The organism is Paenilisteria rustica, assembly GCF_013820765.1.
Taxonomy (GTDB): domain Bacteria; phylum Bacillota; class Bacilli; order Lactobacillales; family Listeriaceae; genus Listeria_A; species Listeria_A rustica.
On record NZ_JABJVM010000004.1, the window covers coordinates 1 to 57,671 of the forward strand.

The 57,671-nt window shown below is 41.8% G+C and carries 54 protein-coding genes and 1 pseudogene (1 of these 55 running past the window's edge); 4 read left to right on the plus strand and 51 right to left on the minus strand.

Going from position 1 to position 57,671, the window contains the following annotated elements; translation table 11 throughout:
- Positions 1-185 precede the first annotated feature (185 nt).
- On the minus strand, positions 186-1,994 hold the full coding sequence (gene glmS / locus HPK16_RS05030; RefSeq protein ID WP_181675925.1) for a glutamine--fructose-6-phosphate transaminase (isomerizing): 1,809 nt from the start codon (positions 1,992-1,994) through the stop codon (positions 186-188).
- 502 nt (positions 1,995-2,496) lie between these two features.
- Between glmS and HPK16_RS05035 the strand changes: the two genes are divergently transcribed.
- The gene (locus HPK16_RS05035; RefSeq protein WP_181675926.1) at positions 2,497-2,706 is read left to right on the plus strand and encodes an LPXTG cell wall anchor domain-containing protein; all 210 of its coding nucleotides are present in this window, start codon (positions 2,497-2,499) and stop codon (positions 2,704-2,706) included.
- Positions 2,707-2,730: 24 nt separating this feature from the next.
- Here HPK16_RS05035 and HPK16_RS05040 read toward each other — a convergent pair whose 3' ends face one another.
- The 20 genes and pseudogenes from HPK16_RS05040 to HPK16_RS05130 form a co-directional block, all read right to left on the minus strand.
- Positions 2,731-3,534 carry a hypothetical protein gene (locus HPK16_RS05040; protein ID WP_181675927.1) on the minus strand — a complete coding sequence of 268 codons (804 nt, stop codon included), beginning with the start codon at positions 3,532-3,534 and terminating at the stop codon, positions 2,731-2,733.
- 12 nt (positions 3,535-3,546) lie between these two features.
- Positions 3,547-4,032, minus strand: coding sequence for a hypothetical protein (locus tag HPK16_RS05045; protein WP_181675928.1), 486 nt, complete (start codon positions 4,030-4,032; stop codon positions 3,547-3,549).
- A gap of 71 nt (positions 4,033-4,103) precedes the next feature.
- Positions 4,104-4,499 carry a hypothetical protein gene (locus HPK16_RS05050; RefSeq protein ID WP_181675929.1) on the minus strand — a complete coding sequence of 132 codons (396 nt, stop codon included), beginning with the start codon at positions 4,497-4,499 and terminating at the stop codon, positions 4,104-4,106.
- A gap of 73 nt (positions 4,500-4,572) precedes the next feature.
- The gene (locus tag HPK16_RS05055) at positions 4,573-5,511 is read right to left on the minus strand and encodes a transketolase family protein (RefSeq protein ID WP_181675930.1); all 939 of its coding nucleotides are present in this window, start codon (positions 5,509-5,511) and stop codon (positions 4,573-4,575) included.
- Positions 5,508-6,350, minus strand: a complete 843-nt coding sequence (locus tag HPK16_RS05060; RefSeq protein ID WP_181675931.1) for a transketolase — start codon at positions 6,348-6,350, stop codon at positions 5,508-5,510. Before HPK16_RS05060 ends, HPK16_RS05055 begins: the two co-directional genes overlap by 4 nt.
- Entirely contained in the window at positions 6,350-7,717 is a 1,368-nt protein-coding gene (gene ulaA, locus HPK16_RS05065) for a PTS ascorbate transporter subunit IIC (protein ID WP_181675932.1), read from the minus strand. The genes HPK16_RS05060 and ulaA overlap by 1 nt, the downstream gene beginning before the upstream one ends.
- 22 nt (positions 7,718-7,739) lie before the next feature.
- Complete coding sequence (locus tag HPK16_RS05070) at positions 7,740-8,021, minus strand: PTS sugar transporter subunit IIB (protein WP_181675933.1); 282 nt, start codon at positions 8,019-8,021, stop codon at positions 7,740-7,742.
- On the minus strand, positions 8,018-10,048 hold the full coding sequence (locus HPK16_RS05075; protein ID WP_181675934.1) for a BglG family transcription antiterminator: 2,031 nt from the start codon (positions 10,046-10,048) through the stop codon (positions 8,018-8,020). Before HPK16_RS05075 ends, HPK16_RS05070 begins: the two co-directional genes overlap by 4 nt.
- A 206-nt stretch (positions 10,049-10,254) precedes the next feature.
- A complete protein-coding gene (locus HPK16_RS05080) occupies positions 10,255-10,500 on the minus strand; it encodes a helix-turn-helix domain-containing protein (protein ID WP_181675935.1) in 246 nt (81 codons plus the stop codon).
- 46 nt (positions 10,501-10,546) lie between these two features.
- Positions 10,547-11,497, minus strand: coding sequence for an ADP-ribosylglycohydrolase family protein (locus HPK16_RS05085; RefSeq protein ID WP_181676123.1), 951 nt, complete (start codon positions 11,495-11,497; stop codon positions 10,547-10,549).
- 115 nt (positions 11,498-11,612) lie between these two features.
- Complete coding sequence (locus tag HPK16_RS05090) at positions 11,613-12,170, minus strand: hypothetical protein (protein WP_181675936.1); 558 nt, start codon at positions 12,168-12,170, stop codon at positions 11,613-11,615.
- A gap of 42 nt (positions 12,171-12,212) precedes the next feature.
- Positions 12,213-12,698, minus strand: a pseudogene (locus HPK16_RS17175) (DUF6985 domain-containing protein).
- A 234-nt stretch (positions 12,699-12,932) separates the two neighbouring features.
- Entirely contained in the window at positions 12,933-13,352 is a 420-nt protein-coding gene (locus HPK16_RS05100; RefSeq protein ID WP_181675938.1) for a hypothetical protein, read from the minus strand.
- Positions 13,353-13,373: 21 nt separating this feature from the next.
- Entirely contained in the window at positions 13,374-13,808 is a 435-nt protein-coding gene (locus HPK16_RS05105) for a hypothetical protein (RefSeq protein WP_181675939.1), read from the minus strand.
- A gap of 508 nt (positions 13,809-14,316) precedes the next feature.
- On the minus strand, positions 14,317-15,423 hold the full coding sequence (gene ltrA / locus HPK16_RS05110) for a group II intron reverse transcriptase/maturase (RefSeq protein WP_343064801.1): 1,107 nt from the start codon (positions 15,421-15,423) through the stop codon (positions 14,317-14,319).
- Complete coding sequence (locus HPK16_RS16745) at positions 15,306-15,599, minus strand: hypothetical protein (protein ID WP_246369280.1); 294 nt, start codon at positions 15,597-15,599, stop codon at positions 15,306-15,308. The genes ltrA and HPK16_RS16745 overlap by 118 nt, the downstream gene beginning before the upstream one ends.
- A 921-nt stretch (positions 15,600-16,520) precedes the next feature.
- Positions 16,521-16,955: a hypothetical protein gene (locus HPK16_RS05115; protein ID WP_181675940.1), complete on the minus strand. Its 435-nt coding sequence runs from the start codon at positions 16,953-16,955 to the stop codon at positions 16,521-16,523.
- A 109-nt stretch (positions 16,956-17,064) separates the two neighbouring features.
- Complete coding sequence (locus tag HPK16_RS05120) at positions 17,065-18,177, minus strand: hypothetical protein (protein ID WP_181675941.1); 1,113 nt, start codon at positions 18,175-18,177, stop codon at positions 17,065-17,067.
- 19 nt (positions 18,178-18,196) lie between these two features.
- A complete protein-coding gene (locus HPK16_RS05125) occupies positions 18,197-19,882 on the minus strand; it encodes a hypothetical protein (RefSeq protein ID WP_181675942.1) in 1,686 nt (561 codons plus the stop codon).
- A gap of 10 nt (positions 19,883-19,892) precedes the next feature.
- A complete protein-coding gene (locus HPK16_RS05130; RefSeq protein WP_181675943.1) occupies positions 19,893-20,192 on the minus strand; it encodes a hypothetical protein in 300 nt (99 codons plus the stop codon).
- Between the two features lie 122 nt (positions 20,193-20,314).
- Between HPK16_RS05130 and HPK16_RS05135 the strand changes: the two genes are divergently transcribed.
- Positions 20,315-20,572: a hypothetical protein gene (locus HPK16_RS05135; RefSeq protein ID WP_181675944.1), complete on the plus strand. Its 258-nt coding sequence runs from the start codon at positions 20,315-20,317 to the stop codon at positions 20,570-20,572.
- 303 nt (positions 20,573-20,875) lie between these two features.
- On the opposite strand, the gene HPK16_RS05140 is transcribed toward HPK16_RS05135, so the two are convergent.
- The 13 genes from HPK16_RS05140 to HPK16_RS05200 form a co-directional block, all read right to left on the minus strand.
- Positions 20,876-21,109, minus strand: coding sequence for an Imm74 family immunity protein (locus HPK16_RS05140; protein WP_181675945.1), 234 nt, complete (start codon positions 21,107-21,109; stop codon positions 20,876-20,878).
- Between the two features lie 5 nt (positions 21,110-21,114).
- On the minus strand, positions 21,115-22,794 hold the full coding sequence (locus HPK16_RS16750; protein ID WP_246369282.1) for a hypothetical protein: 1,680 nt from the start codon (positions 22,792-22,794) through the stop codon (positions 21,115-21,117).
- 15 nt (positions 22,795-22,809) lie between these two features.
- Positions 22,810-23,154, minus strand: coding sequence for a hypothetical protein (locus tag HPK16_RS05150; protein WP_181675946.1), 345 nt, complete (start codon positions 23,152-23,154; stop codon positions 22,810-22,812).
- On the minus strand, positions 23,147-23,863 hold the full coding sequence (locus HPK16_RS05155) for a DUF5081 family protein (RefSeq protein ID WP_181675947.1): 717 nt from the start codon (positions 23,861-23,863) through the stop codon (positions 23,147-23,149). The genes HPK16_RS05150 and HPK16_RS05155 overlap by 8 nt, the downstream gene beginning before the upstream one ends.
- Positions 23,860-24,162 carry a WXG100 family type VII secretion target gene (locus HPK16_RS05160; RefSeq protein ID WP_181675948.1) on the minus strand — a complete coding sequence of 101 codons (303 nt, stop codon included), beginning with the start codon at positions 24,160-24,162 and terminating at the stop codon, positions 23,860-23,862. Before HPK16_RS05160 ends, HPK16_RS05155 begins: the two co-directional genes overlap by 4 nt.
- A gap of 4 nt (positions 24,163-24,166) precedes the next feature.
- Positions 24,167-24,490: a chorismate synthase gene (locus HPK16_RS05165; RefSeq protein WP_181675949.1), complete on the minus strand. Its 324-nt coding sequence runs from the start codon at positions 24,488-24,490 to the stop codon at positions 24,167-24,169.
- A 43-nt stretch (positions 24,491-24,533) separates the two neighbouring features.
- Complete coding sequence (gene essC, locus HPK16_RS05170; RefSeq protein ID WP_181675950.1) at positions 24,534-29,048, minus strand: type VII secretion protein EssC; 4,515 nt, start codon at positions 29,046-29,048, stop codon at positions 24,534-24,536.
- A gap of 1 nt (position 29,049) precedes the next feature.
- Positions 29,050-30,279 carry a type VII secretion protein EssB gene (essB, locus tag HPK16_RS05175; protein ID WP_181675951.1) on the minus strand — a complete coding sequence of 410 codons (1,230 nt, stop codon included), beginning with the start codon at positions 30,277-30,279 and terminating at the stop codon, positions 29,050-29,052.
- Positions 30,280-30,297: 18 nt separating this feature from the next.
- Positions 30,298-30,549, minus strand: coding sequence for an EsaB/YukD family protein (locus HPK16_RS05180; protein ID WP_181675952.1), 252 nt, complete (start codon positions 30,547-30,549; stop codon positions 30,298-30,300).
- A gap of 16 nt (positions 30,550-30,565) precedes the next feature.
- On the minus strand, positions 30,566-31,081 hold the full coding sequence (gene essA, locus HPK16_RS05185) for a type VII secretion protein EssA (RefSeq protein WP_181675953.1): 516 nt from the start codon (positions 31,079-31,081) through the stop codon (positions 30,566-30,568).
- Positions 31,071-34,400 carry a type VII secretion protein EsaA gene (gene esaA / locus HPK16_RS05190; RefSeq protein ID WP_181675954.1) on the minus strand — a complete coding sequence of 1,110 codons (3,330 nt, stop codon included), beginning with the start codon at positions 34,398-34,400 and terminating at the stop codon, positions 31,071-31,073. Before esaA ends, essA begins: the two co-directional genes overlap by 11 nt.
- 314 nt (positions 34,401-34,714) lie before the next feature.
- Positions 34,715-35,011, minus strand: a complete 297-nt coding sequence (locus tag HPK16_RS05195; protein WP_036066144.1) for a WXG100 family type VII secretion target — start codon at positions 35,009-35,011, stop codon at positions 34,715-34,717.
- A 122-nt stretch (positions 35,012-35,133) separates the two neighbouring features.
- Positions 35,134-35,430: a WXG100 family type VII secretion target gene (locus HPK16_RS05200; RefSeq protein ID WP_036066144.1), complete on the minus strand. Its 297-nt coding sequence runs from the start codon at positions 35,428-35,430 to the stop codon at positions 35,134-35,136.
- Between the two features lie 353 nt (positions 35,431-35,783).
- On the opposite strand from HPK16_RS05200, the gene HPK16_RS05205 reads away from it, so the two are divergent.
- Complete coding sequence (locus tag HPK16_RS05205) at positions 35,784-36,239, plus strand: GNAT family N-acetyltransferase (RefSeq protein ID WP_181675955.1); 456 nt, start codon at positions 35,784-35,786, stop codon at positions 36,237-36,239.
- A 176-nt stretch (positions 36,240-36,415) separates the two neighbouring features.
- Positions 36,416-37,114 carry a Crp/Fnr family transcriptional regulator gene (locus tag HPK16_RS05210; protein ID WP_036077174.1) on the plus strand — a complete coding sequence of 233 codons (699 nt, stop codon included), beginning with the start codon at positions 36,416-36,418 and terminating at the stop codon, positions 37,112-37,114.
- A 61-nt stretch (positions 37,115-37,175) separates the two neighbouring features.
- On the opposite strand, the gene HPK16_RS05215 is transcribed toward HPK16_RS05210, so the two are convergent.
- The 17 genes from HPK16_RS05215 to HPK16_RS05295 all read right to left on the minus strand — a co-directional run.
- Positions 37,176-37,634 (minus strand): thioredoxin family protein, encoded by a 459-nt coding sequence (locus HPK16_RS05215; RefSeq protein WP_181675956.1) that lies wholly within the window; start codon positions 37,632-37,634, stop codon positions 37,176-37,178.
- A gap of 216 nt (positions 37,635-37,850) precedes the next feature.
- Positions 37,851-39,206, minus strand: a complete 1,356-nt coding sequence (gene glmM / locus HPK16_RS05220) for a phosphoglucosamine mutase (protein ID WP_181675957.1) — start codon at positions 39,204-39,206, stop codon at positions 37,851-37,853.
- A gap of 193 nt (positions 39,207-39,399) precedes the next feature.
- Complete coding sequence (locus tag HPK16_RS05225) at positions 39,400-40,824, minus strand: CdaR family protein (RefSeq protein ID WP_181675958.1); 1,425 nt, start codon at positions 40,822-40,824, stop codon at positions 39,400-39,402.
- Entirely contained in the window at positions 40,821-41,642 is an 822-nt protein-coding gene (cdaA, locus tag HPK16_RS05230) for a diadenylate cyclase CdaA (protein WP_181675959.1), read from the minus strand. The genes HPK16_RS05225 and cdaA overlap by 4 nt, the downstream gene beginning before the upstream one ends.
- Positions 41,643-41,981: 339 nt before the next feature.
- The gene (locus HPK16_RS05235) at positions 41,982-43,151 is read right to left on the minus strand and encodes an SGNH/GDSL hydrolase family protein (protein ID WP_181675960.1); all 1,170 of its coding nucleotides are present in this window, start codon (positions 43,149-43,151) and stop codon (positions 41,982-41,984) included.
- 522 nt (positions 43,152-43,673) lie between these two features.
- Entirely contained in the window at positions 43,674-44,324 is a 651-nt protein-coding gene (locus HPK16_RS05240; RefSeq protein ID WP_181675961.1) for a class II aldolase/adducin family protein, read from the minus strand.
- Between the two features lie 7 nt (positions 44,325-44,331).
- Complete coding sequence (locus HPK16_RS05245; protein ID WP_181675962.1) at positions 44,332-45,264, minus strand: 1-phosphofructokinase family hexose kinase; 933 nt, start codon at positions 45,262-45,264, stop codon at positions 44,332-44,334.
- Positions 45,261-46,607: a PTS galactitol transporter subunit IIC gene (locus HPK16_RS05250; protein ID WP_181675963.1), complete on the minus strand. Its 1,347-nt coding sequence runs from the start codon at positions 46,605-46,607 to the stop codon at positions 45,261-45,263. Before HPK16_RS05250 ends, HPK16_RS05245 begins: the two co-directional genes overlap by 4 nt.
- A 27-nt stretch (positions 46,608-46,634) precedes the next feature.
- A complete protein-coding gene (locus HPK16_RS05255; RefSeq protein ID WP_181675964.1) occupies positions 46,635-46,910 on the minus strand; it encodes a PTS sugar transporter subunit IIB in 276 nt (91 codons plus the stop codon).
- Positions 46,910-47,386, minus strand: a complete 477-nt coding sequence (locus HPK16_RS05260; RefSeq protein ID WP_181675965.1) for a PTS sugar transporter subunit IIA — start codon at positions 47,384-47,386, stop codon at positions 46,910-46,912. The genes HPK16_RS05255 and HPK16_RS05260 overlap by 1 nt, the downstream gene beginning before the upstream one ends.
- Before the next feature lie 5 nt (positions 47,387-47,391).
- A complete protein-coding gene (locus HPK16_RS05265) occupies positions 47,392-49,401 on the minus strand; it encodes a BglG family transcription antiterminator (RefSeq protein ID WP_181675966.1) in 2,010 nt (669 codons plus the stop codon).
- 187 nt (positions 49,402-49,588) lie between these two features.
- Positions 49,589-51,871 (minus strand): glycoside hydrolase family 65 protein, encoded by a 2,283-nt coding sequence (locus HPK16_RS05270; RefSeq protein ID WP_181675967.1) that lies wholly within the window; start codon positions 51,869-51,871, stop codon positions 49,589-49,591.
- Entirely contained in the window at positions 51,868-52,689 is an 822-nt protein-coding gene (locus HPK16_RS05275; protein ID WP_181675968.1) for a DUF1189 family protein, read from the minus strand. The genes HPK16_RS05270 and HPK16_RS05275 overlap by 4 nt, the downstream gene beginning before the upstream one ends.
- A gap of 215 nt (positions 52,690-52,904) precedes the next feature.
- Positions 52,905-53,756, minus strand: coding sequence for a sugar ABC transporter permease (locus tag HPK16_RS05280; protein WP_181675969.1), 852 nt, complete (start codon positions 53,754-53,756; stop codon positions 52,905-52,907).
- 1 nt (position 53,757) lies between these two features.
- The gene (locus HPK16_RS05285; protein WP_181675970.1) at positions 53,758-55,062 is read right to left on the minus strand and encodes a sugar ABC transporter permease; all 1,305 of its coding nucleotides are present in this window, start codon (positions 55,060-55,062) and stop codon (positions 53,758-53,760) included.
- A gap of 107 nt (positions 55,063-55,169) precedes the next feature.
- Positions 55,170-56,435, minus strand: coding sequence for an extracellular solute-binding protein (locus HPK16_RS05290; protein ID WP_181675971.1), 1,266 nt, complete (start codon positions 56,433-56,435; stop codon positions 55,170-55,172).
- 271 nt (positions 56,436-56,706) lie between these two features.
- Positions 56,707-57,671: the 3' portion of a glycoside hydrolase family 13 protein gene (locus HPK16_RS05295; protein WP_181675972.1), read on the minus strand. Its footprint extends 811 nt past the window's final position; only the last 965 of its 1,776 coding nucleotides appear in the window; the start codon falls outside the window, past its right edge; the stop codon is at positions 56,707-56,709.

Consider the following 57,671-nt stretch of genomic DNA (forward strand, 5'->3'; position numbering starts at 1 on the left):
CGAGCCAAAATACTAGCCCAACACTTTATCAAAGATTTTGACATCTCTGTAGGTTAAGAAAAGGCACGAGCTATTGACTCCCTAGCTCGCACCTTGATATTTCACCCCAACAATTGACATAGAGCCTAAGTAATAAAATAAGGATGTAGATAGCGTATCAGATACGCCGTCTACATCCTTATTTATTATTCTACTGTAACACTTTTTGCAAGGTTACGTGGTTTATCTACATCGCAACCACGGTGAAGTGCTGCGTAATAAGCAAGTAATTGACACGGTACGACGCTCGCTAGTGGTGTTAGGAGCTCGTGAACTTTTGGAATGACGAATTGATCGCCTGGTTGGTTCACGCCTTCCATCGACAGGATACAAGCGTTGGCGCCACGTGCTAGTACTTCTTTTACATTACCGCGGATATTCCAGTTGATGTTTTCTTGGGTGATAAGTGCAAGAACCGGTGTGCCTTCTTCGATTAAGGCTATCGTTCCGTGCTTCAGCTCACCACTTGCAAAACCTTCTGCTTGGATATATGAGATTTCTTTTAGTTTCAGTGCAGCTTCCATGGCGACGAAATAATCGATATGACGGCCAAGGAAAAAGGCGTTGCGTGTCGTTGCTAGATATTCTCCGGCTATATGCTCGATCATTTCTTTACTGTCCACTAGTGTTTCCATCGCGTTTGCGACAATGCCTAGTTCTACAATTAAGTCGAAATCTTTTGCTATGCTCAGACCCTTCTCACGGCCTACAACAGTCGCTAAAATGGATAGAGCTGCTATTTGTGCTGTATAGGCTTTTGTGGACGCTACAGCGATCTCTGGGCCCGCATGCAGGTACATCGTGTTGTCTGCTTCGCGGTCCAATGTGGAACCTGGTACATTTGTGATTGTAAGTGAGCGGTAGCCTAGTTCTTTGATTTTCACCAAAACTTGGCGGCTGTCCGCTGTTTCACCACTTTGCGTAATAAAAATGAATAATGGCTTTTTAGTTAAAAGTGGCATGTTGTAGCCAAATTCGCTAGAAACGTGAACTTCGACGGGTACTTCTGCTAATTTTTCAATTAGATTTTTACCTACGAGTCCTGCGTGGTAGCTGGTTCCGCATGCAACGATATGAATTCGATCCGTGTCCAGTAATTCTTTGACAATCGCTGGATTCACAGTTACATCGCCAGTTTCGTTTTGGTAAGCTTGAATAATTTTACGAATAACAGCCGGTTGCTCATCTGTTTCTTTAAGCATGTAATGTGGATATGTTCCTTTTTCGATGTCGGATGCGTCGAGTTCAGCTGTGTAAGCTTCGCGCTCGATTTCTTCGCCATTCAATGTTTCGATTGTCACACCATCACGTTTTACAAGCACGATTTCTTCATCCATGATTTCGACAAATTGATCGGTTTCGCGAATAACTGCCATCGCATCGCTCGCAATCACGTTGAAATCTTTGCCTTTTCCGATAAGAAGTGGGCTTTTATTTTTCGCGGCATAGAGCGTTTCATTGTCTGTATTATCAATCAAACAAATAGCGTATGATCCGTGAAGCAAGCTGAGCGTCTTCGTGAATGCCTCTTTCGTTTTCATGCCTTGATTCGCAAACATTTCGATGAGTAAAACAATGACCTCTGTATCGGTATCACTCTTAAAACTAGCATCGGCTAGATATTGATCTGTTAGAAGTGAATAGTTCTCGATAACGCCGTTGTGAACGATTGTGTAGCGCCCCGACTTGCTTTGATGTGGATGCGCATTGGCATGGCTCGGCTTCCCGTGTGTCGCCCAACGTGTATGCCCAATTCCCATCTCACCGAAAGCGTCGGCTGGTACTTCTGAACGTAAATCAGCAATACGGCCTTTTTCTTTCGCTACTAGTACGCCAGTTAGTGATTGAAGTGCAATCCCCGCTGAGTCATAGCCACGATATTCTAATTTTTCTAGTCCTTCTAATAAAACTTCTTTCGCATTCTTCTTCCCAATAAATCCTACAATTCCGCACATAATAAAATCCTCCATTTGAGGGCAGACTTATCCTGTATGCAAGCCCTCTATAATTTTTGAAAAAGGGCAGACTATTCCGCTGTCTGTGTTCCTTTCGCGTTTCCATGGAGATAACACATGTTCCTTTCCACTCTGTTCACCAAGTCACCTTGATGGTTTGTAGCAAAGGCATCACGATTGCATGCACAACCGAGGGACTCCCGCCGAATTTTCGATTAATCCCTTCCTCGTCAACTAGAGAAATACCCCTAGTTCTGGCGCTTCTATTCAATTGTGAGCGATCCTCCTTTTTTAATTTTTCTAGGAAACAAAATTATCATACCTCAAAGTTGTATAGTTCGTCAAGCCTTATATAATGTACCAATTTCAAAATTGGTATAGTCATTGACAAAAACAGTCTTTTATTTGATAATGGATAGGAAGCGTCATTTGCTAGGAACGGTCAGGCTTTAGCAATGACACCATATAGAAATTTTGACCAATAAAATGGGAGGTTAACTACATGAAATTTTTTCAGAAAATACTTGCTGGATTTACAACACTTTTCGTTGCGTGGGCGATTTTTTGGAAGTTTGGTTCGGTGCAGACGGTGAATGCGGTCAATATGAACGGGCTACCAAGCACTGGCGATAGCTTTTCGATTTGGACGATTGTGATTGGTGGTATCTTGATTATCGCAGCAATTGTGTTGCTTTTACGAAAAAAATGGTAAGAAAAAAGAAATTCGGAACCTGGATTAGGCTTCGAATTTCTTTTTTTGTGTTGCGATAATGAGAAATAGGCTGGCAAAGATGCCGAGTGTACCGATAATTAGTTTCAGCGCGACAATTGTATTTTCATCTTGACCGATTTGGGAGCCAATTTGAGAACCGATTTTGCGCAGCAACTGCTCTAGCCATAGGTATTCTGTGAGAAAGTTGAAAGATAGGCCGAGTAGTGGCGCTGTGATGAATGCATTTGGTTTTCTAAATCCGAATACAATGGCTAATAGGAAGAAAAATGCAATCCCGATTCCTAAATAAGCGTCAAATGGTGTCGTGAAGAAAAATTCTTCGCCGGATAGGACGATGACGGCTAATGTGATTGAGACGCCTAAACCAAGTATTGCGAAAAACACGCCTGCCCAGCGCCACTTTTTTTGCCAATCGGTAGCAATAACTGCTGGTTTTTCTGGTGTCTTGATGAAGAGATATGCGATTCCGATTAGCGCGACTAGGAGTGTGATGAGGCGAGAATAGTCTATCAAGCCCAATTCTCCGTTTTTGATCCATGGTTCGAATTGATTTTGCCATAACATCCAACTTTGAAAAACGCTATACCCTAGTAAAATTAGCAAATTGGCGAGTGGTATCGTTTTTTCTAGTAATGTTAGTATGCCAAAAATGATTAATAGGATGGTTAAACTAAGCGTTACCCACAATATCCAATTGGGTTTGAAATCTGAGCCGTTTATTGCCCAGCTGTATAGAAAACTACTGAAATTAGGAAGCAATGTTGCTCCTAAAAATAACATGATAAATCCATTGTCTTGTCTTTTCATTCTTCAACTCCTTTAAAGCAGGTTCATTTTTTTGCCGTCAACGATATATTCAAGCTCTGATAGACGCCAGAATTCTTCTTTGTACACATAACGATAGGTTGCGTTGAATACGTAATCGTCTGTGGTACCAATTCGGAAGCCTGGATTTTCGAAGGTAAAACGTTGAATAATGCCAATTTCCGGTTCAATCATGCCAATATCATCTTTTCCAGCATCGAAATAAGGCGTTCCAATCGTTCTGCCGCCAACTGTGATGTTAAAGGAAAACACGACTTTTTGCACTTGGACGTCTAGAAAATTAGCGAGGACAATGTTGAAATGAATGTTATCCTCTGTAATCTCTAACCCAAATGGGAATAGCTCCACTTCCCAGCGTGCATCTCGGTTTTCATTTAGCTGTTCTACGATTTGCTCGCTCATTGAAATATCTTCTACTGACGGAAAAGTGCTTACCATTTCTCTTTTCTGCAAATCATAAAGTGACCAATTTAGTTCCATAGTAGTTCCCTCCATAAAAAATACCCTTTTTACTAGTGTACCAGAAAAAACGATTTTGAACGATTAAAATATCAGGAAAGCGGTGAAAATATCTTTTTATCAAAAAGGTATTGTAGTGTTTCAGAATGCCACGGTCTTCCGAAGACACGCTTGCTGACGAAATACTGGGCGCGTTCGATTTGGCCTTCTTCATTTTCGGCCTCCATCGATAATTTATGTACGAAACGTTTTTTGTCGAGACGGATAGCTCGAATTTTGTCTTTTGGTAGGAAGAACATTTGCGTTTCGGACTTGCTGACGATGGAGAAGGAGAACGTGATTAGCCCAACTTCTGTGAACACGAGTACGAGACTGTGTCTGGTGCGCATCGATGGACCGGCGTACATGAGTCGGTGGTAGTTGGTCGACATGCCGTTGTCCGCTAAGTATTGATCTACTTCTGTTTCGATTTGATCTTTCATTGCCATATGTGATTCACCTCTCCTTTATTTTACCACATATTTAAAAAGCTGGGCACGGTGAAATTGCCCAGCTCAGTCCTTATATCATTCTTTCTGCTTGTGAAGCGATGTTTTTTGCAGTGAGTCCGTAAAATTCTTGGAGATATGGCATCAAGCCGACTTGTCCGAATTGCTCGCGTACGCCAACCCGATACAGTGGAACGGGGCCATTTTCTCCGAGAAATTCTGCTACAGCGCTTCCGAGTCCACCATTAACATTGTGATTTTCTGCGGTGATGACGCGACCTGTTTTTTGGACGGATTGTAGTAGGGTTTCGCCGTCTAGTGGTTTGATGGAAAACATGTCGATGACTTCTGCGGAAATTCCTGATGCTTTTAGAATTTCAGCGGCCTTCAAGCTCTCCGCAACCATGATTCCCGTGGCGCAAATCGTAATGTCTGTGCCTTCTTGCAAAATTTGCGCTTTTTCAAATGTTGTATTTTCATCATAGAGTTGCGTCGCATTTTTGCGGATGGTTCGGATGTAGTGCAGACCGCCCTGTTTGTAGGCATTTTCGAGGAGCCAGGCGAATTGAATCGCGTCGCTTGCCTCGTAAACGCGAGCATTCGGGACTTCGCGCATCAAACCAATATCTTCAAAAGTCATGTGCGTGCCGCCGTTATGTTCTGCGGTAACACCTGCATCCGAGCCAACGATGACCGCCGAAAGTTGTGCATAGCCTAGCGATACAAAAACTTGATCAAAAGCACGGCGCGTTACGAATTGACCAAAAGAATGAATGAACGGCTTGCGACCAAGAACGCTAAGTCCTGCCGCGACGCCCATCATGTTCGCCTCCATAATTCCAACGTTTACATACTGGCCCGGCAGCTCATCTTTCAATTTTCCAGTAGCTATCGCGCTACTCAAATCAGCCTCCAGCGCAATCACATTTGGATCCGCCGCTGCCAATTTGCGAATCGTGTCCGCATAAACTTGGCGCATCTCTACTTGGTCTTTTTCAAGTGTGAGCGTCATTGTGCCACCCCTTCCAAATCATTTTCTAAAGCCGAAATCGCATCGTCAATCGCCTGCTTATCCGTGTCATCAGGACGCAAATGATGATTGTCCGCCTTCTCCTCGATATGCGTCACGCCCTGCCCCTTCACCGTATCCAGTACAATCGCGTGCGGCTTTCCAGAACTCCTTTTTGCCGTCTGAATCGCTTCATCAATCGCCTGCGTCGAAGCACCATTCACCGTCACCGCACGGAATCCAAACGCCGCCATCTTCGCCTCCAAATCAAGCGGATCAATAATGTCCGCCGTCAAGCCATCCAGCTGCTTCTTGTTATCATCAATCAACACGATTATGCGGTCCAGCCGGTGGTGCCCAATAAACTGAAACGCCTCCCAGCACTGACCCTCATTCAGCTCGCCGTCCCCGACAATCGCATACGTATAATTCTCGCGTCCAGCCAACATATTCCCAAAAGCGATTCCCGAAGCCACCGAAATCCCCTGTCCAAGCGATCCCGTCGTCATCTCCACACCCGGCGTCAAGTTCCGATCCGGATGCGACGGCAAGCGCGTCCCGTTCTGATTCAACGTATACAGCTCCTCCTCCGCGAAAAATCCCTTCAAAAACAGCGTCGCATAAAGAGCCGGCCCACCGTGCCCCTTCGACAAAACAAAATAATCACGATTCGGATCATCCGGTTTCTTCGGGTCCACCGTCAAATGCTTCCCGTAAATCACCGCCAGCGCCTCCACAATCGATAAACTCCCGCCAAAGTGTCCGAACCCAAGCGCCCGCAATTCCTTCAACGTATGCATCCGTATCTGCTTCGCGGCCACATCCAAATTTTCAGCCAACATCACGCTTCCTCCTCCATCGCTTTCCGTTTTTTCCGTTTCACACTAAGCCCAAACATCACGGCTAGAATCACAATCAAGCTCACAACAATCGCAATCGTCCCGCCATGATTCGCGAGCACTCCGAAGAAAATCCCACTAACGCCAAAATCAGTATCCGAGAACGTCGAATTCGCAAAACCGAGATTTCCAAGTACCGGCATCAAGAAAACAGGCAAGAAACTAATCAAAATCCCGTTCACAAACGCCCCGAGAACCGCGCCTCGCACGCCGCCCGTTGCATTCCCAAACACACCAGCCGCCGCTCCCGTGAAGAAATGCGGCACAACGCCAGGCAAAATAATCACGCCGCCCGTAAACGTCATAACCACCATACTCACAATCCCACCAGCAAAACTCGAGAAGAACCCAATCAACACAGCGTTCGGCGCATACGGATAAATAATCGGCACATCAAGCGCAGGTTTTGCATTCGGCACCAAACGCTCCGAAATCCCTTTAAACGCCGGCACAATCTCCGCCAACACGAGCCGCACGCCAGATAAAATAATAAACACACCAGCCGCAAAAGTCCCCGCTTGAATCATCGCAAACACAATATAATTCGTGCCCGCGCTCAAGTTCGCCTCCACATAACTAGGCCCAGCAAACAGCGCCACGACCACATAAATCACCATCATCGTCAGCGCAATACTCACCGTACTGTCCCGCAAAAATCCTAACCCCTTCGGAAAATTGATTTTCTCCGTTGATTTCGGATTTTTCCCAGCGACCGCCTTACCGACAAGTCCACTCACCGCATAACCGACCGCGCTAAAATGGCCCAGCGCCACATTGTCATTCCCCGTTAAAATTCGCATAAAAGGCTGCACAATCGCCGGAGATAGCGACATGATAATGCCAAGCGCCACAGCCCCCGCCATGATCAGCGGAACCGACGTAAAGCCTGCTACCGTCATGATTACCGCCAACATACACGCCATATAAAGCGTATGATGCCCCGTCAAAAAGATATATTTAAACTTCGTGAACCGCGCAATCAAAATGTTGACCATCATCCCGAAAAACATAATTAACGCTGTATTCGTCCCGTAATCCGTCAGGGCAATCGCCACAATCGCTTCATTATTCGGCACGACACCCGTCACATGAAAAGCCGCCTTAAACATTTCTCCAAATGGCGCGAGCGCAGCCGACAAGATCCCAGCCCCCGCCGAAATCACGAGGAATCCAACAAACGTTTTCGTCGTCCCTTTTAACGTGTCCGATAATTTTTTCCGTTGCGCAATCAAGCCGATTAACGCAATCAGCGCCACCAGAATCGCCGGCTGACTCATAATATCTACTAACACTTTTAGAAAGTCACTCATATCCCTTACCCCTCCCCATTTTTTAAATCAAGCCCTTGTCCCGAACGACCGCCGTCACCTTAGCGCGCAGCTCATCCATGTCGATAATACTGTCCAGCACGATCACCTCACCGAGCGATTCGCCGCCCTCCGCAATGTCCTTCGCGAGGAAAAATACGTCCGCGCTGTCCGGAGTCGCCGAACTCAAATCCGAATGCGACACCTCCACATCGGTCACGCCCAGCTCCTTCAACACCTGATTAATATTCATCTCCACCATAAAACTCGTACCAAGACCAGATCCACAAACCGCTAAAATTCTCATTCCTGTTCCTCTCCTTCTGTTAATAAATTCGTAATCTCATCCACCGTTTCCGCCTGCTTCAATTTCTCCAAAGCCACATCATTCGTCAAAAACTTCGTCAATTGCGACAAAGCCTTCAGATGTGCCTCGTTATCCACAGCCGCCAAACAAATAAAAATATCAATTGCAGGTCCCGAAGCATCCACTAAATGCACCGGCGTCCGCGTCCGCAAAAACGACATCCCGATCTGATTCACACCTTTTTCCGGCCTAGCATGCGGAATCGCAATCCCTTTTCCAATATGGATGTACGTCCCCATTTCCTCAACCGTTTCAATCATCGCATCCACATAATCCGTTTTTACACGATTCGCCGTCACAAGCGGTGTTGCCGCAAGCCGAATCGCCTCTTTCCAATCCAGTTCCTCATCCGTAAACTGAATCATGTCCTTCGTTAATAATTCAGATAGCATTGGCGCGTATCCCCTCTCTATCGACACTTTTCCGTAAATCTTATTAAATATCGCATCATATAATTTCTGCTCATCCTCGATCACCGCGTGCCGTTCAATGATTTCAAGGAGCGCATCTACCGAAATATGGCGGTGATCAATCGTTGGGAAATCCGCCGCAACCGCCTGAATTAAGTAATTCTTCTCAAGCGACGTGAGCAGCGGCTGCACTAAGTACACCGGTTTTCGCGTCGGCACATACACCGTCGAAAAAATCATATCGTATCCCGACTCCGGAATATTCGCCCCGTCCGCCATAACGAATCGCAACTCCGGAAACAACTGGCGCAACTGCGATTTCATCATCAGCGACGTACTAATCCCATTCGGACAAACCAACAACGCCTCGAAATCCCGCCGCGCCTCGTGCTTCCGCTCAAAATACCCACCAAAATGAATCGTAAAATAACCAATCTCCGCCGCGCTCACGGTTTTCCCAGTCAGTTTTGCAAGCGGCGACAACGCCTGTCTCACAAACGCGAACAACTCCGGGTGCGCCGTCTTAATTTGCTCTGTCATTGGCGCGATCAGTGGCAGCGAAAACACGATTCGGAAGTACGCCGGCACCAGATGGTCGTAAAGACTCCGCCGCAACTCGCGCTTATTATCCAGCGTCAACAACGTCAGCTTCTCAAAAGCCGCAATAATCCGATCCGCCAAATCCAGTAGCACCACATGCTCCCCAACCTCCGCCGTCCGCTGCGCCCCAATCACCTGCACCGTCACATAAAACCGCTCCATCACATCCCGCGTCCCAAACAACTGCACCACAAGCGATTCCGTCAACCGATACACCGACTGCTGCCCAATCAACTCCCGTTCCACATCCGAAAACACAAGCCCCGCATGCTTCCCGCGACACCTCAGAAACGCCACCAAATAAAGCCATTCCCGTTGCCGATCCTGCACAAGTTCCACCCGATTTACCTTTTGCCAGTCAAGCAGAATCCGCTCCGTCTCGTCCAACCACGCGCGTAGTCCCCAGCTTTCCAGAACGAATTTCAGCGCGACCTCACCAAGCGGCAACACCAACAGCGCATTCACACACCGCCCCGCCAGCACCCGCTTATCCCGCTCCGCCCCAACCAAATGGTACCCAGAAAGCCGCGAATACACCAACCGAACATCCGCCTCCGCACAAAACCCACGCACCTTCTTCACATCACTCAGCGCCGTATTCCGACTCACATGCAACACCCGCTGATAATGAAAATTCGAAATTTCCTCCTGCCGCATAAACGTATATAAATAAAGTAAATAGACCCGATCCTGCTCCCCGAGAAAAAGCTCCTCCTGCCGTATAAATAACTCCGATCCCTCCAAATAAGCCGTTTTCAGCCCAGGATCGATAATAAAACACTGATTTCGCATCCCAATTTCCGATTTTCCAACATGCCGCAAAGCCTGATTCATCTTCTCAAAATCATATTGAAACTGCCTCTCCGACAGCCCCATTTTCCGAACAAGCGCCCCGCTCGTCATTTTCTCATACCGAATAATCTGCTCAAAAAGCCGAAATGCACGTTGATCAAACATGATTGCCTCCTCCTTACTTTTTATTTTAAAGCGGTTACATAAAGATAGCTAGGTGATTTGAGTACAAAGTGTGTGGTGGGTTCGGGAGCGGGATTGGGTTTTTGGTGGGGTATTGTGATTATAGCAGAGGTTTTGGAGGAACGGGAAAAAGCCGAGTTCGCGGATTTAGGGTCCGGGAACTCGGCTTTGCGATTATGTTATATTTTTTATGCAACGACTAATTTTTTATGAACTACAACCAATACACGAAGTAGAGTTTCAATGGTTGGATTACCATCAAGATCTTCAATTCTGGCCAGTTGCGGCTGCTTCATACCACATTTCTCTGCCAACTCTTTTTGAGACAATTTGGCTTGCTTACGAAGTTTGATTATCTCAACAATAAGTTCCACCTTTATTTTCTCAATTTCAGGAACATTATATTTAGCGCTAAAAGTCTGCTTTGCTTCCATTTTTTCACGCCCTTCCACATTGTTATAACTTATATGGAATAAAAAATCAATTCGTCATTTTCATCCAACAATATTGATAAAATTCATCAATATCGCTCTCCAATACCGGCCTCAGAGCAACTTTATCTAGCCAATCTTCAGGTATAGCTTCCATCTTATAATACATTCCAGCCAGAGAACCCGTGATTGCAGCAACCGTGTCTGTATCAGATCCCAGATTCACCGCTAGTATAACGGCATCCCTAAATGAATCCGAATTACCAAGACACCATATCGCCGCTTCAAGCGTATGAACCAAATAGCCACCAGAAGAAATTTCAGACCTTTTTGTAACAAGAAAATCAGTATTAAAAATCCTCTCAAAATGCTCAAGTTCCAAAATGTATTTATGATCCTTACTATAATTTTCTTGAAATAGCGCATGAATATCTTGTAACGACTTTTGCAAAGAATTGTTATGATAGAGTCTCAGTAGCAGTTCTATATAAATAATGGAACCTACGATAGCACGCGGGTGGGCATGTGTAATTTCTGTATACGCTTTAATAACATCTGCTCTCTTTAAAAAGTCACGTTCGCCGAGTATTAGGAAAGCTAACGGAGCTAATCGCATCAGAGCACCATTACCATTGTTCAATTCAGAACGTCCACCACAACAATTTAGTAAGCCTTTTTGTTTATACCTAATAATTGCATCCGCGGTTGTCCTCCCAATATCAAACATCTCCCCAAATGGAGTACAGTAGCCTAATTCCCCATATGCACAAAATTTATCCATTAAATCCTTCGTTGTACCGTTTTCTAAAATATTATACATTAAGCAAAGTGTCAATGAGGTGTCATCAGACCAAGTACCAGGAGGCTGATTATGCGTTCCATAACCAACCATATCATCAATAAAAAAAGTATCCCTGGCTTTAAATTCCACTGGCACTCCCATTGCGTCTCCAATAATTCCTCCAAATAAAGTTGGGATTATTCTATCTTTTAGAATCATTTCCTTGTCGTCGTTCCACTGTTTATTCAAGTGATCACTTCCTGTTCTAAGATTGGTTGTTTTGAGATTAAGGCTATAATAGATAGGAGTGAAACTAAGAGTGACAACTCCATTATCATTCTCTGTTCTTAATAATTAATTGATTATCTTTATACAATGCATATATCGTTCTACGTTTAAAGGGTCTTTGAAGTGCAAAAATAGTAATAGGCAACATCCAAAATAGCGTAGTGGCAAAAAATAAAAGGGCTTCTCCATTCGAAGTATACAATATATACGTACTAACCAACGCTAATATAATTGTCCAAAAACTTATCATCACATTTTTTTTTAACTGTTTTTCACCTTCTTTAAAATAGATGGAGGCCTCCTCTTGTGATACATTTTTTTCATACACACTTTTTCTAGAGAAGGAATCAATTGCATAAATGAGAATAAAACTGACAGAAACTCCGCTTAGAATGCTTAAAAGTGTCAAGTGAGAAATAGTCATTTTTATGACTAAATGTTTTAATAGAGCATATAAAACAACTCCAACTGTACCTGAAAACAAGGCCAAAATAATACCTTTAGATGAATAGCTTCCTTCTACCAATCTTTTTTCATCCAAATTATAAAAATAATTCTTCTGCTCTTCCTTGTGATAAAAAATCGGAATCCAAGGTGATTTCATTGCTTCCTCCCTTTCTGTGCATACCTATACACCACTAATGATTCAGAGTAATATATCCTGAAAGCCAACTTCAACAACTTCTCCATTTTCAAATTTAATTACCAAGCCGTGTTCTATTTCCCAAGAGCATTCACATAGAAAGCCCGCTATTTGTTTAGACTTGTCAATAGTTGTAGGAAAAATAATCTGTTCCGGTGACACTAACTTATAAAGCTCCTCTTTTCTCTCAATATAGGGTACATATTTATTAATACCTGAATCATCACCGTACTGAGCCCTGATCTATGGACTCTCTTTTTGGTAGAAGTTAAAAACAGCAACTTCTGCACGTCTGACAATTTTTTCGAATTTATTAAAAAATGCTTCAAAGGCTTGTACTTGAGCTTTTTCAAAATCAGCATTCTCATCCGCATCAATAATTACCTGTATTGTTTTTCTAACACCAAATAACTCTAGCGCAATATTTTTCACCCAGCCATAATCATAGGTTAAATCACCCAATATATCATGTTTTATTTTTAAGGACATTATTTTCGCTCCTTATATTGAATCAATTTCATAAATCGAAAAATAGCTTAAATAGGCTGGTTTTTATCTTATTTTTCATGAAAACAAATCAAAACTGCATCATACCAATGCAGAGGTAGTCCATTTTTGAACATTGAAAATCATTGGGCTGTAACCCTTTTCAATTATGAAATTAGTTTAACTTATATGGAATAAAAAATCAATATTCATCATACAAAAAACAGACTCTCATCTTCATATCGCTCTCATCCTTTTATGATCTTTCCCAGTTTCTAAAACGCATAAAACCGCGGCACAAATCATCACGACATTGCCCGCAACACTCAAATAAGGAGCAAATAATTCCGCATACGAAAACGAACTATTATTGTGTAAGAACACCTCAATGTTCGCCCTCAATAAATAATCGGCAACAAAACCCACAACCAATATAAAAACTGCCAATCCAGCCATTAAAACATCCATCCATTTAGAAGTCGGGTATTGCAAGGAATTCATATTTACTTTTTGCGTGGCAGCATAGACTATTTTCGGTACACACACTAAAATAAACAAGAAGATTCCTAAAAGACCTAGCACAAAATTATACATGCTAGTCACATTAATAATTATCGCTAATGGCAGCCATATATACCATTTCAAAAGTTTCCCCATCTAGCCTAACCCCCCTTCGTTTTAAGACATTATATATTTCTCATGCAACGCGCCACTTAATCGATTAACCGAAAACTTCCCATGTGCTAATTTGTTTGCTGTGCCTAATAAAATGATTGCAAATGGGAGTGTAACTGGAATAATGAATAAAGCTAGCGCTACTTGAACAACTTTCATCAATCTTAGTTGTGGCGTAGAGCTAGTCCCCGCTGTTTTCTTAAATTTCCGTATCCATAAAAAACTTCTCAAACAAAATACCCAATTGATTAAATATATCACGAGCTCAAGCCACATAAAACATTTGATAAATAATAAAATATTCTTCTCATCGATTCCTATAACCAATGCCAAAATAAAGCCTAGAGCTACAAATAAAACTATAGAAATTGGTATACATACCGCCAATCCAAATGCCATTTTTGTGATTTTCTTCAATCTATCCTCTAAATCATGCATCTTCAAATTAACCCCTCATTTTCTTTTCGTTCTGTACTTAGTAGCTTCTTCATAGGTTACAGAGAACGCCTGAAATCTATACTTACAAACAGCTAACACTATAAACTCCTGAACTCCAACAATAAAAGCAAAGAATAGGAATAGAAATATAACGCAACCTTCTATAATACCAAAATTAGTTATGAAAAATAGCCAAATTACTAGGCTGATAAAACAAATCCCATTTATAACAACTATCCATTTCAAATTTGAATTCCCACTAAATAATCCATTTCCCGCTTCTTTCATCGAGCCGTTCTTTATCCCGCTTCGGACGAGCGAGAAATACATCATAAACTGGATGAAACCTACAATTAGCACTACTGTAAACCAAAGACCAAGCCCATCATTTTTATTTCCGTTTCCATCCATGGCAAAAAGATAGAGTAATCGAGTAGGAGGAGCCGTTAGGCTCCGACCTCTCACACCACCGTACGTACGGATCCGTATACGGCGGTTCAATTTTATACTAGACATGTATATTACTATAGTGCTCCGTTGCGGATATTAATCCAAATTTAGCGAGCCGTTGATTCGTGATAGTTGTTGTTAAAATCCATGAATACGCAACTCTAGCATAGGATTTACTGGTGTAGCTATATTTGTAAGCCTCGTATTGACTCATCCCGAGCTTCATTAAGTTTCTCCGTCGATTATTCGGAGTCTTCCACTGCTTCCAGATACATATCCTTAACCGTACACGTGTATTCGCATCTATCTGCTTTAAATGTTGCTTCATTTTTCCAATTCTAAAATAATTAACCCAACCACGAATCAGAGAATTAATTTTGGCTACTCGATGCTTTGTTGATATTCCCCAAGCTCTCCTAGTAAGACGTTTCAGTTTAAATTTCAATTCCTGTAAAGACAATTTATGTGGCCTTGCTTTGTATAAACGGTCTTGCCAATCATAGTAAAATCCAAATCCTAGAAACTTCGTTTCTTCATCTTCTGGTTTTCTGACTTTGCTCTTCGTCACATTGACAATAAGCCCTAATGTTTCCTCAATAAATTTGCTTACGGAACGCATGACTCGTCGGGCAGCCATATCACTTTTCACAAAAATAAGACAGTCATCTGCATACCTTACAAAACGTAAATCTCGACTTGCTAGTTCTTTGTCTAGCTCATTCAGCATTACATTGCTAAGTAGCGGAGATAGATTTCCTCCTTGTGGAGTGCCAATAATCGTTTCTTGGTACTCATCCTGTATCATGACGCCACTTACTAGGAACTTTCTCACAAGTGATATAACATCCCCATCTTTGACCGTTCTCGCGACAATGTTCATGAGTCTGTCATGATGCACGGTATCAAAGAAACGCTCTAAATCAATGTCAACTAGCCATTCATACCCATCATTCATGTTCTCCAGTGATTGGAGGATAGCCATTTCTGCATAACGCTTGGGACGAAATCCGTAACTATTTTCATGAAACTGTTTATCGAAGATAGGTGTCAGAACTTGCGCAATCGCTTGCTGGATAAAGCGGTCTGTGACCGTAGGTACCCCAACAATCGTACACCGCCATTCGCTTTGGGTATCTCCACGCGTTTGACTGGCTGTGGCTTGTATTCTCTTTGCTGTATCTGATGAATAAGTCTTTCCTTATGGAGGCTTAAATGCGCTTTTAGTGCGGTAATAGGCATATTATCTACACCTGCGGCTCCTTTGTTTTTCATGACTTGTTTATAAGCCCGATTTAGATTATCTGGATTCACTATTTGCGCAAGTAATGTTTGTTCGTACATGTATGTTATTCCTTCCTTTTCTCGTGAAATTAGTATCCACTTTCCTGCATCGATTGCCAGTGGTCTTTTCCTATTTTCCAATCACGAATATCCTAACGATAAAATTGTTCCACCCTTCGCTCTTTCTTCCTTTCGGAGGACGTCTTCACTACTATGGTTTCTGCTGACTTCTCACAATCCAGACTTATATCGCTATAAGCTTTTGGGACAGAGTCGTGAGACCTCCCCAGTTAAGATGCAAACTCTTTCTCTCCATCTATCCGCCACATTTACACCATGCAATGTTCCTAGTAGTTATTGGACTTTGGCTTCTCTTGCAGCCTTATCCTTACATGGCGCCTTCTATGTGATTTCTGTTCGTCGGACCAGAGATTTGCCTCGAGCTTCCTTCAGATTCCACGTCACCATGGACACCCTTGCTGTTGGCTAGGTGCTTACCACTACTCGGTCGCACTCGGGACTTTCACCCGTTAGAGTTTGCCCATGCTGGGCAAACAAAAGAATGGTTCTATCGACATCACCAGTGTATAGACTACCATCACAACCGTGCCAAATTTCTGACTTTTGAATAGGAATTTCTCTGAGATCAGGCACATACTAAGGTATACAGCAAGAATCAGAAAAATTATTAGCAAGCTGAAATATACCAAATTAAGTATTTCGCCTAAGACTATTCTTCCTTGACTTTCCCATAGAGCCCATGTTGAAGTTCCTAATATAACAAGAGAATATAAGCACAGACCCACTAAATAGATGATGACACTTCCCGGGGAAAGCCGATTAATCGCAACATTCTTCAATTGGTAAAAATAACTTTCGTCTAGTTTCCACATGGTGGCCCTCCAAAATATGTAATCTAATAATAGCCCGTCCATTCAATTAGGTTAGAAATGAACGAGCATTATCTATATTTCCTACCCCTTATTTATTCGCATCTGGTGTATAGGAATCCATTATTTTATCTTTCAACTCCTGCATTTCTTTTTCTTTTTTCTCTGCCTCTTGCTCTCGCTGTTCTTGCAATTTGATTTGTAATTCTTCTTGGAGTTCAGCCGCTCGTTCTGCGCTTCGTTGTTGTCTTTCTTTTTCCTCGTTTGCCTGCATTCCGCTCTGATAAGTCGTTCCAAATATAACTGCTCCAACGCATACATAGAGAACCAGTACGCCGTATATCAAGCCATTTTTAGGCTTAGCATTTTTATCGCTGTACTGAAATTTAATGAACCAAGCTACCGCGCTCAATGCAATTAGATAGAAAATTAACGGTTGCGGTGGTATATCATTAACCCCTAAAATAATAATTCCTGTAATAGTGCACAACCCTGCGATACTAACAAATATAATGTTTTTCTTCATATTTTCCCCCGTTTTCTGATACGTAGCCTCCATATAGCTTAGACCCATTCGTATTTTAAACTGGCGGAGTATCCAAATATTGAATACCACGCCAGCGCTCAACCTAAATTCAAACCTTTGCTAACCTTCTATCTACAAAATCATAAAAAGCTTGGCTAAAATCTCCATCCTTAGTTAACGCTTGTTTATTTTCTGTGAAGTAGCTAATCATGGTGTTGAGACATTCGTCTTTAGGAATTGTAATGACAGCGTTTGGAAAGTGTTTTTTACTAACCTGCCACACAAAATTATCCGCAATGTCTTTAAAATCCTTATTTTCGCGTAATTTATCTGCTAGGATTACAAGTTCCAAATGCGCCATGTAATTATCTAGTGACTCTTGAAACCCATCCGTTAAAGCATCTGGATTTTTTCTCCTAAAGTGTTTTGTTCCTTTATTATATATTTGTGTACTCTGGTTTCTTAAAGTTTCCAATTCTCCTCCTTTAAAATATTCATCTAAGGATTCGAATAAATTTTTACTTACTAATTCAGAATAAAAACTAATGAGTATATTACATGCAGAATCTTCAAAATCAGTACCTTTTTCATCTTGCACGGCCTGTATCAAATATGGTTCTGAATCTTCCAATGGTCTATAGTTTTGTGGACTTCTTTTTTTAAAATCAGTACTACTTAGTTCATTTTTTATAAAGCTTCCATAATTCAAAGCTGCCAGTGATTGATGCTTTGCAGTTGCAACTTCATATAATTCAATTATTCTACCCACTATATTTTCGAACTCTTTATCTTTGATTGAATAACAAGTGTCATAAATATCCGCAAGTCGTGACTCAGCATTCTTTTGACCTTGTTGTACACATTTCTCACTTGAATCAATCCATTTTTTAAACCATTTATTCTGCTTAAGCGCAGCATTATAATTCTCATGATGCACGTAATAATATGATAGACTCTCAGAATAATCTTTATCTGCGTTTTCCAGATTATCTGCAATTGCATCACTTAATATCTTTTCGCCAGCTTCCCCCTCCCCTAGAACCATTAAGAAGCTTCCTAACATGCCCGGTGGAACCGCTTTGTTCTGTACTCCTGCCATGATATTTTCCCGATACCTTTTAATTTCATTAGGACTTGCATGTATCCAATCGTCTACTGTCCCATACATTTTTTGAGCATTAATATTGCTGATTCCACCAAATAATTTCTTAAAAAAAGTCATTTAAGCACCTCACTTATTTCTATTTCCCGAATATTTCAATACCCCGTAAATTGTTAGGAATCTTTAATTTATCATATACATCATTCCATAATTGTTCTGGGACACCATCTTTTATTAATTTTGAAGTTGTATCCTCTGCGAGTCCTTTTAAACGCATTGCTTGCGAGTCAGTCATTACATTAGTTGTAGAAATCTTAGCCTTATTAAAGTTTGTTATCTTCTCTTGAAAATTACGTATGACAGCCTGGTCATCAATGTCTATGTCCATTCCAGGATTCCATTTTTGAATCCCAATCCCCGTAAACGCATCATCCCCAACGCCATGCGGCAACTGGAAATCATAATATTTATTAATAATCGCCAAATCTTCTGCCGAGAACCCCCCGCCAAGTTGCGACGACAAATTCTCTAGTCGACTTCGCTGTACACCATGTAGCTCATTAAAATCTCCAGCCGCAAAATAATCATGCCATCCTCGACCTAGGCTTGACTCATCAACCGATGCTGCCACACGTCTCACGTTAAACTTACTAATAACCTTCGACGCTATCATCCCGATTCCTTTTTCTCCACCGATTAAAGTCGCTCCAAGTAAGGGATTTCCCATAGTCGTCATTGTGAGCTGAATTTTGTCTGCTGCATACGCAATTTTTTCTCCTGCTCCCTGTGCTATTTTTAATGTACTTGCTAAGTTCGAGCCTTCTCGTAGCGAACTCCCTAATTTTGTCACAATTGCTCCAGCTCCAAAAGATAACGCTGACGCCACGAAATCCACACCTAACCAAACTTTATCCTCCGTACTTAACACTTCACCTGTTATACGATTTGTTCCAGTAATAATTCCGTCAATAGCCTTTGCTCCAAGATATGCAACTGCTGCTGTAGCTATAACTAATGTCGCTCCACAAGTAAAAACAGCAGATGCCACAAGTGCTAAACCAACAACCACACTTACCCCAATATCCACCCATTTCAACCAGCCCGCATTATTTTCATGCCAGGTTGATTTCAGCTCTTCGAATTCGCCTAATTGAGTCGGGAAAAAAGCTCTCACCAGTTCGTCATTACTCATGCCTTTAAGTTCTTTAATGGTTTCTTTATCTGTAATTTCACCACTATCCATAAGCTCATTTATTAATTTTAAGCGCTCGTCATATAATAATTTAGTCGCTTTAATTGGACTATCGCTGGAATTAAGTATTTGATCTAGTGTGTATTTTTTCTGTGTTGTGTATGTTGAGGTCATTCCTGAATAAGGATCTGTTGTTGTATACGTTTCGCTAAATGTCAGTTTGTCTGTTTTATATGCATTCTTGCCTTCGTTCACGTTATCAAGTTTTTTAACTGCGTCATTCATCGCTTGTGTGATTTTCCCGTCGATATTTTGCAATACTTCTTTATGCACACGCCCGGCTAATGTTACGAGTTCATTCGCGTGTTGGTATTTTTTCTCTAGTCCACTTTTTCCTTTGCTAGCGGATAGAGTCGATGTTCCTCGTGACGGGAATAAATCAGACAAACCCTGACTTCTTAATTCCGATTTCACTTCTTCAATACCTTCTAAAATTTCACCAATTCGTTTTACAGCGTAGGATTCTGGCGTTTCTGTTGAGTATGAAGGATAGTACGATCCTGTGTAACTATAACCGCTGCTACCGCCATTACTACTTTCCCAGAGAGACTTATCACTTTTATACATTGCCATATCGTACCCCCTATTTATTTTCTTTCATGTAGGTTTTCACTTGGTCGATCACTGCGTTAGGATCTTGCTCACACGCTAATTTGAAATCGGCGTTTGTCCCTGGCTCATTCAATATCGCATTTACCACCTGCATCGCTAGCATTTTATCCGTGTCAATCATTGATTTATATGTGTTTTCTGTTTGAATCGATAAAACTTCTGCTAATGTTTGGAGTGTCTGCGCTTTATCAAAATCCGCTGGGAAATGATCCAGCGTAAAGCCACGATTCACATGCTCCGGCAGACTCTGCATCACGTCCTGCACAAACACAAGCGAAACCCTGTACTCACTTCAATAAATCTCATAAAAAGTGCTAGAGAAACCTCTAACACTTTAGTTATTCAATATTCTTCCTCATTCTAAGATTCGGTTTAGTTAAGACCTTATAAATTTTGTTCGAAAATGTGTTACCATTCCATTCTGACATTAACCTTTTGGATACCTCTAAAGAGGATATACAGAATTTAACTAAAGAGGAAGCAAAGAAACTCTCAGCTTCACTAATGCAAAATATGAACACTATTCTTGAAGCTGGAAAAGAGAAATTTAATATGACAGATGACGAAATGGAAGTCATGAAGGTACTTGTCATAAAACAATTTCTAAAGGAAGCAGAAGAAAAAGAGAAAAAAGACTTTTCTAATCCATAAAACACTATAAAGAAAGTCAATAGACCGCTAGGCTCTCCTAACGTCGCTATTGACTTTCTTTATTGGGCATGTGCTTTTGTCAGTGCCTGAGGAACTCACGAAATAGCTAGTACTTTGACTTGTTCCTCGAGCCTTTTCAGCATAACATGCCCACCGTTTGCTTTAGCATTTTAATTTGTTCTTTCAAATTTTTTCTACTTCACCCTCAGAATCTAGCAAAATAGCGTATTAAAAACCTAATTCCTTCGTTAAAAGTTGTTTTACCACACAGAATTAACCGATTACTCTAATTCTAATACTTTTTTATTCAAATGAAATTTGTACTGTGTTTTCATTTGTATTCTGTTTTACCTGTTGAATAATCTCTTGCACTTCAGCTTCGGAAAGCTTTTCATCTTCATGTGGCGGTTCCCAATTCTTCATAGAATCTTTGAATACAACAAATTGACCTCCCACTAACATTTCTCCGTCTGCTTTCACCGCATACCCATTCTCTAAATCAAATTTCACATGTGAACTACTACCTGTAATTTTCATTTAACTTACTTCCTCTCAAAAATTATTTTTTCAATTCCTGTTTTAGGATCAATCATTGTTATTTTCGTTACTTTAGGATTATTTTTTAATCTAGGTAGCTCAACGTTTTCCCAAATATTCCCTTCCCTTAACTCTGAACCAACTACCGCACGAACTTCACCAGAAACTTGTTCTGCATACGAACCAGAAGCCAAATCCCAAGCTTTCATTGACTCAGGTTTATTAAAGTCCCATTCCGGCATTTTAATATTTTTATTCCCTATTGTTGATTCTAAAGTAACGCCACCTTTACTTTTAGCTACATCAGCCGCTATATCAGCTCCACCAACGCCTTCTGTTCTACCAGACCAAAAGAATGCAGTATCTGGCTCTGTTTTCAATTTGGGATGAATTTCATCAATATTAAACCCTTTAGCCCCACTGGCTTTCTCTATAACTCCATCATTACCACCAAACATCCCTTTCGCCATATTCTCAAATCGATGTGTATTCTCTGCAGCTCCAGGAGCAATGTGTACTGTACCAATATGTGTAGCCACTACTCGTGAACTCGCAATACTTTTAACTGTTGTTACAGCCTCATCGGTTAACTTTCCAGTCTGGATTGCACCATTTCTTAGTTGTGTCTTGGCTGCATTTGTCGCTGAACTCGCTACATCACTTATAACCCTCGGCACATTCCGAATCCGCTCGGCACTCTCACGCAACGCTTGTTTCCCCATCGCGTCCAAATTCGACAATCCTTGCTGTGCAGTCTGCTTCAACGTCAACTTAGTGCCTACCTGCGTGGCATCCAATGCCAATCCTCCAACCTTCGTCGCCGTACTAAACGCACGTATTCCTTTCACGCCTGGAATAATATCTAACACCGCAAACACACCACGTGTCGCGCGCTCGGTGCCGTCCATTTCTCGCCCAGTCATCCAGTCTTTTCCGGTCGCTGCACTGCTCAATTCCAGTGTACCATATGCAACGCCGAGTGCCAATCCTGCGGGTGGAAACACAATACTCACACCGATAATCACGACCGCAATCCCAATATCGCGCCAAAATTCACGGCTCTGCTGCTCATCCCGAATCGATTCGTACTCAAACGCATGCGAATTCGACACCGCTGATTGATACTGCTCATACGTGAATTCTTGGTCTGGATTTTGCTTACTATATTCTGCGAACTCGGCCTTCAAATTGTCAGCAAAAAAATTATCGCCTGCCATGATATCGCTCAAATTGATCTTGTCTTTTGGTACCGTCGTCGTTTGTGGCGTAGCTCCATATCCATATCCGTAACCCGTCGTCACAATCGTCGTCGCGCCAATCGTGTTCTTCGTCTCGTAATTATCAATCGACAATGCTTCCATCTTCTCCACGAATTTATCCATGTCTTTATAAAACGGTTCATCAATCACGCGCTCGACCATACTTCCCGCTTCGCCTGCGTAATCATGCAACACTTCGATTTTCTCGAACATTTTTTGATACTTGCTCTCCATGTCTGTAAAGGAGAACGAAATTACACCGTCTGGATCATCTTTACGAATATCATTTTGTGCGTCTTCAAAATTGCGATTGATGTCTTTCAAATGATCTGTCACACCTTTATCAAAACCAAAGCCTAAGCCTATGAGAGTTTTCAGCGCGCCTTTCGATTTATCCCAGGAACTATTTGTATATTTCACATCCATCTTCCGTGCCCCCTTCTACTCTGGCAAGTCTAATTTCGTATAAAATTCTTGGGCAAGTACCTCGTCTTGCTCCATCATCGTATTGATGGTATACGTGACAAGATTTTTGATTCGTGCATAATTATCATACAAATCCATCGCTTTTTTATTCGCGTCCTTGTAAACATCCATCGATTTCTTCGCTTCACCATCTTCATAAAATGTAATCGTGGCAATTGAATCTGTCTTTGTATTTAACGTCTCCAACTCAAAAATAATCGCGTTTATCTTGTTGAGAATAGACAAAATCTCGTCGACGCTAATCGATATATCTGCGGCACCGCCTCCAGCACCTGCTCCGTCCATTGCTACATTAGCCATGTTGCGCCACCTCCTTGTACGGGAATTCCATTTCGTCAAATACGAGCTTCATCAACCAATATTGGCTCACGTGATGGTATTGTTGCCGCGCGACATCTAGCGAAATCAGCTTGTCGCCATATAAGAAAAATAGCCAGTTTTGATAGAAGCTTGGTTCGGTCATTTCGGCTGGGTATTTGTCTAAATGAAAAACTTCGAAATTGAAAACTGGTTCGCTTAATTCCATCGCCTTGATTTCGTTTTTTTCTTGGTTGCTGATTCCGTTGATTAGGAAAGTTTTCTCATCGGCGCCTGGTTCGCGTGCGATTAACGGAAAACCATCGTATAGCACTTTTAAGGCGTGTGCTTTGGACAGAACGAGTAAGCGGTAGTATTTGTTTTTCTCGGCTTCGATGAGGAGGACGACTTCTTCGGTGTTGTCTTCTTGGAACGAGAACATGATGTTATTGCAGCGTACGTATTTCTTGCTTCGGTGGTACGCGGATAGTTTGTTGATAACGAAGGCGCCACTTTTTGTGACAGCGCCTTCTGGTGTTAGGATTTCTTTTGCGATGAGTTGTTGTTGCGCGTATGCCATCGGGTCATCATCGCGTAAAATAAACACTTCTTTGCCGGGAAAACCGAATAGGACATTGCCATCCGTTGCGGCAAGAAGGAGATACATTTCTTCGAGGCTAAAATAATCATTAGGATCAAGTTGTTGCGTCATAGATTTTTGACCTCCCGTAACTTGGATTCGCTGTCGTAGGCTTCGATGTATGTCTCTAGATTTTCTAAAGCTTTCGTTTGTTCTTCCATCGCGGATTTCACGTCTTTATGATATTGCACGATGATATCCAAGTAAGCGACGAATGCTTTCTTGGATTTCCCTTTCCATGTGACGCCATTGACGAAACTTTGTAAACTTGTGGCATCGGTATAACTATTTTTTAATGCTGTGTCGATTTCTTTTGCTATCGCTTTGGCTTCTCCCACTTTATCTCCGTATATCGTAACTTTATCAGCCATTTGCTCATCCCTCCTTTGCCGCAGCGTCTCGGTAATGCACGTACCGTTCATACGCCTTATCTCGCGCTGCTGTTAAGCCAGACCGTTTATCACTCGCATCGTTAATATAACCTTCTAACTTTGTCGTCAGGTCTTCTCGCTTGGAATTGAAATGCTTGGATGGAATAACGGAATTACTGAAATCCGGATGCGCGTTCTTATACGAGGAAAGCGAACTTCTCGCTTCCCCTATCAGTTTGTCATGCTCGGTAATCGCATCTTTTAGCCGATCGTGCAGCCGGTCATAATCATCGCGTTTCTTCTCCAATTCTGATGAGCCAATATCCACTGTAGCACCTAAAAAAAAAAAATCTAGCCAATCAAATCCCTCCTTATTTCGCTGGTTTCACAACCTTGATTTTCTCTGCTATGCCGTTTTGGATGTAATACGCCTCAAATGGCAGTAAGTTCGGTTCTTTGTAGTTTTTATTGCTGACGTCAATAACGTTTTGGTCGCCGATTTTGCAAAGAGCAATGCCGTTTTTCTGTTTCTTAATCGCGCCGCTAACTTTGTCGTAGCCTCGGCCCATCGTGCTCGTATTGCCGGCAATGATGAAGTAGATGCCGAATCGTGGACCGTTTTCAAGCAGATTGACAAAATCGGTTTCGAGATCGCTGCTGATGCCATTTACGATAGAGTCGAGATCGGCAATCGCGACAAGTACTGGGCGGGCGTCTTTTAGGAATTCGGCAGTCGTTGTTAGCCCACCGCTTTCTTTTTGAGCCGCTGCAAAACCGTCTTGACGACTTTCTAGCAAACCGTGAAGTTCTTTGAAAATCATCGTGATGGTTTCGGTGTCGTTGCCGTATGCGTTGACGTTTGGTTTGTATGCCGCGAAACGTAGCATTGGATTATCGGTCAGAATGATGTCGATTTGCGGATTGACCACCATAACGTCAAGCAGTGTTACCATCGTTGACTCAATCAATTCGACGCGATCGCTCATCACGAGTGTATTTTGATTTTCTTTGTAGTGTAATGGAATCGGTTCGACATTTTCAAAATCAACAGCAAACGGTAAATGGCCAGCTGCGAGCATGTTTTGCGTCGATTTCCATGATACGAAATCTTGGAATGGGAGCACTTCTGGAACCATCGGAATCGGAAGTGGGCGCTCGCCAGACCATGCGTCGGACATTTCTTTCGCCTCTTGCTGAATCGCGCTGATGATTTGTAGCGTGTCTTCGCCTTTGTTCGGTAGTGCTGTTTGGAACACGGCGATATCGTCCTGTTTCACCAAGCCACGACCTGGTAATTCTTCGCTCGTTAAATCGGTGCGCCCGATGATGCTTCTCGCGTCGGATGCCTCGATTAAGTAAAGCGGGATTTGCGTTTTAATATTCGAAAGTAACGGCGTACGCATCGCATTTTGCTGTCCAGCACTGATGACGAGGTTGATTCCGACGCCGGCACCTTCCCGCGCGATTTGCGTCATAATCTTCTCGAATCCTTCTTGGAACGGCGATTCTTTGACTGGATCGAAATTATCAATAATAATCACGACATTCGGCAAAATTTCTCCGCTCGCTTTTTCGTACATGTCGAGATTCGCGACGCCGAACTGGCTTAGTTTACGTTTACGATCCTTTAACTCGCGGTCAAAACGACGAACGAATTTGCTGACTTTCTCTTCTTCGTCAAGCATAATCGTGTCGGCAACGTGTGGTAATTCGCGCAACGGCAAAAGACCATTGGTTCCGAAATCAAGCAGGTAAATGTGCAGGTGTTCGGGATTATGCGCGCGTGCCAAGTCCATCACGACGGTTTGCAGGAAGGTTGATTTTCCGTAACCAGGACTTGAATAAACTGCGATATGACCGTCTTTTGACAAGTTTACTTCAACGGCACGCTGATCTTGCATTTCTGGAATATCCATGAAACCAATAATCGGCGCGAGTTCGGATTTCTCTTTTTGCCACGCTTCTTTGTAATCGATTGGATGCAGCTCTGGCAAGAAAATCATGTCTTCCAAAGGCGGCAACCACGGACGCGGTAACATCGCAATGTTCGCTTCCTCTGTATACTCGTGAATATAATCGATCACCGCATCAAGCTCTGACGGCACTTTTGAAATATCCTCTTTATCGCCCAAACCACTTAAATCTTCCGTCAAAATTTCATACTGACCGAGATCGTTAATCGCGTAAATCGTCGTATCCACTTGCTCCTGATCGTCTTTATCCGGCACGTAATCCGCACCACTCCAAGCACTCTGGAACAATTCGTAAATCTCGTTATTCCCGACTTGCAAATACGAACGACCGGGTAGCGTAATTTCCGCCGCGTCTGGTGTTTTCAAAATTTCATTGGAATCCGACGCGTTTTGTACTTTCAGCGCCAGTTTGAATTTCGAGTTCGACCAGATTTGATCATCCACGACACCACTTGGTTTTTGCGTGGCGAGAATCAAATGGATACCGAGTGAACGCCCGATACGCGCTGTCGAAACTAGCTCTTTCATGAATTCCGGTTGTTCACTTTTTAGCTCGGCAAACTCATCGGAAATCAGGAATAAATGCGGCATCGCTTCTGATGCTTCGCCTAACTTGTATAATTTTTGATATTGGTTAATATGGTTGACATCGTGCTCGCCAAATAGACGTTGACGCTTTTGCAATTCGGCTTTAATCGAAGCAAGTGCACGCATACTTTGCGCGCCGTCCAAGTTCGTGATTGTACCGAGCAAATGTGGCAAGTTTCGGAACAGATTCGCCATGCCGCCGCCCTTGTAATCGATCAGCAGGAACGCGACTTCATACGGGTGGAAATTCACGGCAAGCGAGATAATGTACGATTGAATAATCTCCGACTTACCAGAACCCGTCGTACCCGCGACCAAACCATGCGGACCATGCGCTTTTTCATGCAAGTTCAGGTTGACAATATCGTCTTTCCCACGCAAACCAAGCGGAACCGCCAAGCTTTTATACGTCTCATTTTTCTCCCAACGCGCGCTAATTCCAAGCTCTTCCACGCGGTCGACACCATACATTTCCAAAAATGTCACCGATTCCGGAATCGAATTTTTCAGATTCTGCAAGTGATTAAGCGGCGCCAGCGCACGACTCACACTCTCTTTATCAAAATCAGCAGGGAAATGATCCAGCGTAAAGCCACGATTCACAAGCTCGCCTTGCTCCAAAATCACATTCCCGTTCTTCGCATCCCGAATATCAATAACCGTTTTCACATGCTCCGGCAGACTCTGCATCACGTCCTGCACAAACACAAGCGAAACCCCGTACTCACTCGGATCCTCATTGAAGAACTCCATGACCGTGTGATCCATCATCAGTTTTTCGTCCGTCACAAGCACCACATAATGCGGCGAAAAGTACATCTGCTCCGACTTGTTGCCCTTTTCCTCCAAAGCCATCTTGCGCTCCTTCAGAATTTGGTACAACGAGTTCAAAACCTGGTCCCGCGAACGCTCATGATACACGAAGCCACGCACATTAATATCGCGCAAACTCGCGTGCGGCAACCAACGCATCCAGTCCCACTGTTCCTTTTCCTCTTCGGGGAATACCGTAATAAACTGCAAATCATAGTAGCTGTGGAATAACGCCGTCTGCATCACCATCAACTGCAACTGCTCAATCACAAGCGCGCGGTGCCCAATATAACCAACCGGCCCGTTCATCAAATCCGTCCCCATCGGCACATCCTTCACCGAATAATACTGCGACTTCAACTCCTTCGCGCTCTCCACCAACTCATCCTTGTCCTGCGTAAATTCCTCCTCTTGGAATTCCACATTGAACGACGTATTTTCCTCCCCAGTACCAACCCGATACTGCAAAAAGTCATGGTGGAACATCGTCTTCTCATAAATCCGCGAATCAACAGAAAGCGCCATATCACGAATTTCCGTCACCGTTGGAAAATGATAATGCAGCGAATGCGCCTGTTCCTCCGCCGCAGCGTGAAGTTCCGACGTCTTGTCCTTCAAATAACGACGATAGCTCGCGTCACGTTCCTTCATGTCCACCTTATATTTTTTGCGATTTTTCACATACGTAATCACCGAGAAAATCACCGTCGCGCCCGTCATCCCAAGCGTCATCAACACAAAAATCGGATTCGGACGTAAAAACATCATCACAATCGACATCACAATCATAATCAGCGGTGGAATCAGAATTTTCATCAATTCCTCGCTCGGTTTCGAAGGCTTGCCCGGCGGCTTGGCAATCGTCAAATTCGACTCCGGCGCACGATAAATAATTCGCGGCGACCGGTGGTAATCCGGATAATCCGCACTAAAAGCATTGTCCGGCGCCACCAATTGCGCAAGCGTCGCATGAACCCGACCATCTCCCGCGATCACCTCGATGTCCTCCTTACCGACCCGAATCGTCACACCGTCAAAATACAGCTGATCCCCAGCCGCTAATAGGCATTCCGTTTCCACACGATAATAGTTATGGTAAACAATTCCACCGTACACATTCAATTTAAATGTCGCGCCAAGCTCCTCACGAATAAACAACAAATCCGCCGTCGTGCCCGCAATCACCACATCATTAAAATCCTTCTCACCAAACGTAATCGAATATTTCGTCGTCGTATCAAAAACCTGCGACGCCACATCCTCCGTCAAATAAAACTGGATTTTCTCGCCGTCAGACGTCTCCAAATTCAGACGCTCATTCAATTCAAGCGGCAAATCACCCAAAAACCATTGCCCCGCGTCCTCATTCCAGACCACCTGCAACGAATCCGCCAAATTCTCGTAGGTCACCGTATGCTGCAAGTCCCCACCAATCGTTACCTCTTTTTTCGGATCTAACTGGCATTTATGCAGCTGATTGCCATAACTAATCGTCAGTAGTTGCTTCTCCATCTTATTCTACCTCCGATGTTGCTTTTGCTTTGTCTTGTTCTTTTTGAGTGGCTTCCACTTTTGCAGCCTCTTCTTTCGCCTTCGCTTCATCATCTTTTATCTTTTTAATTTTCTCATTGATTGCTTCTTGTTTCGCACTTCTTGTCGATGCGCTCATTTCCGTATCCGTATCCAATTTCTCAATTTGTCTCGCCAAATTATATACCTGCAAGTCATTATCTTTCATCGTAAGCGCAATATCATTAGCCTTCGTAAGTTCCGCCTTCCCATCATAAATCCAATACAACAAATAATCCTCTGGCGATTTCAGCGTCGTGTTTTGCAGTACCGTCTTCTTCTGAACCTCGCTCAACTTCGCGCCCTCTACATACGATTTCGCCAATTCATACTTGCTCGCTTGTGGTAATTTCGTCGGCTCCACATCGCGCAACGCATCTGTCACCTTACCAAAATCATTCGCGATAAACGCCTCATTCGCACGAAGCAACGTCTCCTGAAACGGCACTTTCACAAAAGCAAAATAGGCAACTGGAACCGCCAGTACAAGTGTCGCAATAATAAATCCAATCGTAAGTCCTTTAAACAAACGATAATTTTTCCGCTGCACCAATGTCATTTTCCGATCCACAGCCGCTTTTTCCTTTGTATATCCTTCCGCCAAAATCGCCTCAATCGCTGCTAAATCCTTCGCCTCAATAACACTCCGTTCAAAACTCGTGCCCTTCGCATTATCTAGCGACCCCGAAATCAACTCATCAAACGAGTACTTTTTCGAAAAAAGCGCCACAATCAAACATTTATATTGCTTCAAAAACTTCTCTTCCGTCATCGTGTACGGCGGCAACACATCACGAATCCCGCGATACACCAAATATGGCATCTGGTTCACATCAAAAACCACGTTGTCTGGATGTAAGAAAAATGTGAATCGCGTCTTCAATAACTCCGAGAACCGCGCCACATTACCGACCGCGCGCAATTTTTCATTCCGATCAAGTTGCACCAACTCATCCCAAGTCGTTTTCCCCACCGTATCGAACTGGAACGACAATGCATCCCCTTTATCCTCAAAAGAAACCGGGACAAACAACGGCGAGCGTTCCTTAAGTAAAGCCAACTGACGCACATCCTTCACCCGCGTTTGTGACTTTGAAAAAGCTACCTGCCAAACCGTCCCATCTATTTGAAAATTATATTCCATCGCATCTACCATTATTTTCTTCGTTATCATTTGTCTCAAATCTCCCTTTTATAAAATTTCAATGATATCCCCGTCCGTAATTTGAAAATCGGTCAATTTATCATCATCTGTCAACAATAGTTCCTTGTTTGCCACCTTAATCGCACAATGCGAAATATTTGGCTGTGATAACTTCAACGTCTCCACCAAGTTCAGCAACAACGCCTTCACCGGCTGGTGCTTCGGGATTCGTAAATCATGAATCCGTCCCCCCCATTTCGTAAAATTAATCGTGACATTAATATGCGTATCCTGCGCCATCTCTATCTACCTCTTTCTATTCCCATACTTTTCGAACGACCATGTAAAGCGTCGCGCCTACAGCTATGACGATACTTGATAATACCCACCATATCGTATTGCTCTTTTTTGCCGGCATATCTTGTCCTAGTGTCGATGCCTCACTCTGCTTCACGGCTCCCTCTTGCTCTGTAAAAACAGAAGCTTTCATCGTCTCCACAGAATTATCTTTTTGTGACTCACCAGTAAATAGCGAGGCTTTCACATCATCCATTTGTTTTTTTTCAAACGCCTTGATTTCCTTCGCACTTTTCTCAGTCTCAGGCGTGAACAGCGTAATTCCCAATTTCTCAAGCTCCGTTTGTTCTGTATCCGCCTCTGTTTTCTTCTCATCAGATGGTTTAGTCACTCGGCCTACTTGCATTTCCATTTTCCCATCATTACCCAGATATGAATCTTCACTATCTGCCGCCAAGACTACACCTGGAATTGCGAACAGCGGTATCATCAGAACCCAGACAATCGCAGAAATCCCAATTTTTTTACGCTTCATCATCATTTCCTCCTGCTCGTTTACTCCGATGCCAAACGAATAAATTCACGGTTATACCAACAATGGCCGCACCAATCAAACAATACATCAGAACGAGCCAATTGTCCGCTCGACTCATAAATCCATTCAACAAGTTTTCCATATATTGTAGAGGCGACAACGAACGTATCGTAGCCAACATCGAATCTTGCTCAATTTTCAAGCCAACCGCCTCTGTCAAGAACAAGTAAAGCGCTAGAATTACGAGTAGTAAGAACATCCCGATCATCCGCAATTGCCGTAACAAGTAGGTCGCAATCGTTACGAAAACGAGCATCATTAAAATAATAATTCCCATCCAAGATACGAAAATAACGCCCTTCATATCCAAGAAGTAAGCCGATATAGCCCCGATAATCGCACCCTCAATCAATGCAATTCCAACCGTCATCAACGTAATCGGTGTATTTTGATACGCCAACGCCATCTCTTCCTCAAAATCATCCTCTTGCTTCCGTTTTCGTTCCTGTGCCGCAATCACATAACCCGTAAACAAAGCCACGATAAAGCAAACTAACACAATCAAGTACGGCGTAAACGTATCCCCTGCTGCAATCGTCTCTCCTTTTACCTTCTCGACTGGACTACTCAAGAAACGATATAAATTATCATTATCGCGATCACCAACACGGCTGTTCTCCATCATATTCGCAAAATTAGAAGCAAACTCCTGATCTGTTCCTAACTTATTCGCCATATTGGCTGATAATTTCTGTGCTTGTGTCACAATTCCCAAACCGCTATTTTGAATATTTTTCGCCTGTTTATCAATGGCATCAAATGTTTTGTATACATTATCTGCTGAGTTCAGATTTGTTTTCGAAGAATCAGCTAACGCTTTACTTTGTGAAAGTAAACCTCCGAATTCGCTGCCTAAAGAAAGCGTCGCCGATTTTTCATCGCCACTGTTCGTTAGTACAACTCCGCCTTTATCTAACAAATCCAGACTAGCCTTACGCCACGCCTCTACATTTTCAAGCGTTTTGGCAACACTCGCATTCATCGTTGCAGCTTGTGTTGTTGTTTCCGTCAAACGCTCAGATAGCATATCCGCATTTTCTTTTGTGACTGCAATCCGCGTTTGCGATTCATCCACTTGCTGTTGGAACGTCTCCAAATCACGGTGAATAAAATTCGTCACATTGTCTGTAATCAACGAAACCATCATTGCGATTCGGTCTTCGATATTGAACTGGTAGTAGTAAGAACTCTTTTTCCCCGCTGCATATTCCGTCAATGTCTTCCCGTCTAAATCAAGCGGTGTCACTCTCGCATCAATGCCGTAGTATGTCTTAAATAGTTCCGAAAGCTTATAATATGGTTTTACGTATGCAGCCACATTGTCTGCCAGCTCCGTCGTTCCTTTATCGATGCCCTCAATTGTCTCATGTACTGAATCCATCGCATCATTGCGCTCTTTCGTCGTGATGATGTACTCTGGACCAAGCTCTATTTGCTCATTCTTGTCCTCGACTTCAATCATGACTGGTGGATCAGGCGGATTCAACGGATTTTCTGGATCTTCTGCTTCCATCCTCGTCTCCGTGTTCGTCATATCAATCTTAATCGGAGCAAACAAGTCAAAATCAGCGAGCGCATCTGCATTCATATAAAGATCAACATTTAGCTTCAAGCCCAGCGCTGTATCCGTGCCATCTGGATTGGTTTCACTCGGATCGATTTCCACCGTCCATTCCCGCTTCTCCTCATCATATGTCGTTGTGCTCCTTACATAACTCCCATCCGCTTTCGTAAGTCTAACCGACTGAACCGCCTGATTACTAGGTACATCAAAACCATCCGGCTCTTTGAAAACGAGTTTTTGTATGTTCTCATCTACCTTCGATTGTTCTATCTGAAATTCCTGATTAAAATTATAAATATAGTACGCGCCATCACTTGTTAATCTTAATTTTTCAGCAATTTTTTCTTGTTTTAACTTATCGATAGCATCCTCAACTACCGTATATTTTGGAAAATCTTTTTTCTTTTCCAGCAAACCATCAGACCAATCACCTGAATTACTGCTAATATATTTTCTAGCAAGCTCAATGACATTACGCAGCTCCTTGTAAACCTCTCTCTCCTCCGCAGTAGCATCATCCTCTAACAAGCGCGCATCATAATTCGGTATCTCTCTCATCACTCTTTGCATTTCCTCATTAAATCGATTATTTAGCGTCTTATCCGTCAAATCATCTAATGTTATCGTCCGGTTTCCGTCATCCGAAATATATTTCAGTAAATCCCCTTCGACGCTACCTCGCAAGCTTTCACCCATTTTAGTCGTCACTTCTGTGTTTATCATGGCAACTTGCTCATTCACAGTATCCAAATATTTCTGCACGTTATCCACCTGCGTCGATAGTGTCCGCTCCTCCTCTAACTTCTGAAACTGCTTAAAAATAGCGTCATTAGAGGTTTTCAAATTAGATAATTGCTCCGAGACATCCGCCGTTGACATTGCTGCATCATTTCCCGTCATCTGCTCTGCAAAAGATTTCGATACAAGTGCATTCGTTTCCTGATTCTTTGCAAGCTTCTCTAAAGATTGGAAATACGTCTCATTGACTTTCGTTCCTTCCGCAAGCCCTGTCCCAAAACCTTTCAGTACATCTTGCAATCCTTTAAAACTATCCTTGGACATGCCAGTATAATCCTGTACTGTTTTAAATTGCTGCGTATAGTTCGATAAAGGCGAGTTCACATTTGCATTGTATACCGAACCATACGTTTCTTCCTTGTCGACCAGTTTTTTTATACTATCTTGTGCCCCGTGAAGGTTCGTCAAGATACTCGCAAAATATACTTCAATAATCTCACTATTAAAATCTTCTAACACTTTCGCCGCCGCGCGTTCCGCCTCTGCAGTCACGTCTTTATTTCCCGTCTCACTAATACGGTAAGAAATCTTGACCTTCTCTGGATTAGCAAGCGTCATCGACATCGCCGCTTTTGAAAAATCTTGCGGGATAAAAATAATCATGTCGTACACACGGTTTTTCAAGCCATATTCAGCGAAGCCACGAGTAGGCGTTGCCCATTTATGGTCCGTCTGATTCACAATCTTCTCTGAAAATTTATCGCCAAAATCAATTTTCTCACCATCATCCGTTGTAAACCCTTGGTCTTCATTGACGAGCGCAATGGACATTTTTTTCGTTTTCTGTCCATCTTCTTCTTTCGCTGCATTTTGTTCCAAAGCCAAATACGACGTCCCTGCCGAAAGAAGCAAAGCCAGCACAAAAAAGGCCAACACACTCCACTTTATTTTTTTCACTTGTATCCACTCCCGTTGTTTTTTATATGTAAGAAGTCTCCCAACTTCGAATTTCCAAATTTAATGTTCACTAACAGGCTGAGACTCGCTAAAGTCCCAGCCCAGACTGTAGAAAAACTATATCTCACGCAAAACCTAACCATTTCTCCAAACATCAGCGTGTCGACAAATGCCTAGTTTCTAGGCAAAAGTGAGTACCGAAGCGGAGCGTACTAGAGTACGTGAGCATCGGAACGGAACTTTTAACGACGAAAATGGGCGTTTGTCGACACGCTAGACTGAGACTCGCTAAAGTCCCAACCAGCCATTATTCCTTAGTTCAAGCCGAAATTGCGCGATAGGTTCGCATCGTTTTCTTCCACTGCATTGGCTGTTTTCGCCAATTGTTGCTCGATTTGGTGCATCAAGTTAGAGAAGTCCGTCACTTTTGGTTTCAATTGTTGGAATTGATCATCAAATTTACGGAATGCTTCCCCTTCCCACTCACTGCGCAATTGTTCTTGCAACTGCTCTAATTCTCTTAAAATTTGCTCGATATCTTGCCCTTTACGTCCGTATGTTTTCGAACGATCGCGTAGCTCCGCGGGACTCATTCTAATTTGTCCTGACATTGTTCTTCCATCTCCTTTTCAACTCAAATTAAAAAGGCCGTACATCACGCTGTACGGCCTCAAGTAGCAACTGCACAAAGATGTAATATGTATACTTCATGCAATTCCACAATGGTAACGCTTTAGTTTAAGCCGAAATTGCGTGATAGATTTGCATCGTTTTCTTCGACTGCATTGGCTGTTTTTGCTAATTGTTGCTCGATTTGGTGCATCAAGTTAGAGAAATCCGTTACTTTTGGTTTCAATTGCTGGAATTGATCATCAAATTTACGGAATGCTTCCCCTTCCCACTCACTACGCAATTGTTCTTGCAACTGCTCTAATTCTCTTAAAATTTGTTCGATGTCTTGTCCTTTGCGACCGTATGTTTTTGAACGGTCACGAAGCTCAGCAGGGCTCATTCTAATTTGTCCTGACATGTCATTCAACTCCTTTTTATTTTTTTAGGTCTTGCGATATATCATAGCCTGATGGGCTATATTGCCATTATAGCAAAAAAGAACCAGCGTTTGTTGATTCCAATTGTGAACTTTTTGTGAACATTTTCTTTTATTTTCCTAGAAAAGGCTAATCTAGCTATATTTCATGTTTTTTTAACCGGATATGTCTATGTAACCTGATATATCCATTTTTAGCCCAAATAACCCTATAACCACCAAAACAATATAACCCAGATTAAGATAGTATTAACCCGAACCTTCTATACTATACAATCCCCATTTTCATTGTATTTTCTTCCTTTACTTGCTATCATTAAATCGGAGGTGCTCCAATGAAAATTAAAAAATGGACAGAGTGTGATATAATACCTTATGAACTCTTACTTTTAGCTGACCCTGACAAATCTGCCATCGATCGCTATTTCTTTCAATCCGACGTTTTCCTACTTATAGCAGATGACCAAACATGCGGTGTTATTTGTATACAAAATGAAGGAGATTGCTCAGAAATTGTTAATATTGCTGTGTTACCTAACTATCAAGGACGTCAATATGGCAAGGAATTGCTCGAACACGCCATTACGAACACCAAAAAGCTATATAATCATACTTTAATTGTCAAAACTGCTAATTCGAGTATGCAAGCTCTTGCTTTTTATCAGAAAGCTGGTTTTCGGATGATAGAGATTATTCCAGACTATTTCCTTAAACATTATTCGGAACCTATTTTTGAGAACGGCATCCTTGCACAAGATCAAATAGTGATGCTATACAAAATAAACAAATAATGTATTTTTTTCACTCATAAATCCTTTATCATCCATTATTTCTAATAAAGTCACGAAACTGTAACATATTGTACTAATTTTAATCAATGAAAGTATAATTTATGACTTTTTTTATTTTGAAAAATCTTTATAATAAGAAGTAAGACCAATCGTTAAAGAGAAGGGGAATTTAAATTATGTATGTTGCTGACTTAGTAAAGAATTTTAATGGTGAGAAGTTGATAGAGAAAATTACGGAGATGGAGATTCCATATAAAACAGCTAGTTTCAAAAAGAACGAGCTAATTGTGGAGGAAGGAAAGATAGATACGCATTTCTACATAGTAGATTCTGGACTTATTTCTTTTAGTATGACAAACTCGGATAAGCTGCAAGTTATCACTCGATTTCTGAATAGCAATACTTGGTTCGGAAGCGCTAATTTCTTGTTAGACTCTCCTTTTCAATTTAACGTAACTGCTTTAAGAGATACAAAAATTCGAATTTATAATCGAAATGATATTCTTCGTCTTTTTCAAACGGATTCAGACGGTTTTTGGTTCCTTTATTTTGATGGATATAACCAAGTCCACGAACGCAATGCTTTAATTGAAATTGCGCATCATGATCCGCGTCGCAGACTTATTTCGGCTTTGCTTTATATTGCTAATACGGTCGGAATTAAAACCGATGATGGAATCAGCTTTCCGCGAGGCATTACACAGAACCATTTGGCGCTTGTGTCTCAAGTACCTAGGACCCGTGCCAACGTGGAACTTCAAAAGCTAAGAGAACAAGGAATTATTCGACTAAAACCAAAACCAACAGTAGTTCTAGACATTCTAAAACTACGCGAACAATTAGAAATACACAGAACACCTCGTACAAACGACTAATTGATTGCAAAAAATAGAGTGCAAAACTTATAACTGAGCGATTCAGTCATAGTTCTGCACTCTATTTTTGATTTTCAAGCCACGCTCTAATTCCTGCCTCATCATCTAAATCCCCACGATAACGATCCGTTTCAAGGCCCCGTGTGTAATAAATCAGCGTTGGGACTACTTTGACACCCATTTGCTTAATAATTGCCGTATAGTTCTTGTCAGCCTCCCTAGCCTTATCCGTATTATAATAATAAGCATGCCGACTCGTTGCTTCGAGCGCACTCACAAGTTTTTTTCGAAAAGGCTCACAATCAGGACAAGTTGGTCGTCCAACGAAGACATACCCCGTTTTCTTGTCCGCCAAAATCCCCTTCATCTCGCTATTCGTAATATTCCGCATCACCTGCTCATTCGCAACAGCCTTCGTATCCTCCAAATTCTTCGCGTGCGTATCCACAATCAACTGCACCCCAACAACAAAAAGCACCAAAGTAACAATAGTAAGCAAAATAATCTTATACTTCTTCATCATAATCCCCCTATAAAACACAAAAACGAGCAAAAAAATGCCCGTCCTCTTCTTGCTCACTTACTAACCCAGAACCAACTAGCAGCATAATCCCCCGCAAAACCTAGGCGGAGTTAGAAGCGCTCAGCCCCTAGGCAAAGCCGAGCACCGAAGCGGAATGTACGATTTGTACATGAGCATCGGAGCACAGGCTTTAACGACGGAGATGAGTGCTTATCACTCCGCCGCCAGACCCATTTCGGAGATTACAATCCGTGCAATACTATCACAAAAACGTTCTGTGTCTTCGGCTGAAGCTGCTTCTACCATGACGCGGACAAGTGGTTCTGTTCCGGATGGACGTACTAGGACGCGACCATTTCCGTTCATTTCTGCTTCTACTGCTGAAATTGCTGCATGAACTTTTGCATTTTCCGTGACACCATTTTTATCCGTCACGCGGATATTTACTAATTTTTGCGGGAAAGTTTGCATTTCGGCTGCTAGTTCGGATAATTTCTTTCCAGTTTCTTTCATTACGTTTACTAATTGGATACCTGTTAATAAGCCATCACCTGTCGTAATATAATCTAGGAAAACGATATGTCCAGATTGTTCACCACCAAGGCTGTAGCTTCCTTCACGCATTGCTTCGACAACATAGCGATCACCTACTGCTGTTTGGATGGCTTTAATTTCAAGTTCTTCTAGGCCTTTATAGAAACCTAAATTACTCATAACAGTGGATACGATTGTATTATTCGTCAAACGACCTTGTGCTTTTAGATGCTTAGCACAGATGAACATGATTTTGTCGCCATCGACAATTTCGCCATTCTCGTCTACTGCGATAACACGGTCGCCATCACCATCGAAAGCGAGGCCGACATGCGCCTCTTTTTCTTTTACGAATTCTGCTAGTTTCTCTGGATGTGTAGAGCCCACACCGGCATTAATATTAAGTCCGTTTGGTGATGCTCCCATCGAGCTCGTATCTGCGTCTAAATCTGCAAAAAGATGTGTAGCAAGCGATGATGTCGCACCATGCGCACAATCCAAAGCTACATGCAAACCTGTAAAGTCTCCATCCACAGATTGTTTTAGATATTGTAAGTACTTTTGTTTACCTTCAAAATAATCGCTTACCGTTCCGAGGCCATCATCACTTGGACGTGGTAAGTCATCACTCGTTCCATCAAGCAATGCTTCTATTTCCAATTCTTGATCATCCGACAACTTAAAGCCGTCTGAGCCAAAGAATTTGATACCGTTGTCTTCTACTGGGTTATGCGAAGCCGAGATCATAACACTTGCTGCTGCTCCTTGTGCTTTCGTTAAGTAAGCCACACCAGGTGTTGAGATAACGCCTAAACGCATCACTTCAATTCCTACCGATACAAGACCAGCAATCAAAGCCGACTCTAGCATTTCCCCTGATATTCTTGTGTCTCTCGCTACTAAAACTTTAGGATGCTCCCCAACATGTTTCGTTAGTATATATCCTCCAAATCTCCCTAGGCGAAAAGCCAATTCTGGAGATAGCTCTTTATTTGCAATTCCTCTAACACCGTCAGTACCAAAATATTTACCCATTTTATAATTCGCTCCTTCTTCATTAAGAGGTTGGCCGTGCTTATTTCTATCTTAATCCCTATCATGACGCTATTGTAGACCAACTTCGATCCGTGTATCTTCTTATTATACCTTTTTTTAATCTTTTTTACACCTAATCTTATGTAAACACCCGATGAATTGGCTTTTAATGCGGTTTTCATCGGGCTAATAATTAGTTTAAAACTGGATCTGATCCATCTGCAACCTTCTTAGTGACTTGAATTTCTGCTTTAGATTGCGATAGTGTAAATGTAAAATTAGCTGCTAAACCATGGACAGCAAGCGGAATCGTATGCGTGCCATCTTGTAAATTTGACATATTTGCTACGACATTGAAATCATTTCGTCCAATCGCATCCACTTCGGTTTTTAGGCCACTTATCGTTATATTCACTTTGCCACTAGTTGGATCAAGGAATGCTGTGCTAAAACTGTCTGAATTAACTAGCCCAATAATACTGATAGGGATATCTTTGAATTCTGATGAGCTTTGTTTCGTCGGTTCTTCCGTTTCAGTCTGCTCATCCTCTTTATTGTCTTTATCCGCATCTGGTTCACTATCTGTTCCAGCGTCTGGCGTTGTTACGTTTGGACTTTCCTCTGAAGGTTGACCAGCGCCCTCACTTGCTCCATTAGAACTCTGGTCACTCTGCTTTTTTCCGGTTGTTATTTTCACTTTCACAGAGGCCGGAGTTACAGATGTTGCACCAGTTGGAACAGGTACAGGGACCTCAATCGTTTTATCGGCTGTCGTTTGTGTCACATCAATTGGAATCGTAATTTGCTCAATCTTGTCAGTGACTGACTCAGGCGCAATGACCGTTACATGCTCGTCATCGGATGTGATACTTGTAATAGTTACCGTTTTATCTGCGGGATTGCCACTTTGCTGGAATCGTAGTGGAACCGTTTTGCCGATTTTGGAAACTGGTACATCTACTTCCACCTCGCCAGGATCGATTTCGACATCTAGTTTATTCAAATTCGCGTCAAAAGCGCTGATTGTGGCATTCGTTGTGAAGTCGCTCTTCTGATCTTTTTCATCAGAAACGGTTGCCTTCACATACGCAATTTGGTCTAAGGTTTCTTTGGAAGCTGTGATAGAAACTCGCTTTGGATCCGCTTTGATTGTCCCAGCTTGATATCCGCTCGCAATGACTGATTTATTTAATTCAACATCGACAGAATATTTCTTCGTTACTTTCTCTGCTAATGTTACTTTCGCAGTCGGTGGATTGATGGTTGATTTCAATCGATCGGATAAGCCCTTCACTTTAATTTTGACGCTTTGAGTCCCTGCTTTTGCATTGGTAAGGTCAATGTATGCGATGATATTAGGCTGTGTTTTAGCCAGCTGTACAAGGCCTTTTGGACCACTAACAGTCACGTCTACTGTGTCCGGAACGCCCGCAACATTCATATTGTCTTTATCATAATACACTTCAACCGGCACATTATTGATGACATCGACGTAAACGCCATCCGTGACACTCGTTACATTGTTGTTGGTGGCGGTAACCGATGTGAACAGAATCGCCGCAAAAATGAGCGAAATAATCCGAACCGACCACTTATTTGTTAAAATACGATCCATCATTTCTTACCGCCTCCTTTCCACTTACTGAAAATGGACGGTTTCTTCTGCATTGGTACAACAAGTTCATGTTCTAAAATTTCATGTAAACGCTCTGGTGTTACTTCGCGAAAAAGTTCCCCGCCCTTAGTGATTGAAATGCCACCAGTCTCCTCAGACACGACAACCGTTATACTGTCCGTAACCTCGCTGATACCAAGAGCAGCTCTGTGTCTTGTTCCAAGTTCCTTTGAAAGAAATGGGCTATCAGAAAGTGGCAAATAACCTGCCGCTGCCGCGATTTTATTACTTTTAATGATTACCGCACCATCGTGAAGCGGTGTATTTGGAATAAAAATATTAATCAATAGCTGTGAAGAAATATCTGCATCTAGCGGAATTCCCGTCTCAATATAATCATCAAGACCAGTTCCACGCTCAATGGAAATCAAGGCCCCAATTCGGCGTTTCCCCATATAACTAACGGATTTCTCAATGGAGTCAATAAGATATTGCTGCTCCTTCTCACGTTTAGATCCTGCTTTTGAGATAAAGCTACCACGTCCAAGCGTTTCAAGTGCTCGGCGTAATTCGGGTTGGAATATGATAATAATCGCCAAAAATCCCCAAGTCAACACCTGGTCCGTAATCCATTCCACTGTTTGGAGTCCTAAAAAACTACTGACAATTTTTACGACCACAATGATAAAAATACCTTTTAAAAGCTGTACCGCTTTCGTTCCACGAATCAACATAATTAATTTATAAATAACGAACCATACTACTAAAATATCAATCACATTTGCTAAATAATGCAAAATCGATCCGTCTGGAATGGTCATAAATTCGCCTCCATTTTCAAAAAAGCAAGTCCTATTTCATTTTGTTGCTACTATAATAGTATAAGCCTTTAAAATTGCTTATACTTGCCATTATAGCACAGAATTAGAGGAGGAAAAAGATTTGAGATACGGAAAATAAGAAAGATTTCTTTAAAAATTGATAAAGAGTCTTACTAATGATTACGGGAGAATATGAATAGCTCCGAACTCATACCTCGATATGTATCCTAATCATGGGTTTAGCATCAAAAACGCCGATTGTGTGCTAAATGGCGTTTTTTGATAATTTAGTTAAAAATTTACAATCCACGTTTCGCTAAAAAATAGGTTGCGCAATTATTAATGTGATTCCATCATTCGAACAACTCGTTTTCCAATCATATGGAACCCTTCATTATTAGGGTGCAGACCATCGCGCGTGTACACCTCAAACGTGTATTTCCCGAGTCCTGACATTCTAAACAAATCCAGACGTGGCAAGCTATAGATATCAGCAATAGCTATAATTCCATTAGCAATTACCTCGTGTTTGTCCATATCGCGTGTTTCATTTTGTAGCGGTGTAAACAGATATATCTCCGTTCTCGGGTAGTTGATACGGATGTACTCGATAGTAGCCCTTAAAGCCCCCAAGCTTGTATTCGTATCAAAAACAGTGTCATTACGTCCGCCAACAGCCCCTAGAGGTACATTGAATGCGACGTCATTTGTACCCGCTGCAATCGTAACAATATCAAAATTCGTAAAATCATATTGATTCGTAACAATCTGCTCATACATACTGCTCGCCTTCGTATTCGGTGCAAAAGTAAGATTTCCCAGCCCCTCATTCTTAATGGATGCACCAGCTTGACGCATATACGCTTGATAGCCACGGTATAATACACCATCTACAATTTTGCCGTCATACCATGTTATACTATCTCCAAAAGTCACAACTCGACTTCCTGAAAGCAGTTTACTTGAGTTGAAATGTGGCATAGAAATCTCATGTTCGTAATACTGTTCTGGCATTGTTGCTTGCTGGCTTAACATATAACTGTCAAGGTGCTCATCTATAACGACAACGCGCACATAGTTGACACCTAAAGGAACCGTTTGCGTGTACCACTCAGATATTGCTTCTGTCATTTGCATCATGCCAATATATTGCTTTTGAAAATCGTAGTAACAACCCACCATTGTTGCATTCATCGTTACCCCAATAATTTGTCCTGGTGTCACTTTAATAAATCGACTCGTATTCGTACCTTCCGCTGCAGTGGTCCCACCAGTCAGGTTTACTAGACTTGTATTTTTTTCGATATCTAATTTATCGAATAGATTCACAATTTTAGCACGAGAAAGCTGCTCGCCGCCGATAGTCGAATTATTTGCTAAAAAATCACTGAGACCGTCCGTTCCATTCTCATCTATCCACTTCTCAAGCATATCCCAATTTTGATTGAGTTCATTTCGGTACGAGCCACCTTGGAACGCATTCGTTGGTCTGTTTAGTTTAATCGTCATTGCCCATACCTTCCTTACACTATTTCCGCTGTACTCAGTATTCCATCATTTTTTTTACGAATGGATTCCCTTTGTGTAGCTGTAGATTTTTTTTGTAAAAATTTTTTATAGATCAGCTTAAAATGATTGATTTAAGCGAATATAAGCATATAGTACCTTCAATAATTTGTCAAGTTGAGACTGGTTTTTTTTAACATTTAAAGAGCGATTATTCCCCTTAACCAGATAGCCTTAGTTATAAAATTAATTCACTTGATAAAGAATATCAAAAAACCAGTAAAATCAATGTCGCTTGATTCCACTGGTCCCACTTTATTATTTCCCACTGTCTCTCTTCTCTGTCAATAATTCTTTGAAACTCCGATTTCGTTTAGGGTATTTCTTGCAGTAAAAATATTGTGCACTAATTGCAAACACCAAGGCGATAGCTGTCAATAGGAGGGAGTTCTTAAAAATGCCCATGACTAACATAAGCGCCCCCACAAATAGACTTATATTGAGAAAAAATTTGTCCATAGCCACCTACTCCTCTAAATTGAAGTTTAATGCCAAATCATGTTCTAATTTCTTAATATTGAGCGCATCGAAAACGAGTGCTTTTGCTACAATATAAGCATTATATTCGATGCGTTCCAGCAAATCATATGCTTTATGAAGACTAGTATCCAGCACAACGATACCGTGCTTATTGAGTAAACTAGCACTCGGAACAGCCGCCTCACCTAAGGAAATCACGTGGGCGCGAACAATCTCGGCAAGTTCTGGACTTGTTGCCGGCGCAAAATCAAGCGTTGGAATCGTGCCTAATTTTTGTGTCGCTTCTGTTAAGTTGGGTAATTCCATACCAAGTGTCGCGAATAACATCGATTCTTTTGGATGCGCATGCAAAACACAGCCAACCTCTGCATTTTCCGTATAACATGCCCTGTGCAAATTTATTTCGCGTGTCACCCTCCCATCACCTTCTACCACCTCGTTATTATTATCCACCACAAGAATTTCATAGGCCGACAAATCGCATAACTTCGCCTGACTCATCAACGTTGGCGTCATAATTATATGCTCCGCGTTCACTCGTACAGAAACATTTCCACCCGCTGCATTCGTTTCAAATCTATCAAACATTACCTTCACTACTTTTGCTAAATCTTCGCGTTCTTTTTGATATAACATATGTTCCTCACATCTCCTCAACTTCAATTATGGTTACTTGCTCTTTCAAAATTTCTGCTTCGACTAGGCTGAATGTCGAGCTATCCGCGTGCATCACCTTACTCGCCGAACAACCTGTCGCGCGTTTTAGAATTTCGGGTAGCGGTAAATGTTCGGATATCCCAGCAATGAATGCTCCTACAAAACAATCGCCAGCTCCTGTATCGTTTTTTTCTGTGACTGATGGTGCAATAACGCGATATACCCTTCCTTCATGCGCACAATACGAGCCATGCTGCCCCAATGAGACGATAAGATAACCTATGTTTTTCGCCAATTTCCTCATATTTTCTGTTAATGTTTCCGCCTCGTCCAAGAGAATCGCTTGAATTTCATGCTCGTTCGGTTTCAAGAAATCAACACCAAGTCGCGCCGCCAATCTCAGATATTCTCCTGACACATCACAGGCTAGGAAACAGCCCGTCGCCTTCACCGTCTGCAAAAGTGTCTCAAAATCAGCTAGCGTGAATTCCGGTGGCGGCGAACCTGCGATAACAACAATATCTTCTTGCGTCACCTTTTGTCGCACCTGTTCTAGTAGCGCAATTTTGTTTGCATCGCTTACAGCAAATCCGCCTTCTGGCATCATAATACTACCGCTTGACTCGCCACTAATAATGACAAAACTCGTTCTTGTCTGCTCGCCCTGTTGGACTAAAAAATCGTGTGCAATTTGCTTCTCAGATAATATGCCGTATAGCTGGGCTCTATTTTGCGATCCTACAATTCCCAGCGCTTCATTCTTTATCGAAAATTTGCTAAGAACACCTGAAACGTGAAGTCCCTTTCCACCACAGTCCCATTCGCTTCGAATAATCCGGTTAGCTTGACGTTTTTTTATGTCTCTTTTTACAAATAAAAGCTGATCGATCGCAGGATTTAGCGTCACGGTATAAATCATCCTAATTGCTCCAATTCTGCCGTTCGTTTGCGCATTACTTTCACATAGAAAACGAGTAATACAATCCAACCTGCAAGCATCAATAGACCGATAATCGAGAATTTACTAGCCTCAGCCATAATGAAGCGGAACACAGGATATTCAATCGTACTCCACGTAATTTCTTGCCCAGTTTGCAACGAAATAGCTTTTGTGGAATTTGCCAGATCAGTAATAGTTCCTGCAAAAAACGTAGCCACATACAGGAAGACGGGTGTCGTAACAACGCCTAGAATAATCATTCGTAGTAAATTCCCACCTGTAACAACAAGCGCAGGCGCGCAGAGTGAGATATTTAGAATACCAGCGAATGGTAGCACTCCATTCCCAGGTAAAATTAACGCGAAAATCAGCGTCACTGGTACCATAATAACAATCGCCACCCAAACCTCACTACACCCAGCTAGAATTGGCCAATCCAGACCAATAAAAAGTTCGCGATCCTTAAAGCGTTTCTTCATATAATCAGAAATACCATCAGATAGTGGTGATAAAGCTTGCATAAATAATTTTGCAACCATTGGAAACAGCGTCAAAGCAGCCGCAGCTTGCATGGCTAGCATCAATGTTTTCGCTACATCATAACCCGCGGCGATTCCAAGTAATGCCCCCACAATGAATCCCATAACATGGTTTTCCGCAAAAATCCCAATCTTATCCTTGAGTGCATTAGCATCCATATCCTTACGTAACGCAGGAATTTTCTTAAGTAGCCAGTCAATCGGCATCAATACCACACAGAAAATCATCATGCTATGCGAAACCGTAACACCTGGAATCCCATTGAGTTCTTGAATTTGACGCTGATTAGCATCACACAAAATCAGCTCAACTACAACTTGAACCGCTGCAACAGCAAAAGCCAGATACACATTATGCGTCACACCGACAATTAAAACAGCTGTTAAAATTTTGCCCCATACATTCCATAAATCCACATTCAGCGTTTTTGTCGCGTTAAACACGAGCATAATCGCGTTAATTCCCAGTTGCAGAGGGAACATCAAAAACGCGAGCGGCCATGCCCAAGCAAGCGTCGCCATCGACGTCCAACCACCATCTAAAATTGTCAACTCTATCCCTGTTCGCTCCGCTAACCCCTGTGCCGCAGGAGTCAATGCTTCAATCATGAATCCAATGACGATATTCATACCAAGGAAGGCGACCCCCAAAATAATCCCAGCGCTGACGGCATCTTTGACCTTCATCCGCACAATTAAACCGATAATAATCATCAAAGCAGGCACAAAAACAGCTGCACCTAAATTCAAAATAAATTCTACAACAGATTGTAATGATCCCATTTTGCCACTCTCCCTGTTTTCAATATGTTATTTTAGCGCGTCAATAAGCTTTTCTACTTCCTCTTCCATGCCCATTCCTGTCAAAAAAGCTATACCATTAAACGTTGGAATATTGTATTCCTTATTCGCTTTCGTTATCGCCACATATGCGTCACTTGTTCGAATATGCTGATCAAGCGACTTGATATCTACCGCTTCCACATTCGCACGTACACCGCGTTCTTTCAGAATCCGTTCTACTTTTGATGCCACGGTTTGACTTGTTGCCACACCTGATCCGCAGGCTACTATTACTTTTTTCATCACTCGCTCATCCTTCCAAATTGTATTTTCAAAAAAGCAGCTAACTCTTCCTTGTTTCGCTTATTTCGCAGCTCCTCTATAAACTTTTCTTGTGTAAATCTTTCCATAATCGTTGCTAATAAAGGGACTTGAGATGCAGGATCACAAATACCCAATACGAACACCATCTCTACCTCAATCACTTTATCCGTCGTCCCCATTTGAATAAATTCTAGCGGTTTTCTAAGTTGATTCACAAACACAAATGGTCGCCTCACATGCACCGTATCCGTATGTGGAATTGCAATTACTATCCCGTTCATTTCAAGTCCAGTTGGAAAAACCTTTTCTCTCTCTATAATTGCTTCACAAAAAGACGGTTTCACGTAGCCCTTCTGCTCTAAAATTGTGGCTACCTCCGAAAAAAATCCTACTTGATTTTCGAAGTCACCGCCCATTAATGTGAAATCCTCCTGGAATAAATCATCAAAATCCAACGAATTCAACCCCTCTCAATCATTTCCGCAATCTCTGTCCTACTCTCTGATGCTAGAATAAACTGTAACTTTTCTGGTTCTAGAAAAACCTCATTCATTTTTAATAGCAACGGAATATGCCGATTCTGTCTAGATGGCGCTAGAGCAACCATCATTTGAACCCTCTCCCCGCTAGGATTAAGCATTCCAGATTTCATAATATGAAGCTGAATATCAGCTCTCTGGACACCAGCTTGAGGCTTTGCATGGGGCAAGTATATCCCTGGTCCAATCACCATGTGCTGATAATTCTCATAAAAAATCGCTTCACATGCCTTAATATAATTCTGTGTCACACTCCCACGCTGATATAATGGTATAAAAGATCTGACAACTAGCTCATTCCAACGCACGGTATCCTTCCAAATACAAATATTCTGAGCTTCCATCTGTAATACATCGGCCATATCCACAGGCGGGTCTTCTAAATCCTTCTGTCCAAAGAACCGCTCCAACCGCTCCGTCACCTGGGGAATATTTTCAGATGGAATCGAGTCACGAAGCATTGCCATTAGCGCTTTTGTCTTTTTTTCAATGTCTAAATCAATCGTTCTTTCGACTTGGTATCGTAATATCTTCCGACTTGCTTTATCTAATATAGAAGGCACTACAAATACCGTCACGTCCGTTTGAATCGGCACTGTCGTGAAAAGAAAATCCACATCTTGTTCCACTTGAGGCAATTGACGTATTGCAAAAGCTCCCTGAAAATCAATCGTTGGGAACATACCTTTCAAATTCTCCAATAATAATTTCGAGATTGACGTTCCACTTTGGCATAATATCGCGGCTTTAAAAACTTTCTGCTCCGTCTCCTCGGTTTGGTACATCCAACCAAGTACAATCATAGATAAATAAACCATTTCTTCCTTAGACCACTTGTGCCCGACCAATTTAGCGAACGGCGCAGAGGCTTTTTCGACCATCCGGAACGTTGTCGTATATTCTGCAATAAACTGTTCTGTTAATGTATTATTTATTTGGAAACCTAGTAAATTACGGTAAATCGCGGGTCTAATATGCAACATCACCTTCTCTTTGAACTCTCCTTTACGAACAATCTCCGTTGCAAAATGGTTCTCCAATCGCGCCGTAAAATCATCCACAGCGAAAGCAATTTCCTCACTATCGGAAAAAAGTAACGCGGATTCAACAAGGTTTGAGGCCAAGACCTGCAACGATAAATAAAGTAAATCCGTCTCGCTTAAGAAATCATATCCCCAAAACATTTCTTTTATAATTGGATATTCACGCGTATTTTTAATATCGTATTTCTCGATTTTAAAAGACCACGTAATATTAGTAATTTCCGCACGCTTGATGATCCCGAAAAGAATGTATGGCAATTCCTCCAGCTGCTCATCTGTAAATGTTATTTGAAGGTCATTTTCGATTTTTTCCAATCGCTTTTTTAGTAAAAATATCTCACTAACCATTATGAGTTTCTTTTCATCCAAAATAAATTTGCCGTAGGGGGTTTTAATGACATCACGAATGAGCTTCCCAAGTAAATTACGAATAAGGAATTCAGAGCCAGAAATCGCGTAACCAGCTTTTCTCGAATAATCCAATTGTATTTGTAGCTGATGTAGCTCTGACTTAATACGCTTGAAATCACTGAGCATCGTATTTTTACTGACATACACATAGTCTGCTAGCGCTTGCAATGATAAATAACGCCCATCCATGAGGAGCTGAATCATAATAAGTTGCTTCCGTAAATTCACCTCATAATACGAAAATAATTGCTGTTCTTTCTCCGTTAAAAGTCGGTAACAATCCTCTCGACAACGTTCTGTCATGGAAATCATCTGATAATCCATCCAAATGGCTTCCGATTTTAAAGATTGATTTATTTCCTCAATATAACTCTTAATTTCTTCTCGTGTCTGGTCTAAATTCTTAGAAACTTGGGCGACATCTACGTGATGGTTCAACATTAAATAGGTCAAGAGCTCCTTTGTGCCGCGTCTCATTTGAATCCCTCCTTAGTTCTATTTTATACGATAATCCAACCACTATTTCATCACTTCATCACAATTTGTAAATATCCTAAAAATGAAATTGTGATGAAACGATGGTTTCGACACACTCCGAGATGGTATCATTAAAAAATGGCAAACAAAAAGAGAAGCCCCCAAAAAAGGAGCTCCCCCATTATATTTATTTGTGGTAATCATGTTTTTCTAACGTATCGACTAATTGGACAGCTTCACCAAATAAGTCTAATTCTAACGCTAATCCTTCAAGAAGCTCGATACGAACCGTCTTCGCATCGACTGAAATCTCAATCAAACGATCGCGATAGTTAATTTTGAATGCATACTTGTTCCACGTTTTTGGTAGGAAAGGTGCAAACGAAAGGCGTTCATTGAAAGTACGCATACCCGCAAAACCTTGCACAATAGCAATCCAACTGCCAGCCATCGATGTGATATGCAGCCCATCTTCCGTATCATTGTTGTAGTTGTCCAAATCAAGTCGTGCTGTTCGATTGTAAAGTTCCACCGCCTTGTCTTCTCGCCCAATTTCCGCAGCCAAAACTGTATGAACAGCTGGTGACAAGCTAGATTCATGTACTGTCAACGGCTCATAAAATTCAAAATTCCGTTGCTTCGTCTCAAAATCAAATTCATCTCCAAACGTATAAATACCTTGCAATACATCCGCTTGCTTGATAAAACACGATCGCAAAATTTTATCCCATGACCAATTTTGATTAATCGGCTTATCTGCATCTGTAAGTGTGTCTGTAGAACGCAATTCTTTATCCAAGAATGTGTCGTGTTGCACAAATATCTGCCACTTTTCATCATACGGGAAGTACATGTTATCAATAATATCCTGCCAATGATCGATTTCAGCATCCGTAATTTGTAATTCCGATCTCTTTGCCGGCGTGATTTTGGCCAGTGATTCCATCGTATAACGCAGTGTCCATGTCGCGATATAGTTGGTATACCAGTTATTGCTAACATTATTATCATACTCATTCGGGCCAGTAACACCATGAATCATATACTTATCCAAGCGTTCCGACATATGCACGCGATCCGCCCAAAATCGACTAATCTCAGTCAATACATCCATACCCTCATTTTCTAGATAAGAACTATCGCCCGTATAATTCGTGTAATTATAAATAGCATGTGCAATCGCGCCATTACGATGAATCTCTTCAAAGGTAATCTCCCACTCATTATGACACTCAATTCCTGTAAATGTAACCATAGGATAAAGCGCACCATTCAAACCAATTTTGCGAGCATTTACCTTAGCACCATCCAACTGATCATGCCGATACTGCAACAAATTGCGTGATACTTTCTTATCTGCAAGCGATAGATAGAGTGGTAGGGCAAAAGCCTCCGTGTCCCAATATGTCGCACCTCCATACTTCTCGCCGGTAAAACCTTTTGGTCCAATATTGAGCCGCGCATCCTCACCATAATACGTTGCAAATAATTGGAAGATATTGAAGCGAATCCCTTGTTGTGCCTCATCATCACCCGAAATTAGAACATCCGCTTTTTGCCAGCGTTCTAGCCAAGCATCTGCATGCTCTTTTCGTAATGCATCATAACTAAAACCTGCTAAATCCGCCAAAATTTGCTGTGATTTTGGCGCTAATTCAGGCTCTTCATAATCGCGAGAAGTAACAACTGCCACACGTTTCTCCAATTTCACCGTCTCACCTTTTGCTATATGGAATTGATATTTATTCTCCACATACAACTTCTTCGCCTCAGCTGATGCACGCGTTGGATTCGTCACAAGAGATTCCATCGAAGCCGCAATCGTGAAGCGCGGAATATCAAAGTTATTTTCGATCGTCTTGGTCACTATGGTTCCCCGATTAGTATCTGCCTCTTGCATCACCTCTAGCCAAAAAACTTCATCGTAATTCGCATCTTCATTTGTAACATTACCATCAATATACGGCGTCAACACAACATCCGCATTCGCATCAAGCGCTGTAACATGGTAGCGAATCAGACACACTTCCTGCTTCACGATACTAAGAAAACGCTCGGCCTCAATTAAAAATGCCTTCCCATTCTTAGTCACTTTAAATGAACGGCGCAAAATCCCAGTCTCCATATCAAGTTCCAAGCTAAAGTCCGTTGCCACGTCCTGAAATAAGTCCAGCGTCTCGCCATCTATTTCCACATCAATACCGATAAAATTCAGCGCATTAATCACTTTTCCAAAATAATCAGGGTAACCATTCTTCCACCAACCGACACGCGTCTTATCAGGGTACCAAACACCAGCAATATACGTGCCTTGATGTGTATCCCCAGAATAACGTTCCTCAAAATTGCCACGCATCCCCATGTAGCCATTTCCGAGCGATGTCAGGCTTTCCTGTAAGCGTTTTGCATCTTTTTCTACATTTCTAGATTTTAATTTCCATTCATCAATTTCAAATAAGCGTTGAGTCATCCTGTTCGTCCCCCCAATTCCAAAATATCATCCGTCTGTCTAAAGCGTGTTTTAATGAAGGTAAATGCGATTAGGAGCACCATTCCAAGCGACTGAATCGCCATCATCACTGTGATATCAAAATAAATAATCCCGATTACCGTAGCAAATAAAGTAGGCAATCCCAGTGCCAGCAACGTCAATGATAGCGCCTCTTTATAAGAGCGAATCTCCGACATCTGATTTCGTTTCGTAAACCAGATAAACAAAGCTGCAAATAGCGCAAGCATCAAACTACTTGCAAAAAGAACCGAGCCAAGCATCGCAGACATTGTCAAAAACACAAATGCCTTGTTCTGCACAAACCACTGCGAACTAATCCAAGCCTGCATATCCTCCGAATTTTTAACATCTGCAAGGCTCGCATCACTCGTATACTGCACGGTAAACGCGTATCCTGAACTATCCCGAAGCTCCATACTAGTTTTGCCTAAAACGAACATATTTTTCGCATCAGGCACATTCGTATCGCCCAAGTTCACCATTGCTAAGCCATTGTCCGTTTCCTGCATAGTTTCACTCGGCTCGCCAGATAATACACCATTTTGCAACTGATAATTCGCCGCGACCTCACTAACAAAAGTATCATCCACCTGCTTCATCATATTCGGCATCAACGACTCCAAATCAAACGACTCCTGCTTCACAAAATGCAGCGAAACCGGAATCAATAAACAAGCCGTCAAAAATACAAAGATAAACAGCAACTTCCCCCACCCAAACAAAGTCCGACTAGCAAACATTCGCTTTGGCGAGCACATCCCCCAAAAATAACTCATCGGAAACCCACGCTTCATCCTAATCACATCACAATCCATAAATCTTAATTTTCATACCCGACACGAATTCCCTACCCTAGCAAAACCGCGCTTCGTTCTAATCCCATTTTCTTGTACCAACTCAAAGTCCCCGTCAAACCCCCGAGAAGCTATAAATGCTTAGTTCCTAGGCAAAGCCGAGAACCGGAAATGAGCGTTTGTAGCTCCTCGGACGATCAACCTTTTGTTCCGCCGGCAGTAAGTCCCGACACAAAATTCTTTTGCAAGAAGAAGAACAATAGACAAATCGGTAAAGCTGCCAAAATAGCTCCAGCCGCGAATAGTGCGACTTTTTGTTGTTGAGGATTCGCAATAAAACTTTGCAAACCAACTGCAATCGTCAAATTCTCTGGTGTACGTAATAGAAATTTGGCAAGTAAAAAATCACCAAATGGCCCCATAAACGCCCACAAAGCTTGAACCGCTATCATTGGTCGCACTAGTGGCAAGATAATCTGACCGAAAATCCGGAAATGTCCTGCGCCATCAAGTTTGGCCGATTCATCCAAATCTCTCGGTACGGTATCAAAATAACCTTTCATTAGCCAAATATTCATAGGAATCCCACCACCGATATAGATCAGCGTTAAGAACCAGAATTGATCCAATGCGCCTAGGAGCATCGCTAACACGTAGAATGCTGTCAAAGCTGCCATTGTTGGCACCATCTGAATAATCAAGAAGAAAATCAGACTATTTTTGCGTCCTTTAAAACGGTAACGACTATACGTATAACCCGCAATGGTCACGATAGCAACCTGAAAAACCATCGTTGTAACCGCAATAATCAGCGTATTACGGTACCAATCTAAATACAAGGTGTCATTGAACAGTCTCGCGAAATTATCGAGCGTCCAGCTGTCGCTCCACTCCAACGTAAATGCCGCGATATTCCCTGGTTTAAAGGCTGATGATGCTGTAATTAAAATAGGATATAAAATCACGATAGATAAAGCTAATAAGAATAAATACGTAAAGAATTTTGTCAGGAAATTAGTTGTTCGTTGATCTTTCAAAAATGATTTCATCCTACATCATCCCTTCATTACCAAAGGCATTAGTTTTCTTAAACGCAATCATCGATACAGAAATAACAACGATCGATATGAGTAGCGTGACCGCAGCCGCAACCGCATATTGTGGCGACGTCCCAGTCGTTAATTTGTAAATCCATGAAATAAGAATATCCGTCGAACCAGCACCTGCGCCGACACTTCCTGGTCCACCTTCATTAAATAGATAAATGATGGAGAAGTTATTGAAGTTAAATGTATACTGCGTGATAAATACTGGAGCTGTAACGAATAAAATCATTGGCATTGTAATTTTGCGGAATCGAGAAATCGCACTTGCACCGTCAATTTTTGCCGCTTCATACAATTCACCTGGGATAGCTTGCAACACCCCGGTTACCATGACGTAAATATATGGGAATCCCAACCAACCTTGAATCGATATCAACGCGATCTTAGTCCAGAACGGGTCTGTTTTCCAAGCAAGCGACGGAATATCAACAAACGGTAAATGGTTTAAAAGTGGAATAACTTGCATATTGATAGCACCGATACTGTCATTAAACATGTTCGAAAAACTCATGATTGTAATAAAAGCTGGTACCGCCCATGGAAGTAAGAAAATAACTCCAAAAAGACGTTTTCCTTTGATAAAACTCTGATTGGCGACAACCGCTGTAAACACACCAATCACAATTTGTAATGTCGTGGCACAGATCGTCCATACCAACGTCCAAGAAAATACGCTTAAGAATGTATCGCGATAAGAGCTAAGGAAGAAAATACTGAAGAAGTTCTTAAAGCCCACCCAATCAATCAGATTTGCTGGTGGAATATGATAAAAATCGTAGTTTGTAAAAGCCATAAATAGCGTAACTAATACCGGAAAAATAATAACAAATGTCATCACAAGATATGCTGGTAGTGTGAAAAGATATGGAAAACCTTTCTCTACCATATTTTTAAGTATATCGATCGTTTTCGTATTAACTGTCTCGCCTAAATTCCACGTTATCGCTACACGTCTCGCATCGAATATATTAATAATATAAAAACCGATAAAAAGCACCGTAACAATCAATTGAAGCGTTCCCTCAATCATCAGGAATAACGAGTGATCCACGCCGGGCACAGAGCCAAGTGTAATAAGACCAATAAATGCGTTAATACCAACTGCGATAAATTCAATAACAAAAGCAATAAATACGGCGATAAACACAATACCTTTAAAAATTTGCCCATTATAAAATTGACCCAGTCCTGGAATGATCGATAACAGCGTCGCCTTACGAACATTTTTTATTGGTTGTTCTTTATCCATCGTGTTATCCCCATTTCTACCTTTTATTTATGTAAGTTTAGGAAGACTTTCAGAGTGTCAACACAAAATCATGGTTGGCACTCTGAAACTCCCAAACTCGTTCTTATTTATTTTTGATATTTTTGATCGATATTGTCAGAGATTACTTTCACAGCATCATTTGCCGACTCTTTTGGTGTTTTATTACCAGAAGCCGCATCAAACATCAAGTTCTCCGCACCTGTCCAAACCTCAGCCATTTCTGGAATGTTTGGCATTGGTTGCGCATTCGCGTATTGTGCAATAACAGCCGTTGATAATTCATCTTTCTTAGCCGCTGCAGCATCACGTGATTCATGATTTGCCGGTACTTCATTTGTCATTTCATATAACGTATTTTGGTTGTCCGTATTTGTTAGATAATCCACCCATTTTTGAGCGATATCTTTATTTTTAGAGTAGTTTGAGATAACCCAACCTTTACCACCAGCGAATGGAGAGTAAGGTTTGCCATTATCAAGTGTTGGAATTTCTGCCACACCATAGTTTAGTTTTGCGTCTTTATAGCTTGCTGCTGACCAAGGGCCACCAATGATCGCACCTGCTTTACCTTTTACAAATTGATCTTGGATAAAGTCATCAGCACTCTTATTATCTTGCATTCCTTTTGGCCAATAAGTTTGGAACCATTTCGTAGCATATGTGATTCCTTCGATTGAACCTTCATTGTTCAATCCGATGTCTTTTGGATTCGTACCATTATCACCAAATACATAGCCACCATAACCAGCTAATAAGCCATATGAGAAGTAGAAATCTGTCCATTTAGCAAGGAAAGCAGTCGATTTCCCTTTCTCAGTTGCAAAGTTAAAACGTGGATCTTTTGTTAAAGCTTCTAATTCTTTGAACGTAGTTGGTGCTTTGTCTAATAAATCTTTATTGTAATACAGCACAAGCGTTTCGATAATTGCTGGTGCGCCGTAAACTTTGTCGTCAATCGTCACTTGTTTCACGTCATTATCGTCAAGTTGATCTTTATTTCCCAATTTCACTTCGGCTAAATGTCCTTGTTGTCCAAGGCTACCGATTCTGTCATACGCTGACATCATTACGTCCGGCGCTGTACCTGCTGGACCGTCTAATGGCAATGCTTCTAGTGTTTCAAACATGTCTTTTTTCACTACTTTGATTGTTACATCATTATCTTTTTCGAATTTAGATTTGATTTTGTCAATATATTTTGCATAGCCTTCATCCACGGAAACCGTTAATGTTTTTTTGCCATCGCTACCTGAACTGCTATCTTTAGATGAACTGCCGCTACCACATGCTGCTAAACTTGCTACTATTACCAAAACCATTGCTAATAAGCTAAACTTTTTGAATGAACTCATTACCTTTTTTCCTCCTCTTTTGAAAAATTCCTGCGCATCCCCTTAAAAATTATGTTTTGCGCGCTCCTTTTCCACACCCTAATTTTTATTCTTGGTAAAGCATTGTGAAACAGGTTAACCTCTGACGCTATTATAGGCTGATAACGAAAACGTTTTCAAGGTATATTTTCGTGTTACCGATAACAAGATTATTGTTACGCTTAAAACAGGGGCTATGTGTATGGAATTCCCCTACATCCCGCACATATAGCCAAATTTCATTGTTACTTTCTTACCCTTCTAAAATAGTAAATGATTTTGCCGCAACTTCTATGTTTTTGGCATCCCCATTCACCCAAACATTCCGAGCTTCATTCTTGATTCCTAGATCTGCTTTTTGAATCGTTTTCGCTTCACTACCTTGGTTAAAAACAAACGTCAATCGCTTGTCGCCTAACGTTCGTGAAAAAGCAACCAATCGATTTTCATCATCAACGATATGCCAAACTAAATCGCCGTACGTCAACGTTTTCTGGTTCGCTTTGCGGAACGCTATTAATTTTTTCATGAAAGCTAACATCTCTTTATCTTGCTTCGTTTCATCCCATTCCATACATTTACGGCATAGCGGATCGTCCGCACCGTCCATACCAATCTCCGTACCATAATAGATACACGGAGAACCTGTGTGGGCAAACATGAAAGCAAGCGCTAACTTAGCCTTCTCTTTATCGCCTTCACAACGAGTCAATAAGCGCGCTGTATCATGAGAATCAAGCATATTAAACATGACATGATTCACTTGCTCTTGATAGCGCATCAACTGCTCGCTTATCCCCGAAACCATTTTAGTCGGCTTAATCCGCTCCTCCACAAAATTCTCAATAATCGTTTGCGTGAATGGATAGTTCATCACAGAATCGAATTCGTCGCCAAGTAACCATAACCACGAGTCATGCCAGATTTCACCGAGAATGTAAATATCCTCCTTCTCTGCACGTACCGCTTGATTGAACTGCTTCCAAAACGCATGGTCCACTTCATTCGCCACATCCAAACGCCAACCATCAATATCAAATTCTCGAACCCAGTAAGTCGCGATATCCAATAAATATTTTTGAACCTCAGGATTTGCTGTATTCAATTTTGGCATATGCATCGTATAAGCAAACGTATCAAACGAAAGCGTATTCATCCCTTCGATATTCCCATTCTCACCTGGTGTCACAGGGAACGAATGAATGTGGAACCAATCAA

What these genes read in the sequence shown, in the direction of transcription:
- HPK16_RS05115 (WP_181675940.1), bottom strand. Translation starts at nt 16,955, where the DNA reads ATGAAGAAAAACATTATATTTGTTAGTATCGCAGGGTTGTGCACTATT.
- HPK16_RS05290 (WP_181675971.1), bottom strand. Translation starts at nt 56,435, where the DNA reads ATGAGTTCATTCAAAAAGTTTAGCTTATTAGCAATGGTTTTGGTAATA.
- HPK16_RS05255 (WP_181675964.1), bottom strand. Translation starts at nt 46,910, where the DNA reads ATGAAAAAAGTAATAGTAGCCTGCGGATCAGGTGTGGCAACAAGTCAA.
- HPK16_RS05210 (WP_036077174.1), top strand. Translation starts at nt 36,416, where the DNA reads ATGTATGTTGCTGACTTAGTAAAGAATTTTAATGGTGAGAAGTTGATA.
- HPK16_RS05080 (WP_181675935.1), bottom strand. Translation starts at nt 10,500, where the DNA reads ATGGAAGCAAAGCAGACTTTTAGCGCTAAATATAATGTTCCTGAAATT.
- HPK16_RS05265 (WP_181675966.1), bottom strand. Translation starts at nt 49,401, where the DNA reads ATGAGACGCGGCACAAAGGAGCTCTTGACCTATTTAATGTTGAACCAT.
- HPK16_RS05060 (WP_181675931.1), bottom strand. Translation starts at nt 6,350, where the DNA reads ATGTTGGCTGAAAATTTGGATGTGGCCGCGAAGCAGATACGGATGCAT.
- HPK16_RS05055 (WP_181675930.1), bottom strand. Translation starts at nt 5,511, where the DNA reads ATGACGCTCACACTTGAAAAAGACCAAGTAGAGATGCGCCAAGTTTAT.
- HPK16_RS05035 (WP_181675926.1), top strand. Translation starts at nt 2,497, where the DNA reads ATGAAATTTTTTCAGAAAATACTTGCTGGATTTACAACACTTTTCGTT.
- HPK16_RS05160 (WP_181675948.1), bottom strand. Translation starts at nt 24,162, where the DNA reads ATGGCTGATAAAGTTACGATATACGGAGATAAAGTGGGAGAAGCCAAA.
- HPK16_RS05075 (WP_181675934.1), bottom strand. Translation starts at nt 10,048, where the DNA reads ATGTTTGATCAACGTGCATTTCGGCTTTTTGAGCAGATTATTCGGTAT.
- HPK16_RS05285 (WP_181675970.1), bottom strand. Translation starts at nt 55,062, where the DNA reads ATGGATAAAGAACAACCAATAAAAAATGTTCGTAAGGCGACGCTGTTA.
- HPK16_RS05240 (WP_181675961.1), bottom strand. Translation starts at nt 44,324, where the DNA reads ATGTTATATCAAAAAGAACGCGAAGATTTAGCAAAAGTAGTGAAGGTA.
- HPK16_RS05085 (WP_181676123.1), bottom strand. Translation starts at nt 11,497, where the DNA reads ATGATTCTAAAAGATAGAATAATCCCAACTTTATTTGGAGGAATTATT.
- HPK16_RS05155 (WP_181675947.1), bottom strand. Translation starts at nt 23,863, where the DNA reads ATGACGCAACAACTTGATCCTAATGATTATTTTAGCCTCGAAGAAATG.
- glmS (WP_181675925.1), bottom strand. Translation starts at nt 1,994, where the DNA reads ATGTGCGGAATTGTAGGATTTATTGGGAAGAAGAATGCGAAAGAAGTT.
- HPK16_RS16750 (WP_246369282.1), bottom strand. Translation starts at nt 22,794, where the DNA reads ATGGATGTGAAATATACAAATAGTTCCTGGGATAAATCGAAAGGCGCG.
- essC (WP_181675950.1), bottom strand. Translation starts at nt 29,048, where the DNA reads ATGGAGAAGCAACTACTGACGATTAGTTATGGCAATCAGCTGCATAAA.
- HPK16_RS05045 (WP_181675928.1), bottom strand. Translation starts at nt 4,032, where the DNA reads ATGGAACTAAATTGGTCACTTTATGATTTGCAGAAAAGAGAAATGGTA.
- HPK16_RS05040 (WP_181675927.1), bottom strand. Translation starts at nt 3,534, where the DNA reads ATGAAAAGACAAGACAATGGATTTATCATGTTATTTTTAGGAGCAACA.
- HPK16_RS05070 (WP_181675933.1), bottom strand. Translation starts at nt 8,021, where the DNA reads ATGAGAATTTTAGCGGTTTGTGGATCTGGTCTTGGTACGAGTTTTATG.
- essB (WP_181675951.1), bottom strand. Translation starts at nt 30,279, where the DNA reads ATGATAACGAAGAAAATAATGGTAGATGCGATGGAATATAATTTTCAA.
- ulaA (WP_181675932.1), bottom strand. Translation starts at nt 7,717, where the DNA reads ATGAGTGACTTTCTAAAAGTGTTAGTAGATATTATGAGTCAGCCGGCG.
- HPK16_RS05205 (WP_181675955.1), top strand. Translation starts at nt 35,784, where the DNA reads ATGAAAATTAAAAAATGGACAGAGTGTGATATAATACCTTATGAACTC.
- HPK16_RS05280 (WP_181675969.1), bottom strand. Translation starts at nt 53,756, where the DNA reads ATGAAATCATTTTTGAAAGATCAACGAACAACTAATTTCCTGACAAAA.
- HPK16_RS05125 (WP_181675942.1), bottom strand. Translation starts at nt 19,882, where the DNA reads ATGGCAATGTATAAAAGTGATAAGTCTCTCTGGGAAAGTAGTAATGGC.
- HPK16_RS05105 (WP_181675939.1), bottom strand. Translation starts at nt 13,808, where the DNA reads ATGCATGATTTAGAGGATAGATTGAAGAAAATCACAAAAATGGCATTT.
- HPK16_RS05090 (WP_181675936.1), bottom strand. Translation starts at nt 12,170, where the DNA reads ATGAAATCACCTTGGATTCCGATTTTTTATCACAAGGAAGAGCAGAAG.
- HPK16_RS05215 (WP_181675956.1), bottom strand. Translation starts at nt 37,634, where the DNA reads ATGAAGAAGTATAAGATTATTTTGCTTACTATTGTTACTTTGGTGCTT.
- HPK16_RS05180 (WP_181675952.1), bottom strand. Translation starts at nt 30,549, where the DNA reads ATGGCGCAGGATACGCATATTAATGTCACGATTAATTTTACGAAATGG.
- HPK16_RS05250 (WP_181675963.1), bottom strand. Translation starts at nt 46,607, where the DNA reads ATGGGATCATTACAATCTGTTGTAGAATTTATTTTGAATTTAGGTGCA.
- essA (WP_181675953.1), bottom strand. Translation starts at nt 31,081, where the DNA reads ATGAAGCGTAAAAAAATTGGGATTTCTGCGATTGTCTGGGTTCTGATG.
- HPK16_RS05100 (WP_181675938.1), bottom strand. Translation starts at nt 13,352, where the DNA reads ATGGGGAAACTTTTGAAATGGTATATATGGCTGCCATTAGCGATAATT.
- HPK16_RS05050 (WP_181675929.1), bottom strand. Translation starts at nt 4,499, where the DNA reads ATGGCAATGAAAGATCAAATCGAAACAGAAGTAGATCAATACTTAGCG.
- HPK16_RS05200 (WP_036066144.1), bottom strand. Translation starts at nt 35,430, where the DNA reads ATGTCAGGACAAATTAGAATGAGCCCTGCTGAGCTTCGTGACCGTTCA.
- HPK16_RS16745 (WP_246369280.1), bottom strand. Translation starts at nt 15,599, where the DNA reads ATGTACGAACAAACATTACTTGCGCAAATAGTGAATCCAGATAATCTA.
- HPK16_RS05275 (WP_181675968.1), bottom strand. Translation starts at nt 52,689, where the DNA reads ATGAGTTATTTTTGGGGGATGTGCTCGCCAAAGCGAATGTTTGCTAGT.
- HPK16_RS05270 (WP_181675967.1), bottom strand. Translation starts at nt 51,871, where the DNA reads ATGACTCAACGCTTATTTGAAATTGATGAATGGAAATTAAAATCTAGA.
- cdaA (WP_181675959.1), bottom strand. Translation starts at nt 41,642, where the DNA reads ATGACCATTCCAGACGGATCGATTTTGCATTATTTAGCAAATGTGATT.
- HPK16_RS05150 (WP_181675946.1), bottom strand. Translation starts at nt 23,154, where the DNA reads ATGGCTAATGTAGCAATGGACGGAGCAGGTGCTGGAGGCGGTGCCGCA.
- HPK16_RS05195 (WP_036066144.1), bottom strand. Translation starts at nt 35,011, where the DNA reads ATGTCAGGACAAATTAGAATGAGTCCCGCGGAGCTACGCGATCGTTCG.
- HPK16_RS05225 (WP_181675958.1), bottom strand. Translation starts at nt 40,824, where the DNA reads ATGATGGATCGTATTTTAACAAATAAGTGGTCGGTTCGGATTATTTCG.
- HPK16_RS05235 (WP_181675960.1), bottom strand. Translation starts at nt 43,151, where the DNA reads ATGACGATTAAACTAAACAGACCAACGAATGCGTTCCAAGGTGGCTCG.
- glmM (WP_181675957.1), bottom strand. Translation starts at nt 39,206, where the DNA reads ATGGGTAAATATTTTGGTACTGACGGTGTTAGAGGAATTGCAAATAAA.
- HPK16_RS05245 (WP_181675962.1), bottom strand. Translation starts at nt 45,264, where the DNA reads ATGATTTATACCGTGACGCTAAATCCTGCGATCGATCAGCTTTTATTT.
- HPK16_RS05120 (WP_181675941.1), bottom strand. Translation starts at nt 18,177, where the DNA reads ATGACTTTTTTTAAGAAATTATTTGGTGGAATCAGCAATATTAATGCT.
- HPK16_RS05140 (WP_181675945.1), bottom strand. Translation starts at nt 21,109, where the DNA reads ATGAAAATTACAGGTAGTAGTTCACATGTGAAATTTGATTTAGAGAAT.